Here is a 44776-nt window from a genome sequence, read left to right as displayed (position 1 = left end):
GCCGTCGATCAGCGGGTAGCGCATCGACCACGGTTGGGCCAGGCGCACCAGTGCGTCGTAGATCGCGGTGTCACCGTGCGGGTGGTAGTTGCCCATCGTCTCGGCAACCGGTTTCGCCGACTTCACGTATGGGCGGTCCGGGCGATAGCCGGCGTCGTTCGTCGCGTACAACAGGCGCCGGTGCACGGGCTTGAGGCCGTCGCGGACCTCCGGCAGCGCACGGCCGACGATCACGCTCATCGCATAGTCGATGTAGCTGTTCTGCATCTCCTGCTGGATGTCGACCGGCAGGATGCGGTCGTGGCCGCCGTCGTCGGTGGGGGGCAGCGTGGTGTCGGTCATCGGTTCCTCTTCGATACAGGCGACGACCCGCGGTCGTCACCAAAAGCGTTGTGGCTCAAGGCGATTCGTGCAATTCCCGGATCAGACATCGAGGAAGCGCACGTCCTTGGCATTGCGGGCGATGAATCCGCGGCGTGCCGCGACGTCCTCGCCCATCAGGATGGAGAACAGCTCGTCGGCCGCGGCCGCATCGTCGAGGGTGACCTGCTTGAGGACGCGGATCGACGGATCCATCGTCGTCTCCCACAGCTCGCTGGCGTTCATCTCGCCGAGGCCCTTGTAGCGCTGGATACCGTCGTCGGTGTTGATCTTCTTGCCCTCGGCGCGGCCGGCCTCGAGCAGCCGGTCGCGGTCGCGGTCGGTGTAGGCGTACTCGGGCTCCGCACCCTTTTGCCACTTCAACTTGTACAGCGGCGGCTGCGCCAGGTACACGTGTCCGTGTTCGATGAGCGGGCGCATGAAGCGGAACAGCAGCGTCAGCAGCAGCGTCGCGATGTGCTGGCCGTCGACGTCGGCGTCGGCCATCAGCACGATCTTGTGATACCGCAGTTTGGCGAGGTCGAACTCGTCGTGGATACCGGTGCCGAAAGCCGTGATGATCGACTGGACTTCGGCGTTCTTCAGCACGCGGTCGATGCGCGCCTTTTCGACGTTGATGATCTTGCCGCGGATCGGCAGGATCGCCTGGTACATCGAGTCCCGGCCCGACTTGGCGCTACCGCCGGCGGAGTCGCCCTCGACGATGTAGACCTCGCATTTCGTCGGATCGTTGCTGCGGCAGTCGGCGAGCTTGCCGGGTAGGCCGCCGATGTCGGTAGCGGTCTTGCGTCGGACCAGCTCGCGCGCCTTGCGCGCGGCGATGCGCGCCTGCGCGGAATCGACGGCCTTGCGGATGATGGTCTTGGCCTCGGCCGGGTTCGCCTCGAACCAGTGCCCGAGGTGCTCGTTGCAGGCTTTCTGGACGAAGCTCTTGACCTCGGTGTTGCCGAGCTTGGTCTTCGTCTGACCCTCGAACTGCGGGTCGGCCACCTTCACCGAGATCACCGCGGCCAGCCCCTCGCGGATGTCGTCGCCGGTGAGCTTGCCGTCCTTCTCCTTGATGAGCTTCTTGTCGGTCGCGTACTTGTTGACCGTCGAGGTCAATGCTGCGCGGAAGCCCTCTTCATGGGTACCGCCCTCATGGGTGTTGATGGTGTTCGCGAACGTATGGACCGATTCGGCGTAGCCGCTGTTCCACTGCATCGCGATCTCGACCTCGTGCCCAACGCCCTTGGCAGAGAAGCCGATCACCGACGAGTGGATCGGCGTCTTGGTGCGGTTGAGGTGCTTGATGTAATCGACCAGGCCGTCGGGATAGTGGTAAGTGCGCGTGCGGACAACGGCGGCCTGGGCCTTCTTCTCCTCCGGCGACTTGACGGTCTCGGCCTTGTCGGTGCCGTCCCCGTCGAGGTCGGCTTCGGCGATGGCCTCCTCGTCGGAGATCCGGTTGTCGGTGAGGGTGATGGTCAGGCCCTTGTTGAGGAAGGCCATCTCCTGCAACCGGCGCGCAATCGTCTCCGCGCTGAATGCCGTCGTCTCGAAGATCTGACCGTCGGGCCAGAAGCGCACGGTGGTTCCGGTCTTGCTCGACGCGGCACCTTTGTTCAGCTTCTCCGGCTCGGCATAGAGATAGGTCTGCGTCCATACCGACCCGTCGCGCTCGATCTCCAGCTCCACCTTGGTCGACAGCGCGTTGACGACGGAGATGCCGACGCCATGCAGACCGCCCGACACCGCGTAGGAATCCGAGTCGAATTTTCCACCGGCATGCAGCTGGGTCATGATGACCTCGACGGCGGGGACGCCGGTCGCGTGCATCGACACCGGCATACCGCGTCCGTCGTCGACCACCTCCACACCACCGTCGGCGAGGAGCGTGACGTCGACACGCGTGGCGTGCCCGGCCATCGCTTCGTCGACCGAGTTGTCGACCACCTCCCAGATCAGGTGGTGCAGGCCGCGCTCACCGGTCGAGCCGATGTACATGCCCGGGCGCTTGCGGACTGCTTCCAGACCTTCGAGGATGCTGATCGAATCGGCGCCGTACTCGCCGTTCTTCTTGCTGGGCTTCTTCTTCTCCGCCACGCGCCTCGTCTGCTCCCCTCACCGGTACCGGTGAATCTCTTCCTCGCGCAGGTCCCGATAGACCCCCGCCAGCCCCTTCTCGGGCACTGTGTCCATCGTACTGGGTCACCCGTACTAGAGCCGGGATGCCTGGCCGCTAGAACGCCCTCAGATCGAGTTTTTCGCCGTTCTTGTGGGCCGATTGTGGAAAACAGTCATTCTGCGGCGGTATGGCCGTTGCGAGGACTATCGTCGCGAGCCCCTTCGAGGGGCTCTACCCATAGGTGTCGCGGGGCCCTCGGCCCGGTACATGGCGGGGGCCTTTTCGCCATGACGGCGCTTGCGGTCCGGTGATCCGCAGCTGGGTCACGACGCCGTCGCCGACCGCCGCGGCGATCTTCGCGAGGATGTGACTCTGCACGTAGCGCAACTGCGTCGCCCACGCCGTTGACTCCGCAGAGACGTAGAGGATGCCCTCCTCCAGGCGGCTCGGACGGGCGTGGGCGCAGACATCGGCACCCACGATCGCGTCCCAAGAGGCGAGAACCGTCGCCGCACCCACCCGGGTCTGCCACCCCGGCGCCTGCGACAGCCGGCCGACGAGACTGCCCAGACTCTGCGGATCCCGGTGATCGGGACCGGCACCGGACCACCGACGTCTCGACCGACTACCAGCCGGGTTCGACAGCGGGGCTTTCCCGGTCGCGGCGCGGCGCGTGCGTGAACGGGCACGCGCTTCTTCGAGTGCCTTCTTGGCGAGCTCGTAGCCGCTGCTCGAACCGCCGGCCTCCGCGTCAGTCATCGTCTGTCATTCTACTGTCGTCACTGACAATGGACCGCCGAGCAGGCGCGCTGTCGTCGGCTTTCGATCCGTCCGCAGACTCGAAAATCTGACTGCCGTCAGTAGTGTCTGCGACCATCTCCACCGACAGTCGGCGCCCTCGCACCCCACTGGGCAGATCCTCCGGGACCGCGGCGGTCACCAACAACTGCTCGGCTCCGGCGGTGAACCCAGCCAGGTGCTCACGCCTGCGCGCGTCCAGCTCGGCGAAGACATCGTCGAGCATGATCACCGGCTCGACGCCCTCGGCGCGCGCCAGTTCCACCGTCCCCAGTCTCAGAGCCAGTGCCAACGACCATGACTCGCCGTGACTGGCGTAGCCTTTCGCCGGTTGATCGCCGAGTGAGATCTCGAGGTCGTCGCGATGAGGTCCAACCAGGCACACCCCCCGCTCGATCTCCTTGGAGCGGGCACTCGCGAGGGCGTCCAGGAGTAGCTGCTCGATGTCTGCGACGGGACGCGACGATCCGTCGGGTTCTGCCACCCCGGGTCCGACGGCACTGCGGTAGGAGATCGCGGCGGGTCTCGAATGCGGAGCGATGGCGGCGTAAGCCTGCTCGAAGTGCGGCGCCAGGGCCGTGACCGTCGCGATCCGATGGGCGGTCACCTGAGCACCGAGCGCGGCGAGTTGACCGTCCCACACATCAAGGGTGCTGATTACCGACTCCGCGTCGGATCCGCCTCGGCGCAACGCGGCGCCCGCGGTTTTCAACAGCGCGGCGCGCTGGCGCAGCACCCGGTCGTAGTCGGCTTTCGTCGCTACCGCCGCCGGACCACGACCGGTCACCAGTTCGTCGACGAAACGCCGGCGATCGGCCGGTTCGCCGCGGACCAGCAGGAGATCCTCCGGCGCGAACATCACGGCTCGCAGAACACCAATGACTTCCCTGTGGCGGCGGATCGGCCGGGTTCCCAGCGCCACCTTGTTCGCACCGGCCGGAAGGATCGTGACATCCACCGACAATTCGCGGCCGTCGTTGTGGACCGTCGTTGCGATCCGCGCGGACTGCGCACCCTGTGACACGAGGGCCGCATCGGAGGTGACGCGATGCGACCGCAAGTTCGCGATGTAGTACAGCGCCTCGAGGACGTTGGTCTTTCCGAACCCGTTGCGTCCCACCAACACCGTAGGCTCGGCGGCGAACTCCACATCGAGGGCATGCCACGATCGGAAGTCCCGCAACGACAGTTGGCGGACGAACACCGATCAGCCGGGCAGGCGCACCGGCATCAGCAGGTAGCTGAACACCGAATCGGGCGCCAGAAACGCGCCACTCTCGTCGGCAACCGGTTCCTCACCGGTCGACGGCCGCAAGACCGCGGGCCGGCTGGGCGTCGTGAATCCGAAGTCGACGGTGGGCACACCGATCGCGGCGAGACCGTCCTGCAGATAACCCGGGTTGAATGCGATCGTGAGCGGCTCGCCGTGGAAGACGACCGGCAGCTCTTCTTCCGCCTTGCCGGCTTCGTCGCCGCCGGCAGTCAGGAGAACCGAGCCCTCGGTGAATTCCATCCGCACCTGGGCGCCGCGGTCGGCGACGAGTGCCACGCGCTTGATCGCGTCGAGCAACGGAGCGCTGTCGATCGTGGCTACCGCGGTATGGCTCGCAGGGAGGAGCTGGCGGAACTTGGGGAACTCCGCGTCGAGCAAGCGGGTGGTCGTTTGCTTGGCGCCGCCGAGGATGCCGAAGATTCCGTCCCCGCCGATCCCCGCACCACTGCCGAACGCCAACGTGACATCGGTGGCGGCCTCGGCGCCGGCGGTCTTCGCCGCATCGGCCAGCGTCTTGGCCGGAACCAGCACCGCACCCGACGCCGACGCATCACTGGGCTGCCATTCGAGTTCGCGCACCGCGAGGCGGAATCGGTCCGTGGCGGCCAGGACCACCGTCTTGCCGTCGATCTCGAGCCGGACGCCGGTCAGCATCGGAAGCGTGTCGTCACGTCCGGCCGCCAACGCCACCTGCGAGATGGCCTCGGCAAAGATGTTCGACGGGATCGTTCCCGTCGTCGCCGGGATGGCGGGCATCTCGGGATAGTCCTCAACCGGCATGGTCGGCAGCGAGAACTTCGCACTCCCGCAGGTGATCGATACGCGCGAGCCGTCGAGCCCGACGTCGACCGGCTTGGACGGGAGGGCTTTGGTGATGTCGGCCAGCAATCGGCCCGAAACGAGGACGCGGCCGGGCTCGGCGACCTCGGCAGCGATGGACTCTTGTGCGGAGACCTCGTAATCGAAACCGGAGACGGTCAAACCGTTCTCGCCGGCAGTGAGAACCACACACCCCAGGACGGGAACCGGCGGACGGGCAGGCAGGCTCCGGGCAACCCAAGCCACCGACTCCGCGAACTCGTCGCGTGAGACACGAAACTTCATGGTGGTCACTGTAAAGCGTCGCAGGCCGTTCTGGCGGGCGGGGTCACAAAAGATCGGCGACGACGACGGTCTGCCGAGTCGACCCGACGATGTTGTGCACACGGCTGCTTTTAGAAGAGATCAATCTAAAGAGAACAGAAGTGTTAGTAGGCGTTCCGGAAACTGTGTGTAACTGCCATATCGGCAGGTAGAGCAGCAGATCCTGCTGTGGACAGGTTGTGCGTAACCCTGGGGGCAGTTCGACGGCCTGTGGATCGGGCGAAAATTGTTCTTCAGTTGTCCACCGACTCTCCACAGCTGGCGGGGGTTTTCGCCAGGCTCATCCACAACGACGCGCCGGACTGCGACACGCCTATCGCCTCGGGCATGGCGCAGGGGAGAACTCTCGCCGGATGGTTGAGGGTTGCCGGCCAGCGGCGCGAGATCGGGTTACGCCGGGCCGGGATTGCGCTTGATGCGCGCGGTGAGCTCCTGGACGGAGTCGTAGACCCCACGGTTGGCCGCCATGGTCTCGCGGACCTTGCGCTCGGCGTACATGACCGTCGAGTGGTCGCGGTTGAACTCCTCACCGATCTTCGGCAACGAGAGGTCGGTGAGTTCGCGGCACAGATACATGGCGATCTGCCGGGGCATCACGATCTCGGACTTGCGGGAGGGTCCCTTGAGGGTGTCGATCGTGACAGAGAAGTAGTCGGCCGTCACCGCGAGGATCTTGGCGGCGCTGACCTCTTGGACACCGGCTTCGGGTAACAGGTTGCGGAGCACCACCTCGGCCAGCGAGCGGTTCAACTCGGCGTTGGTGAGCGAGGCGAACGCGGTCACGCGGATCAGGGCGCCCTCGAGCTCGCGGATGTTGCGCTCGATGTGGGACGCGGTGAGTACCAGCACGTCGTCGGGGACAGCGATCTTGTCCATCTGGGCCTTCTTGCGAAGGATGGCGACACGGGTCTCGAGGTCGGGCGGCTGGACATCGGTGATGAGACCTCCCTCGAAGCGTGTGCGCAGACGGTCTTCCAGGGTTGCCAGCTGATGGGGCGGACGGTCGGAGGAGATGATGATCTGCTTGTCGGCGTTGTGCAGGGTGTTGAAGGTGTGGAAGAACTCTTCCTGCGTTCCTTCGCGGCCGATCAAGAATTGGATGTCGTCGACCAGGAGGATGTCGACCTCGTCACGATAGCGGCGCTGGAACTGCACCCGCCGGTCGTCGCGCAACGAGTTGATGAAGTCGTTGGTGAACTCCTCGGTCGATACGTACTTCACTCGCAGGTTGGGGAAGAGCCGTAGGGCGTAGTGACCGGCGGCGTGCAGGAGGTGGGTCTTGCCCAACCCCGACTCGCCCCAGATGAAGAGCGGGTTGTAGGCGCGGGCCGGCGACTCGGCGACGGCGACGGCAGAGGCGTGTGCGAAGCGGTTGGACGCGCCGATGACGAAGGTGTCGAAGGTGTAGCGCGGGTGCAGGCTGCCCGACGAAGGGGCGGCCGACTCGGAACCCGGGCTGCGGCGAAACACGTCGGACCAATCGTCGCCGCGCCGCTCCACGAATGTTCGGCGCTGTTCCACCCAAGTGTCGTCGGGTGACTCGTTGTCTCCGTCTCCGTCCCGATGGTCGGTTTCTTTCGGGTCGGGCTCAAGCTCGGTCAGCGGCTGGATGCGCACACCGAGGTCGACCGACTGGCCGAGGTGACGCGACAGTGCACCGCAAATGATGTTGCGCAGATTCCGCTCGATCTGCTCCTGGACGACACGGTTGGGCACCGAGAGAAGAGCGAATCCCTCGGTAAGGGTGAGTGGTCGGACGAGGGAGAGCCACGCCTTCTGTTGGCGGGTGAGAGGAGGGTTGACCCTGGTGTCGTCAACGAGTTCGTCGACGATCGTCAACCAGACGTCGGGGAACGACACACCGGCGTCGGTCATCTTGTCCCCCTAGTTGATTCGACGTTGCAGATACCGTCGTCGTGACGGGTTGTGCGGCCTCCCAGCATGCCACGTTCGTGCTGCCGACATCAAAGTTCTCCACACACTTATTAACAAGTGTGCATAGGAAGGGGTGTCAGGTGATCGCGAGCGGTTTGATTGTCCAAGCGGAAGTCAGTACCCTCGACAAGTCACATCCGTCGTACGGACTTTCGGTCGGACACCTGGTGGGTGACACCAACAGTTGGCCAGACTATCCGAGATGCCTCGGCACCAGACGACGATACCGAGACTTGTTTACAGCCCGCGCGAGTGGGCACTGACTTGAAGGAGTCACTCCGATGGCCAAGGGCAAGCGGACTTTCCAGCCGAACAACCGTCGTCGTGCGCGCAAGCACGGCTTCCGTCTCCGTATGCGGACCCGTGCCGGCCGGTCGATCATCAGCGGCCGTCGCACCAAGGGCCGCGCAAGGCTGAGCGCCTGAGTTCTGTCTCCTGCTTCGTGGTGACCGAGCCGTCCGCTCACTAACGCTTCTCGGCGCCGGTCCCGCGATGCATGTTCGACGATGAACTCCGCGCACCGGATCCATCGGCGATCCGACTTCCGGCGCACCCTTTCACAGGGCATGCGCACCCGAACCCGAGACCTCGATATCCACCGACTCGAGGTCGCTCCGGCATGGCCGGACCCCACCCGCAGCGATGTCGCCCTGTGTGGTGGCCCCCGGCTGGGGATGATCGTGAGCAAGAAAGTCGGCAACGCCGTTGTCCGCCATCGCGTCGCCCGCTGTATCCGAACCGCGTTCGGGATGAGTGTCCTTCCCGTCGTCGAAACGGAATCTTTCTTCGTCGTGCGCGCCCGGCCGTCAGCGGCCGACCGGTCTTCGGTCGAGTTGGCCGACCAGCTCGCCCGGGCGGTACGGCCATGACCCGCGCTGCCATCGCGGTGATCCGCTTCTATCAGGTGTGGATCTCGCCGACGCGATTGCCGACGTGTCGGTTCGAGCCGACCTGCAGTGCTTACGCGGTCGAGGCCTTGACCAAGCACGGCTTCTTCTACGGCGGCTGGCTGGCCGTCGCACGGCTGGCCAAGTGCGGGCCGTGGCACAAACCCGGATACGACCCGGTTCCGCCGCGGCGGAACCTTTCGAAGAGTGAGGGACTGGAAACAGCGTGCTGAACATCATCTACTACCCCGTGTCGGGGATCATGTGGCTCTGGCACTGGTTGTTCGACAAGATCACCCCGGATACCCCCAACGGCAACGGCATCGCGTGGGCCCTGTCGGTGGTGTTCCTCGTGTTCACGTTGCGGGCGGTCCTCTACAAGCCCTTCGTCAAACAGATCCAGACGACGAAGAAGATGCAAGAGATCCAGCCGCAGATGCAGGCCATCCGTAAGAAGTACGGCAAGGATCAGGTCAAGATGGCCGAGGAGATGCAGAAGCTGCAGCGCGAGCACGGCTTCAACCCCCTCCTCGGATGCCTGCCGATGTTCATGCAGATCCCCGTCTTCATCGGCCTGTTCCACGTGTTGCGCTCGTTCAACCGCACCGGTGCCCAGTTCGGTATGCGCGGTCACACGATGTCGGTCGAGGAGAACGCCAACACCGCCAACTACTTCTTCAGTTCTGACCACGTCCAGAACTTTCTGGAGGCTCGCCTCTTCGGGGTGCCCCTCGCTTCCTGGGTGACCATGCCGTCGTCGCCGTCCCCGCAGTGGGAGGCGTTTATGAGTCATGGCGCGCCGACTTTCACGCGGATCGGGATCGTCGTCGTCGTGGTCCCGATCATGCTCATCGCGTCACTGATGACCTACCTGAATGCGCGCGCCGCGGTGCAGCGTCAGTCGGCTGCCGCGCTGGAGAGCCAGCAGACGCGGATCATGAACATGCTCTCCCAGTACGTGTTCCCGCTCGGCATCCTCGTGTCCGGCCCGTTCTTCCCCGTCGCGATCCTCCTCTACTGGGTCAGTAACAACATCTGGACCTACGGTCAGCAGCACCTCGTCTTCGGTCGCATGGCCCGAGAAGAGGAAGCAGCCAAGGTTGCCAAGGAGGAGAAGAACAAGGCGAACGCGCCCAAGCCCGGTGCACGCCCAGATCGGACCAAGCGAGACGATCTGAAATCTGATGGCACGGTTGCCGATGGTTCCGTCGCTGAGGCGAAGCCCGACGACGCTGGTGTGGATTCCGAGGCCGAGTCGTCGAAGGGTGAATCACTCGCCAAGGACTCGACGTCGACCAAGGGAGCGGCATCGCCCCCGGCGCGCAGCGGACCGGCCAAGGGTAAGGCCGCCGGGTCCAAGAAGAACCGGCAGGCGGCCCGGAAGAACAAGCGGCGCTGACCGCCACAGTCCCCACAATTTCGTAGCGAGATAGAGGAGTACCCATGAACGCCGAAGCGCAAGTCCCCCAAGACGAGGTCGTCGCCGAGGCTGAGGCGGTCGAGACCGCAGCAGTCGTCGTCGATGACGAGGACGGGGCGCAGGCCGTTGCCGAAGTCGTCGACGCCGAAACCACCGAAGTCGTCGAAGAGCCTGTCGATGACGCTGCCGACGAAGACGGCGATGACGCCGACGACGACGGTGACGAGGAAGACGAACTGATCGAGGAAGGCGAGATCGCCGGCGATTACCTCGAGCAGTTGCTGGACGTCCTGGACTTCGACGGCGACATCGACCTCGACGTCGACGGCGATCGTGCCATCGTGAGCATCGACGGCGGCAAGGACCTGTCGAAGCTGGTTGGCCGTCGCGGCGAGGTTCTTGACGCTCTGCAGGAACTGACTCGACTCGCCGTGCAGCAGGCTACGGGCGAGCGCAGCCGCCTGATGCTCGACATCGCCCGGTGGCGAGCCGGTCGCCGCGAGCGCCTGGTGGGTCTCGGCACCGAGGTGGCGCAGCGCGTGCTTGCGTCGGGCGAGCGCGAGGCGCTCGAGCCGATGACCCCGTTCGAGCGCAAGATTGTCCACGATGCAGTGGCGGCCGTCGACGGTGTGGTGAGCAAGAGCGAAGGCGCCGAGCCCAAGCGTCGCGTAGTCGTTATCAAGGTGCCGTAGGCTAGACACAACGCTCGACCGATGTGGAGAGGTCCCGGCTGATGCCGGGACCTTTCTCCGTTCGAGGGGCGGAATTACATCGGTGTAGTTTGCGATGTTTCACGTGAAACATCAGCGGAGGGACCCAGATGTTTCACGTGAAACATGGCCCGATGCGAACGATGTTTCACGTGAAACACAACAGGGACTGGCGGCGCGGAGTGCGCCTGAATGGATGAGGGGATGGTTGGGTGTCGGTACCAGAAGCCGCCGGACGCGTCTTCGGTGAGCGTCTCCCCCTCGCCGTCGCCTACCACGACTGGTTGGCGGACGCCGGTGTCATTCGGGGGCTGATCGGACCCCGTGAGTCGTCGCGTCTCTGGGAACGCCATATTCTCAACTGCGCGGTCGTCTCGGATCTGTTCGACTCCGATGAGCGCATCGTCGATATCGGCAGTGGGGCCGGGTTGCCAGGTATCCCGCTGGCCATAGTCAGGCCGGATCTGAAGCTCGTGCTCGTGGAGCCACTATTGCGACGGACCACTTTCCTTTCCGAAGTCGTCGAGTCCCTCGGCCTAGACAATGTGATCGTGGTGCGTGGCCGCGCTGAAGAGAAGGCGATCAATTGCGGAGTACGGAGAGGTGGATGCGGTGACCTCGCGCGCAGTCGCGCCTCTGGACCGCTTGGTCAAATGGTCGGCACCGCTCATCCGTACGGACGGCCGGCTCGTGGCGATGAAGGGATCGAGCGCGCAGGAGGAAATCGCCGAACACGGTGCAGCGTGTGCGGCGGCGGGTGTCGTGGACCTGATCGTCGAGTCCGTGGGCGGCGAGCTTCTCGCTGACCCGACGACGGTGATTGTTGGGCGACGAACGGCAGGGCGTTCGGGGCGGGTTGCAAAGGCAAAGCCTGGGCGACGCGATAGGCGTGCCCGGTAAGCGAGTAAGCGAGGGGCGCCGTTGTCCGTGTCGGACGGTGCGCGCAGAATAGAGGAACGATGAGAGATCGAAGGATGACGAACGTGACGAGAAAGACCCCGAATGTTTCACGTGAAACATCGGAACCTGTACGAGCCGAGACGTTCGTCGACACCCCGATCGCGGCAGCCGCGGCTCGGGCTAGCGAGATCCTCACGCCTGGCGGGACTCGCCCACTCCCCCGCCCGGTGCACCCGCGGATCATCACCGTCGCGAACCAGAAGGGCGGCGTCGGTAAGACGACCACCGCTGTGAACCTAGCGGCCGCCCTGGCTATCCACGGTCTACGCGTCCTTGTGATCGACCTTGATCCCCAGGGCAACGCGAGCACGGCGTTGGGTATCGATCATCGCCAGCCCGATATCTCCTCGGTGTACGAATTGCTCCTCGGTGAGGCGACGCTCGCCGAGGCGATCCAGCAGAGCCCAGCCAACGAGAACCTCTACTGCGTGCCGGCCACGCTGGACCTGGCGGGCGCCGAGATCGAACTGGTGTCATTGGTCGCACGGGAGAACAGGCTGAAGAACGCCATCAATCCGGAGGCGTTGGGCGCCTATGGATTCGACTACGTGTTCATCGACTGCCCGCCGTCGCTGGGACTGCTGACGGTCAATGCGATGGTCGCGGCCCGCGAGGTGCTCATCCCGATCCAGTGTGAGTACTACGCCCTCGAAGGAGTGGGACAGTTGCTCCGCAATATCGAGCTCGTGCAGTCGCACCTGAACCGGGATCTGCACGTGTCGACTGTGCTGCTGACGATGTACGACGGGCGCACGAAGCTGGCAGATCAGGTGTCCGAGGAGGTGCGCCGCCACTTCGGCGACAAGGTCCTGCGGGCCGTGGTGCCGCGCAGCGTGAAGGTCTCCGAGGCCCCCGGATACGGGATGACGATTCTCGACTACGACCCGGGCTCGCGGGGTGCGATGAGCTACGTCGACGCGGCGCGCGAGGTGGCGATCGCGGGTGCCGCCGGTGCCGGAAGCGTTGGCGGTTCCACCAGTGGTGCACAGGGCTAGGGAGGACGGAAGCGTGAGTCGAGAGAACCAGCGTAAGGGTGGGCTCGGGCGAGGCTTGGCGGCCCTCATCCCCACCGGGCCTTCCGAAGACGGAGCCGGCGGCAGTGCCCTTGGCGGCCATCGGATGGGTGCCGCTGCCGCCGATGTCGTCATCGGGACGGGGCCGGTGTCCAGTCCTACGGCTGCCGCGGTCGAGACGATCTCCCCGGACGTCGGAGCGGTCTACCGCGAGCTGAGGCCGACGCAGATCCAGCCCAACCCGCAGCAGCCGCGTACGGTCTTCGACGAGGAGGCGCTGAACGAGCTCGTCCACTCGATCCGCGAGTTCGGGCTGATGCAGCCGATCGTCGTGCGCCGTCTGCCCGAGCCGCAGGGCGAGATCGAGTACCAACTCGTCATGGGTGAGCGCCGCTGGCGGGCGAGCCAGGAGGCCGGACTCGAGGCGATCCCGGCGATCGTGCGCGAGACCCCCGACGGCGACATGCTCCGGGATGCGCTGTTGGAGAATATCCACCGGGCACAGTTGAATCCGTTGGAAGAGGCGGCTGCGTACCAGCAGCTGCTCGAGGAGTTCGACGTTACGCAGGAGGAGCTGGCCAATCGCATCGGTCGCTCCAGGCCGGTCGTTACCAACATGATCCGGCTCCTCAAGCTGCCTGTCGCTGTGCAGCGTCGCGTGGCGGCGGGCGTGCTCTCGGCCGGGCACGCCCGGGCACTGCTCTCCCTCGACGGCGGGACGGAGGCTCAGGAGCAGCTCGCGGCGCGGATCGTCGCCGAGGGGCTGTCGGTCCGTGCGACCGAGGAGGCCGTGACGCTGGCCAACCGGGGTGATGGTCCGAAGGCACCGACGCCGCGGCGCAAGCAGATGGTGATGCCCGGATTGCAGGATGTTGCCGAGACACTGTCGGACCGTCTCGACACCCGGGTAGTGGTGAGCCTCGGCAAGCGGAAGGGCAAGATCGTCGTCGAGTTCGGCTCGGTGGACGATCTCGAGCGGATCGTCGCCGAGATCTCGGAGCGAGCCAATTAACCGGCGTAATTTGCGCACCCAGGGATACCGGGCAATAACGTCACTGTGACGTAGCGATCGAAAGGACCGCGAGGTGAAGCCAAAGACGTTGTGGCACAACAACTTTCGGTCTCCGAGCGGAATCTTCGGGTAGAGGCAGATGGGAATCCGCCTTCGCCCCCTCGATATCGACGAATTCGAGTCGTTGCCCCGGCATGTCCGCGGTTGCGTCTTCTGGGAAGTCGATCCGAGCGCCGGTGTGCGCACAAGTGAGTTCGACAAAGAGGCCTGGACGTCAGGGCTGCTTCTCGAATGGGGCACGTGCGCGCAGTTGGCCCAAGCGGGACCCAACGTTGTGCGGTCCGGCGGGGAAGGTGGATTGCGGCGCACCGTCGGCACCGCCTTCTATGCGCCGCCGCTGCGTGTCCCTCGTGCCGCCCACTTCCCCACCTCCCCGGTGAGCGCCGACGCGGTGCTGCTCATGTCGATGCGTGTCGAGCCCGGCTTCGACGAGGCACGGCCCCTGCTTCTCGATGGCGTTGTCGCCGATCTCGTTCAGCGCGGGGTCCGGGCGCTCGAGGCTTTCGGGGTCCGCGGGACAGAATCCGATTCCGACATCTGTCGGGAGTGCATGATCGATGCGGAGTTCCTCGAGGACTCGGGTTTCGACCTCATCGCACCCCATCATCGGTTCCCCCGGTACCGACTGGTGCTCGACGAGGGCCTCGGTTGGAAGTCTGCCGTGGAGGGGGCGCTAGAACGCCTTGTCGTGGAGGCAGCGCTGCAGATAACGCTGGATCCGGATTTCCAGATGACACCGGCGCCGGCGGGCGCGAGTAGCACTGCTACTCCTCGAGCCTGAACGCGACCTGCCTTAGCGCCCCGGTGGCGCAAGACCAAGACGAGACGCGGAGGCGTCAGGAGATGGCGCGCTCGGCAGCCAACAGGTCGGCGAAAGTGTAGGTGCCGGTGGGCTGGTCGTTCTCGCCCAAGAGGTATACGCGTTTCACCGCGATGAGAATTGCCTCGGCCACGATGTCGCGGTGGGCGGGGTCATCGAGCCAGGAAGCGTCGTCAGGATTGGTGACGTAGCCGACGTCGATCAGGGCGGTGGGCATCTGGGTTTCGCGCAGGATCGGCCAGGTCCGAGGATGCGTCCGACAGTCGAAAAGCCCTGTGCGAGCTACGATTTCGCGCTGGATAAAGCTCGCGAGGTTGCGGCCGATGGTCGAGTACGACCCGTGGTTGTTGCCGAAGTAGAAGCTGGCGACACCGCGGGCCGTCGATGTCGGGTGGTGTGCACAGCGCAGCGCGATGACGAGGTCGGCGTCGACGGCGTTGGCGGTGCGTGCGCGCTCGGAATCGTCGGGACTGGAGTCAGGGCCGTGGGAGAGGAAGGTCTCCATGCCGGCGGCACCCATTCGTCCTTCGAGTCGATAGGCGATGTCGCTTAGGATCCGGGTCTCCAAGTCGGCGACCATCCCGGCAGACAACGGGTGCGCGCCGCCGCAGCCCGCGTCGATCAGGACGCGCTTACCCGACAGGCGGGGACCGGACCGTCGGACTCGCTCCTCTTCACGGATGGCGTGCGGGGAGCCGCCGGTGATGCGGTTGCCCAGGCGCTCCAGCGACCTCAGCGTCGCGGGTCCGCAAATCCCGTCGGAGGACAGCCCGTACTCGGCCTGGTAGCGGCACAGGGCGCTGTGGGTGGTCTCGCCGAACACCCCGTCGACGAGATGGGGGTAGTACCCGAGGTTCTGCAGGCGCGATTGAAGAGTGGCGACGTCGTCGCCGGTCATGGGCGAGGACAGGCGGTACAGCAGCACGCGGGAACCCAGGTGGTAGGACGATTCGAGCAGTGCACGGTAGGTTTCCGGCCCGACGATTCCGTCGACGAGCAGGCCGCGCTGCTGCTGAAAGGCGCGCACCGCGTGGTCGAGCTCCGGATCGAACACGGCCTCAGGCGAAGCCCAACCATCGCTGGTGGCACGCAGATCACTTGGGCCGGCGTTGTCGCCGAGCAGATTCTGCCCCACCAGGATGGTCCGGATCTCGGCGATTGCCGAGCCCTGGTCACCAAGCCTGAAGGTCGGCATGGACACGCTCCTCACCCGGGCGACGTCGGTCAGTGGTGCCCGGCGCCGGAAGGGCGGGCGTGGCGGCGACGTCGTCGCGGACAATTCTGACAGGTCGCTGCGAGCGAGCACAACTTACGCGGTCAGCCGCCCAGGACCGAGTCCAGTTCGCGCAGCAGCGCTGCCTTGCCCTTGGCCCCGACGATGGTCTTGACGACCTCGCCACCGGAGAACAGCTTCATCGTCGGGAGAGACATGATCGAGTAGTCGCGCGCGACGCCGGGATTGGCGTCGACGTCGACCTTTGCCACGGTCAGGCGGTCGGCGTGGTCGCGTGCGATCTCATCGAGGACCGGGGCGACCATCTTGCACGGACCGCACCAGGTGGCCCAGAAATCAACCAGTACCGGCTTGTCGGATGCGAGGACATCGGCGCTGAATGTGGCGTCGGTGACATCGGTGGTGTGGGTGCCCATGTGCGGCTCCTTATCTGCGGGCGGGGATCATCCCGGTCGGCGGGGTGGGATTCAGGCGGAGACCGACTGGTCGGCGCCGGCCTGTTGGGTCTCGTGGCTGCGGTGCGCCAGCCAGCGCTCGGCGTCGATCGCGGCGGCGCAGCCGGAACCGGCGGCGGTGATCGCCTGGCGGTAGGTGTGATCGACGAGGTCGCCCGCGGCGAACACGCCGGGGATCGAGGTGTAGCTGCCGCGGCCCGCGGTGACGACGTACCCGTCGTCGTCGACCTCGACCTGTCCGGCGACCAGTTCACTGCGCGGATCGTGCCCGATGGCCACGAACATGCCGGTGACATCAAGCTCACGCGTCTCGCCGGTGCGCGTATCGCGCAGGACGAGGCCCTGCAACGAGTCCTCGCCGAGAAGGGAATCGACGGCAGTGTCGGTCATGAACTCGATCTTGGGGTTGGCGCGGGCCCGGTCCAGCATGATCCGTGACGCGCGGAACTCCTCGCGTCGGTGGATCAGATAGACCTTGCTGGCGAACTTGGTGAGGAAGGTGGCCTCCTCCATCGCGGAATCACCACCGCCGATGACCGCGATGGCCTGGTCCTTGAAGAAGAACCCGTCGCAGGTCGCACAGGAGGAGACGCCACGGCCGAGGAGACGCTGCTCATCGTCGAGCCCCAGGTAGCGAGCGGCGGCACCCATCGCCAGGATGATCGCCCGCGAGCGGTGGACCTCCCCCGCGACCTCGACCTCTTTGATGTCGCCGGCCAGGCGAATCGCGTCGACATCCTCCATACGAAGGTCAGCACCGAAGCGCAGCGCCTGCTCACGCATCTCGTCCATCAGCGCGGGTCCCTGGATGCCCTCACGGAAACCGGGGAAGTTCTCCACCTCGGTCGTCGTCATCAAGGCACCGCCGAACTGGCTACCCTCGAACACGAGGGGGGTGAGCTCCGCGCGCGCAGCGTAGAGCGCCGCGGTGTAACCGGCGGGACCGGACCCGACGATGATCAGCTCATGGATGGGGGCGTCCGTTTCGGAACTGGTGCTCACGGCGGGTCCTTCTGGTTCGGTCGGTGCTCTGTGACGCTTCAACACCAGCGTAGGACGTGATGTTCCCGGGTGTGGGCGCGGCCCCGTAGGGGCGCTATCGCCTATTCGCCGATGACCGTGCGGGCGATGGTGCCCGGTCGCCCCGCGTCGCAATCGCGGCGGGTGATGAGTGCATGGAATCGCCCCGACTGGCCGGTCGGAGTCAGGATCACCTGTGCGGGCGCACCCTCGTAGTCGAGATAACCCGCCCCGACGATGCTTTGGCCGCCGAGGCGATTGGCGGTGAGGCAGCGGGCCAGGCGATTGATATCGAGGGGCTCGGTCTGTGGTGCCCGGGCCGCGGCGAGCAGCACTGCGGCCTCGGCGGCCGGGACTTCGCCGGCGGAGCCCGACGAGGTGGGACGGGGCAGCAGCAGTACGCCGATCCCGATCCCGGCGGCCAGGACGCCCGTCACCATCGCGGCGACGGCGAGTAGAGCGGTGTGTCGACGGTGTGGTGCCGGGCCAGACGGCAGGACGGGTGCGGGTGTGACTGCTGGCGAGGTGAGTTCGAGCCGCGCGAGGGTGGCCTCAGAGGTGGCGCGGAGCTCGGATGGAACCACGGTCTCGACGGATGAGGTGCGCAGTGCTTCGACGGTCGCATCAAGAGCGGCGAGGGTTTCCATCGCTTCGGGGTCGTCGGGCAACCGCTGTTGCACGTGGTGTGCCAACGCTTCGTCGAGAGCGCCGGCGTGGAAGTCGGCGATCAGCTCGGGCGTGAAGGGCGGTTCCGGGAAGGCCCGGGACGCTGCGCTCACCTGAGACATCGGCGTCTACTTTCGGAGGGGACAATTCGCACTTTACGACACTGCACGTCCCCGCGTGGCTCCCTTGGCGCGTCAGGCCGGTGTGCGCAGGTTCTTCAGGAGCACGGAGAGCTTCAGCCGACCGCGCGCGCAGCGGCTCTTGATAGTTCCGGTCGCCACGCCGAGCATCGCGGCAGCCTCCGCGACCGTGTAGCCCTCGATGTCGACGAGGAGGATGGCTAAGCGCTGCTCCTCGGGCAACCGTCGCATCGCCCGGTCGATGCAGATCGCGAGGTCTACGTGATGGGCGCAGTCGGTGGGATCGGCGATCTGGGTGTCGATCTGTGCGACGAGCTTCGCCGTGCGGACCCGGGTGCGCCGCATCCGGTCGAAACAAGCGTTAATCACTATTCGGTGCAACCAACTGGACACCGCTGAATCAGCACGGAATTGTGCGGCCATTTCGTGGGCACTGGCCCAGGCGTCCTGAAGCGCGTCCGGCACGTCCTGCGGGTCGTGCATTGTGCGATAGGCGACCGCGGCCATCCGGTCGTGATGTCGGCGAACCAACACGGTGAAGGCCCTTCGATGGCCGTTGACATGTGCGAGCAGTAGATCTGCGTCGCTGTACCCCTCAAAATCCCCCGATTTCATAGGCACGACAATAGGCAGTTCGGGCGAATTGGGGAAGCATTCTGCGGCTTAATCCGAATTCTGGGGATAACTCCGGGAACGGCTTGACTATCACCAAGCACACCACGATGTGTGGCGGAATGAATTCAGCTCCGCATGCTGACTTTTCGGATCGTCGCCTCGTACTGACCGTAGTTGGTTTGCGACGGTGCGAGCTCGGTGATCCATATGAGCAGGAACGTGGAGGGCTTAGCGCCGGTGGTGGTCAGCGTGGTCTCCGCCGAACCGACCTGACCGCCGCCCACCTTGGTTGTGGAGGCGAGGTCGGAGGCGCCCGACTGAGCCGTGCGCAACTCAACCGTGAAGCCCGGGTTCGGCGTCGCGATGGTGACGGATTTGACGGTCTGCGGCCCACCGAGGTTGAACAGCAGGCCGACCCCGGGCTTGAGCCCGCCGAAGTCCGCGGAGAACCGGTAGTGGTCGGTGTGCCAAGACGGCGACGCACCGCTGATGACGTTGGCGACATTCGTCGACGGATCGGCCGGTTGGTCGGAGAAGTCGACGACGCTGACGTTCTGCAGAGGGATCGTGGACCCGGGCGCGCTAGCGGTGGCACCCGAGGTGGCGGTCAGAATGGCGTCGATGTCGGTCCCCGCGTCACCGCTGCCGCCGAAGAACTTGGCGAGCATGATCACGAGTGCGATGACCACCAATAGCGCGGCCACTGCCAGGCCGATCAGCAGAGGCATGTTGCGCTCGGAACTATCTGTCCTGGTGCCAGTGGGGACAGCTGGTCGTTGGCCCGGTGCCGGCGCGATCGGCTGTCCGTCGGAGTCGACCGGCGGCATCATGTCGGTCGGCAGATCCAAGACGGTCGCCTGGTCGAGGACGTGCTGGACGGTGGCGGCGGTGCGGATCCCCTGGTTGCCCGACAGGGCGCGCGATGCGACCGCGGAGATCTCGAAGGGGACCACGGGCCGGGCTTGGCGGGGTTCGATCGGCGCGACCCCCGTGTCGTCGGCCATCGCCGGCGGCATCCCGCCGACGCGGTCGGAGGATTGCTTCTCGGTGGTGGTCCGTGTTCCGTCGGCCGTCAACGGCCAGCGGTCCAGCAGCAGGGCGTAGAGCACCGCACCGAGGCCCCGGACGTCAGAAGCGCGATCGTCACCGGCGAGGGTGCCCGGGAAGGCGAGCACGGCGTCGCCGTTGGTGGAGACGCGGATGCGGGCCGGGCTGTCGATGGACAGTGCACCACCGGTTCGGTGGGCCGCCTCGGCGGCGGCGGCGAGTGCGCGCACCGCGCGGGCGGCGCCGATCGGTGACGGAGAGGTCGCGGCGACCTCGGCCAGCGAGGACCCGGTTACCCATTCAGCGACCACGATCCCGCCAGACGAACCGCGGATCACATCGAGGACGCGTGCCGCACCGGAGGAATGGAGGCCGCCGATGCGCAGAGTGCGGGTGAGGACGGCCTGCGGCCCCTCGCCCTGGGCGCTGGGTGCCTCGCCGGCGGTAGCCGGATCGGCGAGCTGCTCAGCGTCGACGAAGGTCAGCGCGACATCCCGATCGAGAGTGATGTCGCGCGCGTGCCAGAAGTGCAATCCGCGAGATTCACCGCAGTGGGCGATGAGGCGGTAGCGACCGCCGGCAACTGCTGCACCGGGGACCAGACGGGGTCCACGCGGCCGCTGGGTGTCTGGGATCGGTTCGGCTACGGCACTCGACGTGCCAGCCGCGTCACCAGACTTGCCGGGCGCGCTTTCGGGCGCGGCGGTGCCGGCGGTTTCGGCCGCCTGGTCGTCGGCAGCAGTCGTCGGGGCCGCTGAGTCGTCGGCGGCTTCCGGCGTTGTGGCAGGACCGGTGGAACCCGGCTCTGCGTTGGGGCCGGTGCCCTCGTCGCTCATGAGCGGCACTCCTCTCCTTCGATAACGCATGTCTGGGCGGGCGAGCCCGTCGGCGCCCCGCGGTTGATACGGGAAACTGCCCGTTCCGGCAGCACCGCCACTGTGCACGGTATAGGACTGCCAGGTCGCGGTTCCCCGATCGAAGCGCCGCATGACCTCGACTTGACCAGAGTAAGGGAGCGATTCGTTATCGCCAATCCTTGGAAATGCGACGGTGAGTGCGGTCGCATCTTCGTCGGGCGGCGGCGCCGGCGCGAGGCGCGGGACGAATCGGCCGATCGCCCGGCGGATCATCGAGGTGATCGCAACGATGTCGGGGACCTTGGCCGCCGCCATGATCGCGTACGCCAGGCCGAGCCCGACGACAGCGGTGATGCACAGGTAGGCAAACCAGCCGATGCGGCCCAATTCTTCTCCCAGACGGTCGGCGCCGACGACGCGGGCCAGTCCCCAGGTCACCGTGATCGCGGCAACGGAGGCGGCGATGGTGACGACGGTGGTCCGTGCGACGGCGGGCATGCGTTCATTGCCGAGGTGGCTGCGCAGCAAATAGTGCCCGACGATGGCGCCCACCAGGTAGCCCAGGCCGTTGGACAGTGCGAGCCAGCGGATGATGAGGTCCGGGTCGTCGAACAGGACCGGACCCAAGTAGGAGGCGCCGACTTTCACAACGGTGATACCGATGACCATTGCCGTCGGAGTCCAAGCGTCCTCGCGGGCGTAGAAGACACGAAGCTGGACCAGGGTCATCGCGTACGGAATCAGTGTGAAAGCACCCCAGGCCAGCACCGATCCGAGCTGGGCGGCCGACTTCGGCCCGAACTCGCCGATGTCGAAGACGGTGAGGCCGATCGCGCGCCCGAAGAACGTCATGTAGACGACGACGGGGACCAGTGCCACCATCGTCAGTCGTGTCGCCAGGGACAGGTCGTCGAGCACGGCGCGGTTGTCGTTGGCGGCGGCGTTGCGCGACAGGCGCGGCATCAGCGCCGTGAGGATCGTGACCCCCAGGACGCCGTAGGGCAGCTGAAGCAGCTGCCAGTGTGTGGCGTAGGCGATGATTCCGGACTCAGCGTGGGCGGCGGCGATGTGATAGGTGACGATCAGGCCGACCTGCAGAACCAGGACGTAGACGACGATCGCCGCGGCCATATTGCCGAAGCGGCGCAGGCGAGCATCGATGCCCCACTGCAGGCGCAGCCGCACACCGGCTCGGCGCAGGTACGGCAGCAGGATGACCGCCTGCACGACGACGCCGAGCGTCGTACCGATGCCGAGGACCAGTAGCTGAGGGTTGGTCATCTTGACCGGGTTGACCGTCAGCTCGCCCGGCATCAGGTAGTAGAGGACAAGGGTGGCGATCTGGACGACGTTGTTCAGCACCGGGGCCCACGCGCCGGGGCGGAAGACGTTCTTCACGTTGAGGATCGCCATGAACAGCGCCGACAGACCGTAGAACAGGATCTCCGGCAGCAGCAGATACGCCAGTGCCGTGGTCAGCGGGCGGTTCACCTGGCTGTCGGAGCCGACGTTCATCCAGGTCAGAACGGGTGCGGCGATCAATGCGCCGATTGTTGCAATGCTCAGGATGACCAGCGTGAGTGTGTAGATCCGGTTGACGAATCCTTCACCCCGGTCGGGGTCTTCGGCCTCGGCGCGCACGAGGACGGGGATAACGATGGCGGTGAGCACGGCACCGAGGACGACCTCGGCGATCATGTTGGGCAGCACGTAAGCCGCTTGGAATGCCGACGAGACGGCACCGCCGAGGGTCCCGACGAGCAGCACCGTGCGCACGAAGCCGGTGATGCGGCTGATCAGTGTGGCCAGCGCGATGGATCCGCCGGTTCGCACCACCGAGGCATCCGATGCTTCCGCGGTGGCGGAGCGCTGAGGAGCTTCGGAGGTGGCGGATTGCTGGGGCAGTTGTTGCGGCCGGGGCCGCGGCGCGCGGGGCGGCACCGGTTGGGGCATCGCGCGGGGTGCGCCACGGCGCGGCGGTGGTGGCGGCACCGGACCTGGCCCGGAGGGATCGGCCAGCGGACCCGAGAGTGGGCGGAAACCGCCGGGCGGCGGGGAGTGAAGGCGCGGGTCTTCGGATGGTCGGTCAGCCATGTCCGGACTCCCCCTGCGGCCCGGAGTACCCGCGGCCGGCGATGAACCGGTCTTGCGCGCTCGCCTCGGAGCGGTCGGCGTCGGCTGGATCGGGCGTGCCGCGGAAGCGGTGCCAGAGGCGGCGCGCGACGAGTAGGACGAGGATTGCCGCGGCGACGATGGTCACGACGAACAGCGGTTTGCCATACGCGTTTGAGTTCACCGAGAGCCGGATCGGACCCGCGCCGAGGCGCACGCCCGACGCAGAGACGAGCGTGAACGTCACCGACGTCGACGACGATCGCTTCGACTGCGCCGGCATCTGTACCTGACGGGTACCCCGGGCGGGGATCTCGATGACGCCGAGGTCGTCGATCTCGAAATCGGCCGGGGCAGTCGTCTCGATGCGCACGCGGATGGGCAGCGCCAGTTCGTTGCGGGTGACCAGGAGCAGCGGACTGCGTTCGGACACCTGCGTGTATCGGCCGCCGGGGTCGAGGATCGACACCGACTCCCGCATGCGACGCAGGGTATCGGCGACGGCACCGACCCGAACTGCGCGGCCCTCGCGGATCCGGCCGATCGCCGACGTCGAATCGTCGTCGGGCGTGGGCATTGACCGGATGAGGTCGTAGCGCAACGGTGCCATGTAGCGCTCCGGTGTTGCGGGTCCGTCCGGCACGTTGACCAGGGCGGCTTGGAGTTGCCAGGTGAGACCCGCCGAGGTGTTGATCGACGTCGCGGCCTGCGGCGATGGAACCGCGCCGGGGATCGGGGCGCCGGTGAGCGCCGCGGCACGGCTGGCGGTCGTGGTCTGTGCGACGACAGTCGGCAGCGGGGTGGCGGTTGCTGCGCCCGACCGCAGCAGCAGTCCGGCGGTCGCCACCAGGTCGACTGCATCCTCGGGGGTGACCGACCAGAACGACGGCGGCGCGATGACCGAGCTACGGCCGCTGACCGGCAGGGGATCGCCGGGCCGTGCCGGGAACCGCACATCGGGCACCGCGATCGAGGGGAAGGCCAGGGACGCCAAGGCGGCCTGTCGTCGGCTCACCGGCGACTCGTTGGATAACACCATGCGTTGGGCGCCGGGGGTTGCGACCACATCGCGCGGGCGAGACCCTGCGGCACCCAGGGCGGCGCTGATCGGGCGGTCGAAGGTGGCGATGCGCAATCGGTCCGCACGAATCGAATACCGGCCAGCCGCGTCGCTGCGGTCCTGGGGGGCAACGGCGTCGGCGGCGGTCAGAGCGGTGGAGATCTGTGCCTTGACCAGCTCATCGGCGCCACCGTTGGTGACGACCCCGGCCGTCGGGATGGCGACGTCTCGGACGCTGCGGACGCCGAGGATGCTGTCGACGAGGTCGGCCGAACCGCGCAGCGACAAGCGGGTGAGCGAGGTATTGCCGACGCGCTGCAGCCCGTCGAGGTCGACGCCGGCGAACGGCAGAGCGACGACACAGCGCCCGGCGGCGGCCTTGGTGAGTTCGGCCAACCACGTCCGCGCCGCTTCCTGCCCGGTCCCCGCGACGGTCGGCCCGCCGGTGGCGGAGGGGTCGCTCAGCACCGCGTATCCGCGGGTCATCGCCGACACCGTGACGAGCAGATCGGGGTCGACGGCGAGGCAGAGGCTGTCGCGCACGGCTGCTCGCGGATCGTCGTTGCGGGCTGTGATCACCGGGTGCAGGCCCTTCAGGAGGTCGTGCAGGCGACCGCCCGGCGAGAGTGATCGGGACAGGTTGTCGTTCACGAGCACGATCTGATCGGTCGTGCCGGCGCCGACGCGTCCGGGCACTGCCTGCGGTGGCGCGGCGAGGGGCCACAAGAGGGTGAACGCGGCCGGACGGCTGGTGTTTGCGGCGACCGAGCCGTCCGGGCCCAGTCCCGGCATGGCGTCGGGGTGTTCGGCGAACAAGCGGGCGCGCTCGGCGTCGGGCGGCAGCGACAACACCGGTAGGAGGGTCCGCGAGTCCGCGACGCGCGCCTGTGCGCCGTAGTCCGGGGTGGCGTTGAGGTTCACCAACAGGGGGTAGACGCCAGGCTCGGATATCCGCAGGCCGCCGGGACCGCTCAGCGGTAGACGAAGGGAGAAACCGGTGGTCGCGCCCGGAGCCAACGTCTCGGCGATGGTGTGGAAATCGCCGTTGACCTCGAATGTTGCCGGGTCGGCAGCGAGCTCGGCGCGTAGGTCGGCGGCACGGCGTGCGGGCTGACCGCGCTGCAGGCGGATGCTCAGTGAGCGCAGCAGCCGGTTGCCGGTGTTGGCCACCGTGCCCTCGACCACGACGGTGGGGCCGGTGGTGGTGGTGACGACAGTGGGCCGCACGCCGTTGATCGAGATGGCGGCAAAGCGTTCGGCGCGTTCGGGTCGGTCCCTACCCCGGTCGCCATCGGGACCCTGTGACACGTCGGTGTGCGGTGATGCCGTCGTGGGCGGTGATCCGGTGCCCGGTGCGGCGGCGACGTGCGCGCTCACGAGACCGGGACCGACCAGCAGGCTCGCGAGCGCCATCACGGCCGCGAGTGAGCCCCACCGCCCGGCGTATCCGCTCGGCGCTCTAACCACTGGGCGTGGGCGGCCGCCGACCACGTCGACGGCGCCTGCGCGCACTCGGCGGCGGCGTCGGGTCCTTCCGGCGCTGGTTGCGGGCGGCGGCGGCTTTCTCATAATCGTTGGGTTCGGTCCGGGAATTCTGCGCCTCGCTCTGCGCGAGACGGCCGGGGTCGGCGGCGAGTTCGGTGATGACACTCTCGGCCATTCGGGCCAATCGGCGCTCGTCAGAATACGTGAGACGCTTCGGCAGTTCGACCAGTGGGACCCACGCGACCTCGGCCACTTCATAGTCGGCGTCGGAGAGTTCGCCGCCGGTGCTGCGGAGAAGATAGTGGTGCACGGTCTTGTGGATGCGCCGACCCTCGCTGACGAACCAATAGTCGATCTTGCCCAGCGGTGCAACGACTGACCCCTGGATGCCGGTCTCCTCGGCGACCTCGCGCACAGCGGTCTGCTCGGCGGTCTCGCCGGTCTCGATGTGTCCCTTGGGCAGCGACCACATCATGCGTCCGCGCCGGTCGACGCGGCCGATGAGGGCGGCCACCAGTTCGTCGAACGGCTGGCTCAGGTCGCTGACGACGAGCCCGCCCGCCGATGTTTCGCGCACGGTCCGCAATCGCGGGCCCCGAACCCGGTTCTTCTTGCGCTGCTCGGCCTGCGAATTCGTGGCCGGTGCGGCCGGCCGCTTGGCGATCGCGGTGGCCAGGTCTGACGGTTTGGGCGGGTGGCGCTGCGCGCTGGACGACTCCCCGACCAGGTGCGGTCCGGGAGTGGGGGTGTTGTTGCCCGTGCCGGTGTCAGCGGTCTTCGAGGGTGCCGGTGCCGGGTCCGTGGCCTGCGGGGTCACGACCGGTTGGACTGCGCCCCCGCCGCCGCGCCGACGTCGCCCGCGGCGTCGCCGCGGTGAGGTCGGGGTCGCGCCATTCTCACCGCCCGCACCATTGCGGGAGGGCTCGAAGGGCTGGGCAGAGGACACGCTTCGATGCTAGCCGCCCGTTCCCTGAAGTTTCCCTAGACGTCGGGGATGACGAGTCGTGTCACTGGAGGCGATAGGCTGTGACCTCGTGACCGAGTCCGATTTGCGACGTGCGCGATTGCTGGCCGGGGCCGCCGTGGCGTTGCGCGACCTCGGTGATGTCGTGAACCCGCTGGGCCGGCTTTTTGCCGACGCCGGTCATGAGCTCTTCCTCGTCGGCGGATCGGTGCGCGACGCGGTGCTGGGCCGCCTCGGCAACGATCTGGACTTCACCACCGACGCCCGTCCCGACACCATTGCGGCCATTTTGGAGGAGTGGGCCGACACCGTGTGGGACACGGGAATCGCCTACGGCACGGTGAGCGCGCGGCGCGGTGGGCACCTCGTCGAGATCACCACCTTCCGCAGTGACACCTACGACCAGGTGAGCCGCAATCCCGAGGTGGTCTTCGGTGACACCCTCGACGGTGATCTGGTGCGGCGCGATTTCACCATCAACGCGATGGCGGTCGCGATCACTGGCGCGGGTCCTGGCGAGTTCCTCGACCCTCTCGACGGGATGTCGGCGCTCCTTGCCGGGGTGATCGATACACCCGCCGCGCCCGAGCAGTCCTTCGGCGACGATCCGTTGCGCATGCTGCGGGCGGTCCGATTCGTCGGGCAGCTCGGCTTCACCCTGGCGCCCCGAACCGCGGCCGCAATCACGGCGATGGCCGACGAGATCGAGCGGATCACCCCCGAGAGGATCCGCGTCGAACTGGACAAGATGATCTGCGGCGAGCACGCGATCGAGGCGGTGGACCTGCTGGTGGCGACCGGGCTGGCCGAGCGGATCATCCCCGAGATCCCCGCGATGAAGCTGACGATCGACGAGCACCATCAGCACAAGGACGTCTACGCGCACTCGCTCACCGTGCTGCAGCAGGCGATCGACCTGGAGACCGGCGATCCCGACCCCGTCCTGCGGTGGGCGGCGCTGCTGCACGACATCGGCAAGCCGGCCACCCGGCGCCACGAGGACGGGGGCGGCGTCAGCTTCCACCACCACGAGGTCGTCGGGGCGAAGATGGTGCGCAAACGGCTGCGCGCGTTGAAATACCCGAAGGCGATGACCGAGGACATCGCGCAGCTGGTGTTCCTGCACCTGCGCTTCCACGGCTACGGCGACGGCAAATGGACCGATTCGGCGGTGCGCCGCTACGTGGCCGATGCCGGCCCGCTGCTGGACCGGTTGCACAAGCTGGTGCGCGCGGACTGCACGACGCGCAACCGGCGCCGGGCGCGCCGGCTGCAGGAGAACTACGACGACCTCGAGCGCCGGATCGCCGCGATCGCCGCCGCCGAAGACCTGCAGCGCGTGCGGCCCGACTTGGACGGCAACGCAATCATGGAGCTGCTCGGCATTCCGCCCGGGCCTCTCGTCGGGAAGGCGTGGAAACACCTCAAGGAGGTCCGGCTCGATCGCGGTCCGCTCGACCGGGACGAGGCCGAGGACGAGTTGCGCCGGTGGTGGGCCGAGCAGGGCGGATAGGCCGGGCCCGCCGAGTCTGGTTCAGTCGTGCGGCATCAGGATGTGCGCGGCTCCGGGCAGGGTGTCGAAGGTCGCGGGCAGGTGGCCGACGAGATCCCCGTCGACCGAGACCAGCGCGGGCGGGTCCGACGCGACTGTCACCGCCGCGCCGCGCCCGGTGTGCACCAGGTGATGCTCGACGTGGGTGCCGCGGAAGACCGTCGGCAGTAGACGCAGCAGTGTCATGCGCCCCACGCTGGGCGCCATCGTCGCGACGGTGACGTCGAGAAGGCCGTCGTGGATGTCGGCGTTCGGGGTGATCAGCATGCCGCCGCCGTAGGACTTGGTGTTGCCGATCGCGGCGAAGAGGGCATCGCCGTCGACGAGCGGCTCTCCGTCGACATGGACGGTGAAGTGCCGTGCGCGCAGCTTCGCGATCTCGGCGATCGCGGCCACCAGGTAGCGAGCCTGGCCGCGCGGCCACGACATCTTGTTGGCGCGGTCGGTCACATCCGCGTCGAATCCGGTGGCGGCGACGGTGACGAACAGCGCCTCGTCGCGCTGCGCGTCGGTGTCGAGGCCGAACCGGACGCGGCCTAGGTCCATGGCGCGCATCTGTCCGTCGACGATGATGTCGACCGCGGATGTGATATCGCCGGTAGGGACGCGCAGCGTGCGGGCCAGGTCGTTGCCGGTGCCCGCCGGGATGATCCCGACCGGGGTGGTCGACCCGGAGGCGGCCTCCAGGACAAGGCGGATGGTCCCGTCGCCGCCGACCGCCACCAACGCCTCCACCGAATCGTCGGCGACCGCGCCGGCGGCGAGGCGCTGGGCGTCGGCGAGGTCGGTGCCGGCCAGGACCTCGACGTGTACGCCTCGCTTCTCCAGCAGAGTTTTGGCTTCGGCGGCGATTGCCAGGCCGGTGCCCTTGCGTGCGAGCGGATTGGCGAGGATCGCCACCGAGCGGATCGTCATCAGACCAGTTTGCCCGGGTTGCACACACCGGCGGGGTCGAGCACGTCCTTGACGGCGCGCAGGGCGTCGACGCCAAGTTCGCCGATCTCGGCCGAGAGCCACGGGCGGTGGTCGCGGCCGACGGCGTGGTGATGGGTGATCGACGCCCCCGCGTCGGTGATGGCCTGGCTCACCGTGCGTTTGGCGGCCATCCACTGTTCGAGGGGCTCGCCGTCCTGCCGGTAGACGACGGTGAAGTACAGCGAGGCGCCCGTGGCATAGGTGTGGGAGATGTGGCACATGACGACGGTGGGCTCGGGCAGTGCCTCGCTCAGCGCGGCGGTCACGGCGGTCTTCAAGGCGTCGAGGTTGGCCCACGAGGTCACAGTCTCGAGCGTTTCGCAGCCGACGCCGATATCGAGCAGCGCGTCGCGCAGGTACGGGCCGGAGAAGCGGCCGTGTTCCCAGGCTTGCGCCGGACCGGGGCCGAGGGATTGGCCGCCGACGGCGGTGAATATCTCGCGGACGACGCCGGCGCGGGCGGCGACGGCGGTCGGCGAACCCTCGAACGTGGTGATCGCCAGACAGCCGCCGGGCACTTGCTTGTCCGGCAGATCGTCATCAGAACTCTCCCCGATCTCGGTGGGGCGAGCCAGGTTGAGCGCGGTCTCCACCTCGTCGGACACGCGCATCACCGTTGGCATCACGCCCTCCTGGGCGACGGCGCGGAAGGCGGCCGCAGCGTCGGTGAAAGAGTTGAAGCGCCACCCCTCGTACTCGGTGACCGCGGGTACGCGGTGCACGCGCACCGACACGCGAGTGACGATGCCGAACGCGCCTTCGGAGCCCATCACCAGTTGGCGCAGGTCGGGTCCGACGGCGTTCTTGGGTGATCGACCGGCCACCAGGGTGCCGCGCGGCGTCACCAGAGTCAGCGCCTGGACCATGTCGTCGAACCGCCCGTAGCCGGCCGAGGCCTGGCCCGAGGAGCGGGTGACCGCGAACCCGCCGATCGTCGCGAAGCGGAAGCTCTGGGGGAAGTGGCCGAGGGAGTAGCCGCGCTCCCCCAGTAGCTCCTCGGCGTCCGGGCCGGTGACGCCCGCGCCGAGGGTGGCGACCTGGGATACCTCGTCGAGGTCGATCAGCGCGTCCATGCGGCGCAGGTCCACCGTGATCGCGGCGCGGAATCGGCCGGCATCGGGGTCGACCCCGCCGACGACGCTGGTGCCGCCCCCGAAGGGCACGACGGCGACCCGGTTCTCCTCGCACCAGGCGAGGAGGGCGGCGACCTCCTCATCGGTGGCCGGGAGCACGACGGCGTCGGGGGCGTCTTGGGTGGGCTGGCGGCGACGCAGCAGGTCGGGAGTCGATTTGCCGCCCGCGCGCAGCAGGCGATCCGCGTCGGCGGTAGAAGCGAAGCCGTCACCGACGATGCCGCGCAGTCCCGCGAGATCGGCGTCGGACAGACAGCTGGGCGAGACGGTGACCGTTGAGGGGTCGAGGGTGGGGAGGGTGATTTCCCCGGAAACCCCGAGCATTCCGCGGATGAGCGTGGACGTTCCCTCCGACAGTGGTGCGGCAAGGGCGGGGTCGCCCCACGCGTCCCATTGCATTGGTGGAACGGGGACCTGGTGCAGTTCGGGCTTGAATCCAGCAGACATGCGATACAGTGTTACAGATCATGTCAACCCGTAACGACGTTTCCCCCGAATCCGGGGCTGGCGAACCCGGCGAGCAGGGCGACGACCTGCGCATCCGGGTCCTCGACGCCGCACGCGAGGAGATCCTGCGTCAACACGGTCGCAAAGTCAGCCTCGCCGACGTGGCGCGGGCCGCGGGTGTCAGCCGACCGACCGTCTATCGGCGCTGGGCCGACCTCGACGCGGTCGTGCGCGACCTCTGCCAACGGGAGATCAGCCGGATCGTTGCCGCTGTGCAGGCGACAACGCCACTGCGTACACGGTCGGGCTTCGCGCCCGCGATCGATCAGATCGTTCGCGTGGTCGGCGCGATCCGCGATGACGAGCTGTTCTCCGAGCTGTGGCGCGGACAGCCGGAGTTCCTGCTCCCCTACGTTTTCGACCGTCTCGGCTCCAGTCAGCTCAGCCTGCTGAACCTCATCGCCGAGTCGATCGAGCAGGGCCAGGCCGACGGGTGGGTCCGCGAGGGCGACCCCGACAAACTCGCAGCCATGGTCTTGTTGATCACGCAGGCCGCGGTGCAGTCGCAGGCCGTCGTCGAACCGATCCTGGGTGAGGATTGGTCGACCGAGTTGCACCGCGCGCTCGCCAGCTATCTTGAGCATCCCGGCAAGGAGTGAATCGATGACTGTACTGAATGCCGCCCGTCGCCGCGCCGACCTCGCTGTGCTGACTGAGCGCGCCGACCCGGTCGACGTCCTGGTGATCGGCGGTGGCGTGACCGGTGTCGGCGTCGCGCTCGATGCCGCCACGCGCGGGCTGTCGGTGGCGCTGGTGGAGGCTCATGACCTCGCGTTCGGCACTTCGCGGTGGAGCAGCAAGCTGGTCCACGGAGGACTTCGCTACCTTGCGTCCGGTGACATCGGTATCGCCCGGGAGAGTGCCGACGAGCGGCACCACCTCATGACGGCGATCGCGCCGCATCTCATCAAGCCGGTGCGCCAGATCGTGCCCGACTACGGCGACACCAGCGCCGATCTTCTAGTCCGTGCCGGGTTCCGAGCCGGCGACGCGCTGCGACGTGCGGCGGGCACACCCGCGGATGTCCTTCCGGGGCCGAAGCGGCTGTCGGCGATCGATGTGGTCGCCGCCTGCCCGACCGTCCGCCGGCACGGGCTGCGGGGCGGGGCGTCGACGACCGACGGGCAGTTGATCGACGACGCGCGGCTGGTCACTGCGATCGCGCGGACCGCCGCCGGGTACGGCGCCGCGATCTTCACCCGCGTGCGCGTACTCCGCGCCGGCGGCGGCGGGGCCGTCGTGCACGACGAGGTGTCGGGCCGCGAGTTCGCCATTGCCGCTCGCTCGGTGATCAACGCGACCGGGGTGTGGGCCGCCGGATTGGAGTCGACGCTGAGCGTCCGGCCCAGCCGCGGCACGCACCTCGTCTTCGACGCGGCGACCTTCGGAAATCCCACCGGCGCACTGACCGTCCGGATCCCCGGTTCGACGAGCCGCTTCATCTTCGCGCTGCCCGAGCAGCTCGGCCGCGTGTACCTCGGGCTGACCGACGTCGACGCCGCCGGACCGATCCCGGACATTCCCAAGCCCGACGAGAGCGAGATCGACTTCCTTCTCGACACCGTCAACACCGCGCTGGCCTTGCCGGTGTCGCGGGCCGACATCCGCGGCGTGTTCTCCGGCCTGCGCCCGCTGATCGACAGCGCGGGCGGCGTCGGCGAGTCCCTCGCCGACGTATCGCGCCGCCACGACGTGCGCGTCACCGACGGTTCGATGGTCAGCGTCATCGGCGGCAAGCTCACGACCTACCGGCAGATGGCCCAGGACGCGGTCGACGCAGCGGTGGCGTCAGCCGGGCTGATTGCGAACGACTGCATCACGACGTCGGTGGCCCTCGTCGGTGCGACCCCGGTCGATCCGGTGTTCCCGGCGGGATTGCCGGCATCGCTTATCGCGCGCTTCGGTGCCGAGGCGCCCAAGGTCGTCGAGGATGCGACTGTCGGCGAGCCACTCGCGCCGATCGTCGAGGGCATCGACGTGACCCGGGCCGAGATCGAGTTCGCGTTCACCCATGAGGGGGCGCTGGATGTCGATGACGTGCTGGACCGGCGCACGCGTATCGGCTTGGTCCCCGCCGACGCCGATCGTGCCCGACCGGCCGTCGAGCAGATTGCCGCGCGCGTCCTGGAGCAGTTGGTCTAGCAATCCGCCGACCGAGCCCGACTTGACGCCGACCGAGCTCTAACGAGTGTCGGCGGTGGGCTGGGTCGGCACGATCTGAGCGCCCAGGGGCACCAGGGAGACCGGCACCATCTTGAAGCTGGCGATGCCCAAGGGGATGCCGATGATCGTCGCGCACAGTGCGAGGCCGGTGACGACATGCCCGATCACCAACCACCAGCCGGCGAGCACGATCCAGAGGATGTTGCCGATCACCGACATCGCGCCCGCCGTCGGCTTGCGCTCGATGGTGCGCCCAAACGGCCACAGGGCGTAGTTCGCCATGCGGAACGATGCGATTCCGAAGGGGATGGTGATGATGAGGATGAAACACAGGATCCCGGCGAACGCGTAGCCGACCGCCATCCAGAACCCGGCCAGGACGAGCCAGATGATGTTCAGAATCGTCTTCATCGCCCAAGTATGCCGCGGCGGCGTGCCCCCGTCCCCGGGCGATCGGTCTAGTCCCCGCGAACGATCGGACCTAGAGCACGGTGATCGCGACAGGTATCCCTAGTTGATCAGTGGCGCTGGCCAGTCGGCCGTCGATGGTGACGATCGCGGCCGAGCGCTCGGCGGCGACAGCTACGTACAGACCGTCGTAGAGCGAGATATTGTGCCGCCAGCTCCAGGCGGTGCGGAGGAGGAGTGCATCAGGGAGCACGTACTCGATGGCGAGTGCGGTGACGGCGTCCGCGGCAACTTCGGCGTCCTCCGGGTTCAATTGTCCGCGCAGGACAGCTTTGTGCAAGGTGCGTAGCACCTCACCCGGCATGTGGGCAGGCGCCAACCAGCCGTCGTCGCCCTTCAGGACTGCGCGCGCCGCGTCACCTTGGGGGGTGCTGCTGGTGAGCGCCAACACCAACACGCCCGCGTCAACCACAATCACCGGCGCAACTTACCCGTCGCGGTCGGCGCGGATGGCGGTCGTCACGTCTTCGGCAGTCATGGTGAGGCTGCGGTGACCGGCCAGCTCCTCCAAGAGCTCGCGGTTGCGTTGAGCCTGGTACTCCCGCTCCAAGAGCGAGCGTAGATACGTTTGAGTCGACTGGCCGCGAGCCTCGGCACGGGCCGCCAGCGCGTCGCGGACGGCCTCGGGGACATCTTTGATCTGAATCGCCACGGCCATATTCAGATACTAACGCATGCGCATGTCATGCGCATGTGGCACCCGGCCCCGGCTCGCACCTCGCACAGTCCTCACGGGTCGCGGTGCCTAACGCGGTCGACTACGCCATCGCCGTCGGAGTCGACGAGCACCGTGTCAGTCCGGCCGTCTCCGTCGGTGTCGAGATGCAGTTCTCGACGACCGTCGGCGAAGGTCACCAGTGTCGCGTCGGGGGCGCCGTCGCCGTCGAGGTCGACGGGCCGCCACTGACGCCCGGGTTTGGGTGGTGCGCCCGATTCCACCGCCCCGAACCCCGACGGCGGCGGACTGCGCACGCCCCACACGCCGTTCCCGGTGTCGGTGAAGTACGTGTCCGGAGTGCCGTCGTCATCGAGGTCGAGCGCGGCGTACTCGGCCACGCCGTCACCGTCGGCGTCGATCATCGCGTCGTCGGCCAGCCCGTCACCGTCGAAGTCCAGGCGCACCGAATCGAGGCGCCCGTCGCCGTTGAGGTCGGCGTCTGCGGGCGCATGCCACGTGTGGGTCTCGCCGAATCCAGTACCGAAGGTGTGGGCGATCATTGGCGGCTCCATATTCTTTGGACGCAGCGGCGCTCCCGGTGGTTCCACTCGATAGATTGGACAGATGTTCCTCAGCGAGCTCGGATCGGCATGGCATGACGCGCGCGTCGAGCCGGACATCGCCCATCTGGACTCCGCTTCGGCGGGACGCTCGTCGAACGCGGTTATCGAGGCGATCACCAAGCACCTCTGGGAGGAATCCCGGCACGGCTCGTACGTTGCGATGGACGCGGCGGCTCAAGATCTGGAACGGGGTTCGCGAGAGCTCGCCGCCCTGATCGGTCACCATGCCGACGAACTCGTCTACCGCGACACGGCCCGCGCGGCACTGCGCGCGCTCCTGGGTGTCGCGAACCTGCCGGTGACGACGACGGTGTGGGTCGCCCGCAACGAGTTCGGGCCCAACCTCGTCGAATTCGGGCGCCGCGGGTTCGGCGTCCACACGATGCCCTCGGCCGACGTGTACGGGCGCGTGGACACCGATGCCTTGGAGAACATGCTGCAGTTCGAGCAGCCCGATTTCATCCACGTCTGCCACATCGGGTCGGGTAACGGGGTGGTGCAGCCGGTCGTCGAGATCGTCGAACTGGCGCACGCTGCCGGCGTCCCCGTCGTCGTCGACATGGCCCAGTCGATCGGCCACGTCCCGACGATCACCGGCGCCGACGTCGTGTACGGCACCAGTCGCAAGTGGTTGACCGGACCGCGCGGTGTCGGATTCGTCGCAGTACGCCCAGACTCGCGACTGCGGATCGACGTCGAGGACATGGAAGCCGGGGCCACCGCCGGGTTCATTGCCGGGCGGCTCGGGCTCGGTGCAGCGGTCGAGGAATTGATCGGGTTGGGACCCCACCGGGTTTTCGGTGAGCTGGCGACCATTGGCCGGGCGGCGCGCGAGCGGCTGACCGGGATCGCGAGCTGGGAAGTCGTCGAACCGGTCGACGAGCCGACGGCGCTCGTCACGCTCGCACCGCCACCGGGATTCCAGCCCGCCGATGTCGCCGCCGCCGCGGCCCACCTACGGAAGGTCGGCCTGTTGGTGACGGCTGCGGAGGCACAGCGTGCCCCGCTGATGCTGGACAATTCCGTCTTGCGACTGAGCCCGCACCTGGATGTGACACGTCAAGACCTCGACCGGCTTGCCGCCGAGCTGCGCACGATGGGTTACTGACGGGGTCCCACTGTCGCGGCACGTGCGCCGGTGCGGTGCCGACGCACGACGCCCAGCAGTGCGGCCGCGTACACGATGGCTCCGAGTACGACGAGCCCGACTGCGCGGCCGTCATCGGGCACGCCGAGTGCGGCGACGGTGACAGCCACGACGAAGGTCAGGTTGAACACCGCGTCCTGGATGGCGAACACCTCGCCGCGCTGGTCGTCGGGGATATCGAGTTGCATGGCGACATCGCCGCACAGCTTCACCGTCTGCCCGGCCCATCCGAGGACTATCGCCGCGGCGGTGATCGTGTTCAGTTCGAAGGCGAGAAGGAAGAGCTGTGCCCCGGTCGCGACGATCAGTGCGATCGCCAGGACATGCCGCCGCGGGATGCGGTGTGCTAGGACAGGGGTGGTCACCGCGGCGATGAGGGCGCCGGCTGCAGCCGCGCCGACGAGGAGCAGGTAGCGGCGCAGCCCGCTGGAGATTCCGGCGTGATTGGCCAGCACGAGCAGGACCAGCGAATTCATCCCGAAGACCCATCGGTGCGCGCCGATAGCGCCGAGTACTTCGGCTACCGACGGTGTCCGCCGGATCACGGTGAGCCCGCGGCGCCAGCCGAGCGCGAAAGAACGGGGGTGCTCCCGGGCGGACGGCGTGCCGTCGGGCCCCAATGCTCGGGCTGGGAAGCCGTGGGCGAGTACCGCGGCGAGCAGCGTCAACACCGCGGCGGGCAGCATCGTCTGGGCCGCCCCGGAATCGTCCCCGCCGACGACCACCCGCGCGGCGGCGGCGAGGCCCAGACCACCGAGGGCAGCGGCCCCGCCCAGCGTGGTGAACACCGCGTTCGTGGTCACCAGTGACTCGCGGTCGGTGACGTGAGGCAGTGCCGCCGACAGTCCGGAGGCGACGAACCGACTCGCGCCCATCACGCCGAGTGCGGCGACCAGGATCACCGGTTCGGGCAGCGCCGAGGCCAGCAGGGCGGCGCTCACCGCGATCAGGACTGCGCGAATCACGTTGGCCCACAACAGGACCAGCCGCCGATCCCATCGGTCAAGGAGGCTGCCGATAAGTGGTCCGACCAGCGAGTACGGTCCGAACAGCACCACCAGACTGGCTGCCATGAGCAATGGGCCGGTCTGGCGGTCGGGATTGAAGGCGACCGCCCCGAACAACGCGGCCTGGAAGACCCCGTCGGCTCCCTGGCCCGCAAGGCGCGTCGCCAAGAGCCGGGTTTTCACCGTTCAAGAGTACCGACGAGCATGCGCGAGCCGTGCCATGATGAGGGCGTGGGCGGCGACGATTCCGACGATCCGATGGCCGGCACCGGGGGCGGGGCCGATGGCCGGTTCGGCGCGGTGCCCATCCGGGCCGGGACGCTGCTGATCGCCTCCCCGTCGCTGACCGAATCCTCCTTCGCGCGCACCGTCGTCTACGTCATCGAGCACGACGAAGGCGGCAGCATCGGCGTTGTCATCAACCAGCCGTCGCACTCGGCGGTCCACAACCTGCTCCCCCGCTGGTCCGATCTCGCCGCCAACCCCAAGGCGCTGTTCGTCGGCGGGCCGGTCAAGCGCGACGGGGCGCTGTGCCTGGGCGTGGCGGAGCGCGGCGTCGACATCCACGGCGTTGAGGGGGTGATGACGGTGAGCGGCCGCGTCGTCCTGGTCGACCTCGATACCGACCCCGACGAGGTGGCGCCGCTGTTGGTCGGGGTGCGCATCATGGCCGGTTATGCCGGCTGGGGGCCGGGACAGCTCGACGACGAGTTGGGGGAAGACAGCTGGTTGGTCGCCTCGGCGATGGCCGACGATGTGCTGGCACCGGCCGGGGTGGACCTCTGGGCGTCGGTGCTGCGGCGACAGCCGTGGCCGCTACCGTTGCTGGCTACCTATCCGATGGATGTGACGGCGAATTAGGCGTGATGCCCGGAACTCGACTAGGGCGATGGTCCCGAGCTTCGTGACCCGTGTGTGATCGATTCGAGACTGTGGTTTGATTCTTAACGTTGCCTGTGAGTAACCTCCCTCACATTAAGGCACGTGACGTACTCGCGGTCGGGGTGGTTGACGACCCGCGGTCGTCGAATCAGCAGTGATCTTGGGGAACAGGAGCCTCTCAATGAGGAAACGATTGTTGGTAGTTGCCGCCTGCGCCATCGGCGCCGTGCTGGCCCCGGTCGCGACGGCGGGCGCCGCGATTCCCGTCGGACCCAGCGGTGGCGCTGCGGGTAAGGCGTGGACGCGCACCGCGCTCGGGCCGCAGCACTACCCCGGTGTGCACATCGATTGGGATGTCCCGATCCGGATGAGTGACGGCACGATCCTCAAGTCCAACGTCTACCGGCCCGCTGACGCGGCCGGTCGCCCGGTGGCGACGAAGACACCGACGATCGTGAACCTCACGCCCTACACCAAGCTGGTCTCGACGATCGCCGCCGAGACCTTGCAGCACCCGATCCTCGCTCCGATCACCGAGCAGATCATCAACATGATCAATCTGACCGGAACGCCGATCGAAGGCTTCGGAGACATCCTCAACGGCCAGAACGGCGGGGCGTTCCGCACGTTCACCGTCGACAAGTCGCTCGTGCAGGCCGGCTACAGCTTCGTCGTCGTCGACGTCCGAGGCACCGGCTTCTCGCAGGGCAAGTGGGACGTGTTCCAGCGCCGTGAGCAGCAGGACACGATCGAGGTCATCGACTGGGCGTCCAAGCAGCGGTTCTCCAACGGCAAGGTCGGCATGACCGGCATGTCGTACTCGGCGATCAACCAGATCTACGCGGCGAACAAGAACCCGGCGCCGCTGAAGGCGATCTTCCCGCTCGTTCCCGGCGGCGACCTGACCCGCGACATCGTCGCGCCCGGCGGCGCGCTCGGCGTCGGCTTCCTGCCGCTGTGGTTGGCGATGGTGAACGCGACCAAGATGGTTCCCGACGTCGCCTCGATGTTCACCGGCACCTTCGACTGGAAGTGGCTGGCGGACCGCTTGGCCAATCCGTTGGTCTTCTTCCCACAGTTGATGGCGGCGCTGTTCACCCCGGATATCAATTCGATCCCGCCGGACATGAAGCGCCTCGTCGTGCCCGGTTCGCGGGAGCGGCTGGACTGGATGGATCACGCCGACAACATCAAGGTGCCGACGATGATCAACGGCATGTGGTTCGACCTGTTCACCAACAGTGAAGTGCGGATGTTCAACAAGATCCCGCTGCCCATGGGTAAGAAGCAGCTGATCATGGGCGAGGGCTACCACATCACGCCGGGCCACGACCACGGCCGCCCGGGCACTCCCCCGCGGATCAACGTCCTGCAGCGAGCCTGGTTCGACAAGTGGCTCAAGGGGATCGACAACGGGATCGACAAGTACGGCCCCGCGACGCTCTACCAGATGGGCAACAAGTGGATCACCGCGCCGAGCTTCCCTCGGCCGGGCATGACGCGTCAGCGCCTGTATCTGTCGGACCGTCCCAGTGGGACTGCTCCGTACGCGGCGCGCGACGGCCGGCTGACCGTGGCCCCGACGAACTCCCGCGGCCGTCTGACCGTCGCTCCCGGGCTGGCCACCGTCTGCTCGCGCGACTCCGGGCAGCAGACGTTCGGTATGAGCGCCATCTTCCGCTTCTGCGGTAAGGACAACCGGATCGCCGAGCACGATGCGTTGACCTTCACCACGCCACCGGTGCGGACGGCGCGCAGCATCTCCGGCTTCTCCAATCTCCGGATCAACGCGGTCATGGATGCGCCCGACGGCTACTGGACGGCGATGATGACCGACGTGGCCCCCAACGGTGAGTCGACGGTGATCGCTTCGGGACAGGTCGTCGCCTCGTTGCGGTCGATCGACCAGGGCTCGTCCACCTTTGCCGCCAACGGCGACGTGATCGACCCGTTCTACACGCTGTCGCTGGCCGCGCGGAAGCGGGTGAAGCCCGGCGTCCCGGTGGAGATCGACTTGGGTCTGCTTCCGACCGAGGCGATGCTCAAGCCGGGTCACCGGTTGCGGATCGACGTCTTCGCGATGAATTTCCCGAAGGGTCTTCCGTTGCGTCCGCTGCTGAACGAGTCGATGCTGCGCCCGCAGCACATCCAGCTCGATCCGAATCGGCCGAGCTTCCTCAACGTGCCGGTGTCGAAGGAGTTCGAGTAGGGAGCATCGCGGTTCCGCCGGTGATCGGCGGGAATGGGTGTTAGCGTAGGATTTGTCCGAAAAGGAGACTGATGATGCGTACTCGGATTGCCAGTGGGATTGGGGCTGCTGCCCTCGTGGTGGCGGCCTTGACCGGATGTAATGTCTCGGCCTCGGTTGGCGGGAACACGATCAGCCAGGCCGAGTTGGAGAAAGAGACCAAGAACGTCCTTCAGCCGAAGTTCAATGTGCCGATCACCGCGCATTGCAAAGGCGGACTGAAGGCCGAAGCCGGGGCCACCCAGGAGTGCGTCATCGAGGGTGACGGCCAGTGGCAACTGGTAACTACGACGGCCACCGACGACAAGGGCAAGTTCAACGCGAACGCGATCCCCGGGACTGTCGCCAAGCCCGATTGGGTGAAGTAGGCACGCAAGCCTGTCAATAGTTCGGCCTCCGAGGGAGCGATTCCCTCGGAGGCCGAACTATTCGCTTACTTCAGGGTCCGGCCGCTTCGCGTACCGCGAGGCCAGCATGCTGCAGAGGATCAGCTGGATCTGATGGAAGATCATCAGCGGTAGGACGATCAGGCCCACCGTCGAGCCGGTGAACAGCACCGTCGCCATGGGAAGTCCGGCGGCCAGGCTCTTCTTCGATCCGCAGAATTGGATCGCGATGGTGTCTGCGCGGTCGAACCCGAGGCGGGGCGGTAGGGCACCGGTGACGATGAGCATGACGACGACCAGGGCGGTGGCGAGCGCGGCGACCGCAATGACCTCCCCGGCGCTGACCTGGGACCAGATGTGGTTGCGCATGCCTTCGGAGAAGGCCACGTAGACGACGAGCACGATGGAACCGCGGTCCACGAGCTTCGTCGGCTTCGCGTGCCTGGCGACCCAGTCGGCGATCCACGGCCGTGCGAGTTGCCCGACGAGGAACGGCAGCAGGATCTGCGCCATGATCCGCAGGACCGAGGAGCCGTCGATGTGCATGCCCGACGAGGTGTTCATCAGCCAGACCGCGAGCAACGGTGTGACGATGACGCCGATGAGGCTCGATACCGATGCCGCGACGATCGCCGCGGCCACGTTTCCGCGCGCGATCGAGGTGAACGCGATCGACGACTGGACCGTCGAGGGCACCAGGCAGGTGAAGAGCAGGCCCAAGTAGAGGTGTTCGCCGACGAGGGGTTCGACGAGAGGGCGCATCGCGACGCCGATGATCGGGAAGACCACGAAGGTGAACGCCAGGATCAGCAGGTGCAGCCGCCAGTGGGTGAGGCCGTCGAGGGCCTCGCGCGGGTGCAGCCGGGCGCCGTAGAGGAAGAACAGCAGGGCGATCGCGGCGATGACCACCCAGTCCATGACATCGGCGAACACGCCTTTCGCCGGGAACAGCGCCGCCACGACGACGGTCAACATGATCGAGATGACGAAACCGTCGATCGGCGACTTCGCGAGCAGGGCTCGCGGGGAGAGTGCCACTAGGCCCGCGTGTGGTCGTCGGTGGTGGTCTCGTCGTCGAAGCAGGCATCGCGCATCTCGCACCCGCCGCACGAGGTCCCGGTCCCGCAGATGTCCTCGTCACCGTGCGCGTGCTCACCGTCGGCAGAGTCGGCCTCCGCGTCATGTCCGCCGCATCCGCACTCCGAACCGCAACCGGACGGCTCGGCGTCGGGCGGTAGTGCGGCGACGGCGCGGATGGCGGTGCCGGAGAGAAGTCCAACAAGCCCGAGAGCGACGATGAGGCCGATCAGGCCCAGGGCGATGCCGGCGATCCCACGCTGCGACACGGCCAACCCGGCGGCCACGAGGGCAAGTACGCCGGTCGCGAGGAGGCCCGGAGCGACGACGCGGTTGGCGGCGGCGAAGGCCTTCTCGCTGCGCATGGTCTCCGTGCTGCGGATGCCGAAGTAGCGGTTTCGGCGTAGGAGCCCCGCCCACCCGGCGATGCCGAGCAAGATCCACGCGAGACCGCTGAGCGCGGCGATTGCCGCGACGAGGTATGCGATGACGTTGGCCACGGCTACCACTCTACGTCGCGTCGTAGGCCACCATTTACGCTGGTCGGGTGACTGGATCGAACCCTGACGCCGCCGCCTCCGACACTGCGCACCGCTACACCGCGCAGCTCGCGGGCGAGATCGAATCGCGCTGGCAGCAGCTGTGGAGCGAGACCGGCGTCTACGAGGCACCGAACCCCGTCGGGCCGCTTGCCGGTGACCTGAGTGTCTACTCCCCCGACGACAAGATGTTCATCCAGGACATGTTCCCGTACCCGTCTGGCGCGGGCCTGCACGTCGGACATCCGCTGGGTTTCATCGCGACCGACGTCTTCGCGCGGTTCTGCCGCATGGACGGACGAAACGTTCTGCACACCATGGGCTTCGACTCGTTTGGCCTGCCGGCCGAGCAATACGCCGTGCAGACCGGAACGCACCCGCGCACCACCACCGACGCCAACATCGAGCGGTACCTCGGACAGATCCGCCGGCTGGGCCTGGGCCACGACGAGCGTCGTCGTGTCGCCACCACCGACGTCGAGTTCTACCGCTGGACGCAGTGGATCTTCCTGCAGATCTACAACGCCTGGTTTGACCCGGACGCCGACGGCGCCACCGGGTCGGGTCGTGGCAAGGCACGGCCGATCGCCGAGCTGATCGCCGAATTCGATTCGGGGACAAGGACTCTCGACGACGGACGGTCGTGGTCGGAACTCGCCGCCGCCGAGAAGCGCGCGGTCGTCGACGATCATCGGCTCGTCTATCTCAGCAACTCACTGGTCAACTGGTGCCCGGGGTTGGGCACCGTGCTGGCGAACGAAGAAGTCACCGCCGACGGGCGCAGCGAGCGCGGCAACTTCCCCGTCTTCCGCAAGAACCTGCGCCAGTGGATGATGCGGATCACCGCCTACTCCGACCGCCTGCTCGACGACCTCGATCTGCTCGATTGGCCGGAGAAGGTCAAGACGATGCAGCGCAACTGGATCGGGCGCTCGCGCGGTGCGCACGTCGATTTCGCGCTGCCCGGTGACCGCCCCGTCAAGGTTTTCACCACCCGGCCCGACACCCTGTTCGGCGCGACTTACATGGTCCTGGCTCCCGAGCACGAGCTCGTCGACGAGATCATCGCCGACTCGTGGCCTTCCGGGGTCGATGAGCGATGGACCGGTGGCGCTTCGACCCCGGGCGAGGCGGTCGCCGCCTACCGTGCCTCGATCGCGGCGAAGTCGGACCTGGAGCGCCAGGAGAACAAGGAGAAGACCGGTGTTTTCACCGGTGCCTACGCGACCAATCCGGTGAATGGCGAGCAGATCCCGGTCTTCATCGCCGACTATGTGCTGATCGGCTACGGCACCGGTGCCATCATGGCGGTGCCGGGCCACGATGCCCGTGACTACGAATTCGCGACGGCCTTCGGCCTGCCGATCCGCGAGGTCATCGGCTCGGAGCAGGGCATCGCCGAATCGGCGTGGACCGGCGACGGCCCCCTGGTGAACTCCGGCTTCCTCGACGGCCTGCCCGTCGACGAGGCCAAGGCGCAGATCGTCGCCAAACTCGAGGCCGACGGCTCCGGCATCGGGACGGTCCAGTACAAGCTGCGTGACTGGTTGTTCGCCCGTCAGCGCTACTGGGGCGAGCCGTTCCCCATCGTGTACGACGCCGATGGGAACGCCCATCCGCTGCCCGAGTCGATGCTCCCCGTCGAACTGCCGGAGGTGGAGGACTACGCACCCGTAGCGTTCGATCCCGACGATGCTGATTCGGAGCCTTCTCCCCCGCTTGCGAAGGCCACCGAGTGGGCGAGGGTCGAGCTGGACCTGGGCGATGGGGTGCAGACCTACACCCGCGACGTGAACGTGATGCCGCAGTGGGCCGGATCGTCGTGGTACCAATTGCGCTACATCGATCCGACGAACTCAGAATTCTTGTGCGCCAAGGAGAATGAGGAGTACTGGATGGGTCCGCGCCCGTCAGTGCACGGGCCGGATGACCCCGGCGGGCTGGATCTCTACATCGGTGGGATGGAGCACGCGGTGCTGCACCTGCTGTACTCGAGGTTCTGGCACAAGGTGCTGTTCGACCTCGGCTTCGTGACGAGCAAGGAACCGTATCGGCGACTGTTCAACCAGGGCATGATCCAGGCGTACGCCTATACCGATGCGCGCGGCGTCTACGTGCCCGCCGACGACGTGTCCGAGCGCGACGGGAAGTTCTACCTCGGCGATGACGAGGTTTTCCAGGAGTACGGAAAGATGGGTAAGTCGCTCAAGAATTCCGTTGCGCCCGATGACATCTGCCGCGACTACGGTGCCGACACGCTGCGCGTCTACGAGATGTCGATGGGCCCGCTGGACCAGTCGCGGCCGTGGGCGACCAAGGACGTCGTCGGTGCTCAGCGATTCCTGCAGCGCGCATGGCGGCTCGTCGTCGACGAGGAGTCCGGGGCGGTGCGGGTGACCGACGCGCAGCCAACCGAGGACGATTTGCGGGCGCTGCACAAGGCGATCGCCGGGGTGCGAGACGACTACGCGAACCTGCGCACCAATACAGCCGGTGCCAAGTTGATCGAGCTGACGAACCACCTGACGAAGGCGTATCCCGCGGGTGCGCCGAGGGCGGTCGTCGAGCCGCTCGTGGTGATGTTGGCCCCGCTCGCGCCCCATATTGCCGACGAGTTGTGGGAGCGGCTCGGACACGGCGAGTCGTTGGCGCACGGGCCGTTCCCGGTCGCTGACGAGCAGTGGTTGGCGCAAGACTCGATCGAGATCCCGATCCAGGTCAAGGGCAAGGTGCGCAGCCGGATCACCGTCGCGGTCGACGCCGACGAGGAGACGGTACGCGCGGCCGCATTGGCCGACGAGAAGATCGTCGCGCTGCTCGACGGTGAGCCGCGCAAGGTGATCGTCGTGCCGGGCCGCATGGTCAACGTCGTCCCGTAGGCCGCCCCGTAGCCGACTGGGCCGTGCCGGACGGCCGACTGGGTCGTCCTCAACTGCCGAGTGGGTCGGGCCGGACCGCCGACTGGGCCGTCCCCAACCTCCGACTGGGCCGTCGGGCGTCGCCAAATGACCATATGGAAGCTCCGTTGCCCTGCGGCTCTGGGCAGATCCGCAGATGGCGAAGGCGGGCGAGACGAACACCGGACATGGTGGGCGAGGCGTCTATCTGCGAGATCCGAGCGGCCATTTCTTGGAGTTCATCACCGCGCCGTATCTGTAGTCGCACGGCCCAGTCGGCGGTTGAGGGCGGCTCAGTCGGCGGTTGAGGGCGACCCAGTCGGCGGTTGAGGGCGACCCA

At 67.2% G+C, this 44776-nt stretch carries 38 protein-coding genes and 2 pseudogenes; 17 read left to right on the top strand and 23 right to left on the bottom strand.

Annotation, left to right across the window (positions count from 1 at the left end; translation table 11 throughout):
- The 6 genes from B4L26_RS01130 to dnaA all read right to left on the bottom strand — a co-directional run.
- Positions 1 to 342: DNA gyrase subunit A (locus tag B4L26_RS01130; RefSeq protein ID WP_290714808.1), on the bottom strand; the 342-nt coding region annotated here is incomplete at its 3' end.
- A gap of 81 nt (positions 343 to 423) precedes the next feature.
- A complete protein-coding gene (gene gyrB, locus B4L26_RS01125) occupies positions 424 to 2466 on the bottom strand; it encodes a DNA topoisomerase (ATP-hydrolyzing) subunit B (protein WP_290714805.1) in 2043 nt (680 codons plus the stop codon).
- A 253-nt stretch (positions 2467 to 2719) separates the two neighbouring features.
- Positions 2720 to 3247, bottom strand: a complete 528-nt coding sequence (locus tag B4L26_RS01120) for a DciA family protein (protein WP_290714802.1) — start codon at positions 3245 to 3247, stop codon at positions 2720 to 2722.
- The gene (recF, locus tag B4L26_RS01115) at positions 3240 to 4490 is read right to left on the bottom strand and encodes a DNA replication/repair protein RecF (RefSeq protein ID WP_290714799.1); all 1251 of its coding nucleotides are present in this window, start codon (positions 4488 to 4490) and stop codon (positions 3240 to 3242) included. The genes B4L26_RS01120 and recF overlap by 8 nt, the downstream gene beginning before the upstream one ends.
- Before the next feature lie 3 nt (positions 4491 to 4493).
- The gene (gene dnaN / locus B4L26_RS01110; protein ID WP_290714797.1) at positions 4494 to 5663 is read right to left on the bottom strand and encodes a DNA polymerase III subunit beta; all 1170 of its coding nucleotides are present in this window, start codon (positions 5661 to 5663) and stop codon (positions 4494 to 4496) included.
- Positions 5664 to 6092: 429 nt separating this feature from the next.
- A complete protein-coding gene (gene dnaA, locus B4L26_RS01105) occupies positions 6093 to 7577 on the bottom strand; it encodes a chromosomal replication initiator protein DnaA (RefSeq protein WP_290714794.1) in 1485 nt (494 codons plus the stop codon).
- Positions 7578 to 7918: 341 nt separating this feature from the next.
- On the opposite strand from dnaA, the gene rpmH reads away from it, so the two are divergent.
- The 9 genes and pseudogenes from rpmH to B4L26_RS01060 all read left to right on the top strand — a co-directional run bounded on the left by rpmH (position 7919) and on the right by B4L26_RS01060 (position 14480).
- The gene (gene rpmH / locus B4L26_RS01100; RefSeq protein ID WP_290714791.1) at positions 7919 to 8062 is read left to right on the top strand and encodes a 50S ribosomal protein L34; all 144 of its coding nucleotides are present in this window, start codon (positions 7919 to 7921) and stop codon (positions 8060 to 8062) included.
- 81 nt (positions 8063 to 8143) lie between these two features.
- On the top strand, positions 8144 to 8506 hold the full coding sequence (rnpA, locus tag B4L26_RS01095; RefSeq protein WP_290714789.1) for a ribonuclease P protein component: 363 nt from the start codon (positions 8144 to 8146) through the stop codon (positions 8504 to 8506).
- Positions 8503 to 8715: pseudogene (yidD, locus tag B4L26_RS01090) on the top strand (membrane protein insertion efficiency factor YidD); the annotation flags it as partial. The gene rnpA and the pseudogene yidD, both read left to right, overlap by 4 nt.
- A 35-nt stretch (positions 8716 to 8750) precedes the next feature.
- Positions 8751 to 9923 (top strand): membrane protein insertase YidC, encoded by a 1173-nt coding sequence (yidC, locus tag B4L26_RS01085; RefSeq protein ID WP_290714784.1) that lies wholly within the window; start codon positions 8751 to 8753, stop codon positions 9921 to 9923.
- 44 nt (positions 9924 to 9967) lie between these two features.
- Positions 9968 to 10636 carry a protein jag gene (locus B4L26_RS01080; RefSeq protein WP_290714781.1) on the top strand — a complete coding sequence of 223 codons (669 nt, stop codon included), beginning with the start codon at positions 9968 to 9970 and terminating at the stop codon, positions 10634 to 10636.
- 230 nt (positions 10637 to 10866) lie between these two features.
- A pseudogene (rsmG, locus tag B4L26_RS01075) lies at positions 10867 to 11383 on the top strand (16S rRNA (guanine(527)-N(7))-methyltransferase RsmG); the annotation flags it as partial.
- Positions 11384 to 11628: 245 nt separating this feature from the next.
- Positions 11629 to 12609: a ParA family protein gene (locus B4L26_RS01070; RefSeq protein ID WP_409563360.1), complete on the top strand. Its 981-nt coding sequence runs from the start codon at positions 11629 to 11631 to the stop codon at positions 12607 to 12609.
- A gap of 13 nt (positions 12610 to 12622) precedes the next feature.
- Positions 12623 to 13639, top strand: a complete 1017-nt coding sequence (locus tag B4L26_RS01065; RefSeq protein WP_290714775.1) for a ParB/RepB/Spo0J family partition protein — start codon at positions 12623 to 12625, stop codon at positions 13637 to 13639.
- A gap of 139 nt (positions 13640 to 13778) precedes the next feature.
- The gene (locus tag B4L26_RS01060) at positions 13779 to 14480 is read left to right on the top strand and encodes a hypothetical protein (RefSeq protein ID WP_290714773.1); all 702 of its coding nucleotides are present in this window, start codon (positions 13779 to 13781) and stop codon (positions 14478 to 14480) included.
- A 55-nt stretch (positions 14481 to 14535) separates the two neighbouring features.
- Here the strand turns inward: B4L26_RS01060 and B4L26_RS01055 are convergent, their stop codons facing one another.
- From B4L26_RS01055 to B4L26_RS01020, 8 genes are all read right to left on the bottom strand, one after another.
- Positions 14536 to 15714 carry an N-acetylmuramoyl-L-alanine amidase gene (locus B4L26_RS01055; RefSeq protein ID WP_290714771.1) on the bottom strand — a complete coding sequence of 393 codons (1179 nt, stop codon included), beginning with the start codon at positions 15712 to 15714 and terminating at the stop codon, positions 14536 to 14538.
- A 122-nt stretch (positions 15715 to 15836) separates the two neighbouring features.
- Positions 15837 to 16169 (bottom strand): thioredoxin, encoded by a 333-nt coding sequence (gene trxA, locus B4L26_RS01050; protein ID WP_290714768.1) that lies wholly within the window; start codon positions 16167 to 16169, stop codon positions 15837 to 15839.
- A gap of 51 nt (positions 16170 to 16220) precedes the next feature.
- Positions 16221 to 17210, bottom strand: a complete 990-nt coding sequence (trxB, locus tag B4L26_RS01045; protein ID WP_290714765.1) for a thioredoxin-disulfide reductase — start codon at positions 17208 to 17210, stop codon at positions 16221 to 16223.
- A gap of 101 nt (positions 17211 to 17311) precedes the next feature.
- On the bottom strand, positions 17312 to 18016 hold the full coding sequence (locus B4L26_RS01040) for a hypothetical protein (protein WP_290714762.1): 705 nt from the start codon (positions 18014 to 18016) through the stop codon (positions 17312 to 17314).
- A 72-nt stretch (positions 18017 to 18088) separates the two neighbouring features.
- Complete coding sequence (gene sigM / locus B4L26_RS01035; RefSeq protein ID WP_290714759.1) at positions 18089 to 18649, bottom strand: RNA polymerase sigma factor SigM; 561 nt, start codon at positions 18647 to 18649, stop codon at positions 18089 to 18091.
- A 125-nt stretch (positions 18650 to 18774) separates the two neighbouring features.
- Positions 18775 to 22386, bottom strand: a complete 3612-nt coding sequence (gene murJ / locus B4L26_RS01030; protein ID WP_290714843.1) for a murein biosynthesis integral membrane protein MurJ — start codon at positions 22384 to 22386, stop codon at positions 18775 to 18777.
- A gap of 253 nt (positions 22387 to 22639) precedes the next feature.
- Complete coding sequence (locus B4L26_RS01025) at positions 22640 to 25294, bottom strand: DUF6049 family protein (protein ID WP_324549425.1); 2655 nt, start codon at positions 25292 to 25294, stop codon at positions 22640 to 22642.
- On the bottom strand, positions 25185 to 26156 hold the full coding sequence (locus tag B4L26_RS01020; protein ID WP_290714753.1) for an NUDIX hydrolase: 972 nt from the start codon (positions 26154 to 26156) through the stop codon (positions 25185 to 25187). The genes B4L26_RS01025 and B4L26_RS01020 overlap by 110 nt, the downstream gene beginning before the upstream one ends.
- A gap of 88 nt (positions 26157 to 26244) precedes the next feature.
- Here B4L26_RS01020 and B4L26_RS01015 point away from each other — a divergent pair, with 88 nt between their 5' ends.
- On the top strand, positions 26245 to 27687 hold the full coding sequence (locus B4L26_RS01015) for a CCA tRNA nucleotidyltransferase (protein WP_290714751.1): 1443 nt from the start codon (positions 26245 to 26247) through the stop codon (positions 27685 to 27687).
- A 21-nt stretch (positions 27688 to 27708) separates the two neighbouring features.
- Here B4L26_RS01015 and B4L26_RS01010 read toward each other — a convergent pair whose 3' ends face one another.
- Positions 27709 to 28641, bottom strand: coding sequence for a YegS/Rv2252/BmrU family lipid kinase (locus tag B4L26_RS01010; protein ID WP_290714749.1), 933 nt, complete (start codon positions 28639 to 28641; stop codon positions 27709 to 27711).
- On the bottom strand, positions 28641 to 30281 hold the full coding sequence (locus tag B4L26_RS01005) for an FAD-binding oxidoreductase (protein ID WP_290714747.1): 1641 nt from the start codon (positions 30279 to 30281) through the stop codon (positions 28641 to 28643). The genes B4L26_RS01010 and B4L26_RS01005 overlap by 1 nt, the downstream gene beginning before the upstream one ends.
- Positions 30282 to 30301: 20 nt before the next feature.
- Here B4L26_RS01005 and B4L26_RS01000 point away from each other — a divergent pair, with 20 nt between their 5' ends.
- Entirely contained in the window at positions 30302 to 30940 is a 639-nt protein-coding gene (locus tag B4L26_RS01000) for a TetR/AcrR family transcriptional regulator (protein WP_290714745.1), read from the top strand.
- Between the two features lie 4 nt (positions 30941 to 30944).
- Positions 30945 to 32483: a glycerol-3-phosphate dehydrogenase/oxidase gene (locus tag B4L26_RS00995; protein WP_290714743.1), complete on the top strand. Its 1539-nt coding sequence runs from the start codon at positions 30945 to 30947 to the stop codon at positions 32481 to 32483.
- Positions 32484 to 32522: 39 nt separating this feature from the next.
- On the opposite strand, the gene B4L26_RS00990 is transcribed toward B4L26_RS00995, so the two are convergent.
- The 4 genes from B4L26_RS00990 to B4L26_RS00975 form a co-directional block, all read right to left on the bottom strand.
- Positions 32523 to 32915 carry a YccF domain-containing protein gene (locus B4L26_RS00990; protein WP_290714741.1) on the bottom strand — a complete coding sequence of 131 codons (393 nt, stop codon included), beginning with the start codon at positions 32913 to 32915 and terminating at the stop codon, positions 32523 to 32525.
- 70 nt (positions 32916 to 32985) lie between these two features.
- Complete coding sequence (locus B4L26_RS00985) at positions 32986 to 33390, bottom strand: type II toxin-antitoxin system VapC family toxin (RefSeq protein ID WP_290714738.1); 405 nt, start codon at positions 33388 to 33390, stop codon at positions 32986 to 32988.
- Between the two features lie 9 nt (positions 33391 to 33399).
- Positions 33400 to 33630: a FitA-like ribbon-helix-helix domain-containing protein gene (locus B4L26_RS00980; protein ID WP_290714736.1), complete on the bottom strand. Its 231-nt coding sequence runs from the start codon at positions 33628 to 33630 to the stop codon at positions 33400 to 33402.
- A gap of 71 nt (positions 33631 to 33701) precedes the next feature.
- Positions 33702 to 34190 carry a hypothetical protein gene (locus tag B4L26_RS00975; protein ID WP_290714735.1) on the bottom strand — a complete coding sequence of 163 codons (489 nt, stop codon included), beginning with the start codon at positions 34188 to 34190 and terminating at the stop codon, positions 33702 to 33704.
- Positions 34191 to 34254: 64 nt separating this feature from the next.
- Between B4L26_RS00975 and B4L26_RS00970 the strand changes: the two genes are divergently transcribed.
- A complete protein-coding gene (locus B4L26_RS00970) occupies positions 34255 to 35361 on the top strand; it encodes an aminotransferase class V-fold PLP-dependent enzyme (RefSeq protein WP_290714734.1) in 1107 nt (368 codons plus the stop codon).
- On the opposite strand, the gene B4L26_RS00965 is transcribed toward B4L26_RS00970, so the two are convergent.
- Entirely contained in the window at positions 35355 to 36590 is a 1236-nt protein-coding gene (locus tag B4L26_RS00965; protein ID WP_290714732.1) for an MFS transporter, read from the bottom strand. The genes B4L26_RS00970 and B4L26_RS00965 overlap by 7 nt on opposite strands.
- A 75-nt stretch (positions 36591 to 36665) precedes the next feature.
- On the opposite strand from B4L26_RS00965, the gene B4L26_RS00960 reads away from it, so the two are divergent.
- The 3 genes from B4L26_RS00960 (at position 36666) to B4L26_RS00950 (ending at position 39905) form a co-directional block, all read left to right on the top strand.
- Positions 36666 to 37268: a YqgE/AlgH family protein gene (locus tag B4L26_RS00960; RefSeq protein ID WP_290714840.1), complete on the top strand. Its 603-nt coding sequence runs from the start codon at positions 36666 to 36668 to the stop codon at positions 37266 to 37268.
- A 202-nt stretch (positions 37269 to 37470) separates the two neighbouring features.
- Positions 37471 to 39498 (top strand): CocE/NonD family hydrolase, encoded by a 2028-nt coding sequence (locus tag B4L26_RS00955; RefSeq protein WP_290714730.1) that lies wholly within the window; start codon positions 37471 to 37473, stop codon positions 39496 to 39498.
- A gap of 74 nt (positions 39499 to 39572) precedes the next feature.
- Positions 39573 to 39905, top strand: a complete 333-nt coding sequence (locus B4L26_RS00950) for a DUF4333 domain-containing protein (protein ID WP_290714728.1) — start codon at positions 39573 to 39575, stop codon at positions 39903 to 39905.
- 57 nt (positions 39906 to 39962) lie between these two features.
- On the opposite strand, the gene B4L26_RS00945 is transcribed toward B4L26_RS00950, so the two are convergent.
- Both B4L26_RS00945 and B4L26_RS00940 read right to left on the bottom strand, forming a co-directional pair.
- Entirely contained in the window at positions 39963 to 40961 is a 999-nt protein-coding gene (locus tag B4L26_RS00945) for a bile acid:sodium symporter family protein (RefSeq protein WP_290714726.1), read from the bottom strand.
- On the bottom strand, positions 40961 to 41500 hold the full coding sequence (locus B4L26_RS00940) for an SdpI family protein (RefSeq protein WP_290714723.1): 540 nt from the start codon (positions 41498 to 41500) through the stop codon (positions 40961 to 40963). The genes B4L26_RS00945 and B4L26_RS00940 overlap by 1 nt, the downstream gene beginning before the upstream one ends.
- A 47-nt stretch (positions 41501 to 41547) precedes the next feature.
- On the opposite strand from B4L26_RS00940, the gene leuS reads away from it, so the two are divergent.
- Positions 41548 to 44418, top strand: a complete 2871-nt coding sequence (gene leuS / locus B4L26_RS00935) for a leucine--tRNA ligase (RefSeq protein WP_290714720.1) — start codon at positions 41548 to 41550, stop codon at positions 44416 to 44418.
- The last annotated feature ends 358 nt before the right edge of the window (positions 44419 to 44776 follow it).

The organism is Gordonia sp. UBA7599 (assembly GCA_002477755.1).
Taxonomy (GTDB): Bacteria; Actinomycetota; Actinomycetes; order Mycobacteriales; family Mycobacteriaceae; genus Gordonia.
Note: the sequence above shows the minus strand (reverse complement) of the source record. Positions and strands in the feature narration are given on the sequence as shown.

What these genes read in the sequence shown, in the direction of transcription:
- B4L26_RS01080 (WP_290714781.1), top strand. Translation starts at nt 9,968, where the DNA reads ATGAACGCCGAAGCGCAAGTCCCCCAAGACGAGGTCGTCGCCGAGGCT.
- B4L26_RS01055 (WP_290714771.1), bottom strand. Translation starts at nt 15,714, where the DNA reads ATGCCGACCTTCAGGCTTGGTGACCAGGGCTCGGCAATCGCCGAGATC.
- B4L26_RS00960 (WP_290714840.1), top strand. Translation starts at nt 36,666, where the DNA reads ATGGCCGGCACCGGGGGCGGGGCCGATGGCCGGTTCGGCGCGGTGCCC.
- B4L26_RS00990 (WP_290714741.1), bottom strand. Translation starts at nt 32,915, where the DNA reads ATGAAGACGATTCTGAACATCATCTGGCTCGTCCTGGCCGGGTTCTGG.
- rpmH (WP_290714791.1), top strand. Translation starts at nt 7,919, where the DNA reads ATGGCCAAGGGCAAGCGGACTTTCCAGCCGAACAACCGTCGTCGTGCG.
- sigM (WP_290714759.1), bottom strand. Translation starts at nt 18,649, where the DNA reads ATGAAATCGGGGGATTTTGAGGGGTACAGCGACGCAGATCTACTGCTC.
- B4L26_RS00970 (WP_290714734.1), top strand. Translation starts at nt 34,255, where the DNA reads ATGTTCCTCAGCGAGCTCGGATCGGCATGGCATGACGCGCGCGTCGAG.
- rnpA (WP_290714789.1), top strand. Translation starts at nt 8,144, where the DNA reads ATGAACTCCGCGCACCGGATCCATCGGCGATCCGACTTCCGGCGCACC.
- B4L26_RS01010 (WP_290714749.1), bottom strand. Translation starts at nt 28,641, where the DNA reads ATGACGATCCGCTCGGTGGCGATCCTCGCCAATCCGCTCGCACGCAAG.
- B4L26_RS01060 (WP_290714773.1), top strand. Translation starts at nt 13,779, where the DNA reads ATGGGAATCCGCCTTCGCCCCCTCGATATCGACGAATTCGAGTCGTTG.
- B4L26_RS01000 (WP_290714745.1), top strand. Translation starts at nt 30,302, where the DNA reads ATGTCAACCCGTAACGACGTTTCCCCCGAATCCGGGGCTGGCGAACCC.
- B4L26_RS01040 (WP_290714762.1), bottom strand. Translation starts at nt 18,016, where the DNA reads ATGTCTCAGGTGAGCGCAGCGTCCCGGGCCTTCCCGGAACCGCCCTTC.
- dnaA (WP_290714794.1), bottom strand. Translation starts at nt 7,577, where the DNA reads ATGACCGACGCCGGTGTGTCGTTCCCCGACGTCTGGTTGACGATCGTC.
- B4L26_RS00995 (WP_290714743.1), top strand. Translation starts at nt 30,945, where the DNA reads ATGACTGTACTGAATGCCGCCCGTCGCCGCGCCGACCTCGCTGTGCTG.
- B4L26_RS00955 (WP_290714730.1), top strand. Translation starts at nt 37,471, where the DNA reads ATGAGGAAACGATTGTTGGTAGTTGCCGCCTGCGCCATCGGCGCCGTG.
- B4L26_RS01025 (WP_324549425.1), bottom strand. Translation starts at nt 25,294, where the DNA reads ATGAGAAAGCCGCCGCCGCCCGCAACCAGCGCCGGAAGGACCCGACGC.
- dnaN (WP_290714797.1), bottom strand. Translation starts at nt 5,663, where the DNA reads ATGAAGTTTCGTGTCTCACGCGACGAGTTCGCGGAGTCGGTGGCTTGG.
- B4L26_RS00950 (WP_290714728.1), top strand. Translation starts at nt 39,573, where the DNA reads ATGCGTACTCGGATTGCCAGTGGGATTGGGGCTGCTGCCCTCGTGGTG.
- B4L26_RS00975 (WP_290714735.1), bottom strand. Translation starts at nt 34,190, where the DNA reads ATGATCGCCCACACCTTCGGTACTGGATTCGGCGAGACCCACACGTGG.
- B4L26_RS01070 (WP_409563360.1), top strand. Translation starts at nt 11,629, where the DNA reads ATGACGAACGTGACGAGAAAGACCCCGAATGTTTCACGTGAAACATCG.
- B4L26_RS00980 (WP_290714736.1), bottom strand. Translation starts at nt 33,630, where the DNA reads ATGGCCGTGGCGATTCAGATCAAAGATGTCCCCGAGGCCGTCCGCGAC.
- B4L26_RS01005 (WP_290714747.1), bottom strand. Translation starts at nt 30,281, where the DNA reads ATGTCTGCTGGATTCAAGCCCGAACTGCACCAGGTCCCCGTTCCACCA.
- B4L26_RS01120 (WP_290714802.1), bottom strand. Translation starts at nt 3,247, where the DNA reads ATGACTGACGCGGAGGCCGGCGGTTCGAGCAGCGGCTACGAGCTCGCC.
- trxA (WP_290714768.1), bottom strand. Translation starts at nt 16,169, where the DNA reads ATGGGCACCCACACCACCGATGTCACCGACGCCACATTCAGCGCCGAT.